This window comes from Flavobacterium hydatis (genome assembly GCF_000737695.1).
Lineage (GTDB): Bacteria > Bacteroidota > Bacteroidia > Flavobacteriales > Flavobacteriaceae > Flavobacterium > Flavobacterium hydatis.
This window is the reverse complement of the sequence record NZ_JPRM01000002.1, coordinates 1-57,671: the sequence shown is the minus strand read 5'-3', so window position 1 is coordinate 57,671 and position 57,671 is coordinate 1. Positions and strand designations below refer to the sequence as shown.

Here is a 57,671-nt window from a genome sequence, read left to right as displayed (position 1 = left end):
TTTCAGGATGTGCTGTTGCAAAAAACATAGCCGTTTTACCTCCCATTGAATGTCCTATGATATCGACTTTATCCAAATTATTGGCTTCGCAATATTCTAAAACATCTTGCACCATCGCCTCATAAGTAAATATATCCGAATGAAAACTACGCCCATGGTTACGTAAATCTAAAATATGAACCTGAAAACCATCGGCTGCAAATTGAGTTCCAAGTGTTTTCCAGTTATCAGACATCCCTAGGAATCCATGAAGAATCAATAATGGCTTGCCTTCACCTTCTATTTTTGAGTATAACATTTAATATAATTTTATTTTTAATTGACTAAATCATATTACAAAGGTAAAAAACTAATTTAACCTAACGAAAATCACTAAAATCAGGTATTGTGAGATTCTTCAATAACACTAATTTTGCTTGAGATTTTAACTCTTTTAATAAGAAAAAGTTTTAATCTAAAATCAACCAGATCAATCAAAAAGATTGATTAAATACACCCTTAACATAAACCCTTTACCATGATTAAAAAACTACTTCTAGCTTCTGTGATTATTTCGCAGTTGGCTATTTCGTGCTCAAGTAATGATGACGAACCCACTACAGAACCTACTGTAACTACTCCTAAAGATGAAACGCTACAGGAACAAATTGCTAGAATTAGCAAACTACCTTACTCATCTTTAGCTCCTGGTGACCAAAAAGTAAAACTTGAGGTTGAAGCAAATGACATGCTTGTGCAAATGGAGAAAACAAAAACTTCTGGTGCAATCGAAGCTATTCAAAATTTAGGAAACTTATTAAACTCTAGTCCAGCTGATATTTTTGGTGGAAAAAACGGAAATGAAGTAGAAGATATTTTAAAAGTAGCTGATGTTTACGGTATTTATACTTGGAACAACACTGAAAAAATTTGGGTTAAAACATCTTCAAGTTCAGATTTAAAATTTATTTTCCCTGCTAAAATAAAAGGAACAGAAAATAACGCAACATTTTCTGTTAAAAGTGTTTCTTCTGACATAAAAGTGACGTTTATAGACACTTACGGAAGTTGGTCATACGACCCAATAAAAAAAGAAATGATTAAAAGTCCAACAATAAATGACTACTTCTTTTTACCTACATCTGCAGATGCTACTTTAACAATTGGCGGTGCTCAAGCAGCAACTTTTGCAAGTAGTGCAAAATACACTAACGGAATCGTAGCTCCAGACCAAGCTAGTTACAAAATGGTATTAAACGATGGATATACTCTTGAAGTTAGTGGTAACAAAAAAGCTACTGACAACACTGGTAAAGGTTCACTTACATATAATGGAAAGACTTTAGTAGAATTTACAGCAGGAAGTACTGCAGATATTGATGGTTTACTAAAAGATGAGCAACTTGCTCAATACAGAGGTAAAGCAAATGGAGTAGCAAAAATCATGGATAACTTTATTATTGTTGCTGATACAGATAATGCTGGAGAAGCAAAAGATGATGAAGCTTTAGAGAAAAGTTTAGTTTATCCTGTATATCCAAACGACAGCTATAAACACAATAGTGACTACAAAGGATATCGTACAGCACTAAACATATACCGTCAAAAATATTCTGAAGGCATTGTAAATAATTCAAATAAAAACATAAAACTAATTTTAGTATCTAAAAAAGATGGAACTAAAATTGCTGATCTTGTTCAACGTTCTGAAAAAGGAGATAGCTACACTGTCGAATTACCTGTTTGGGTAACTAGTAAAGACAGTTATTATCCTGAAGGCGGATATTGGTCGTGGAATGGAAAAGGAGAAACAATAACGATGCAAGAATACGAAGAAATATATTTCTTAAAATTCAATGACAATACTCAAGTAGAAATGAGTGTATATTTCTCTAAAGGATTTGAAAATTTTCAAGGTAAATTTCAGGATTTCATAAAATCTTTTAATAGACAATAATTACCTTAAACTTACCCTAAAGCCGATTTGAAAATAATTTCAAATCGGCTTTATTTTTTTATAGTCGTTTTAACCTGTACTGTACTTTGTCCATAGCCAGCCCAAATACCTACTCCTCCTTTTATATTTGTTTTTAGACTTGTATTAGAGGGATAAATTGGATTTTTACTGTTTACTATTTCGTTTTGCCAACTATTCCAAAATTCAAATGCCTCTTTGTTCATTGTTCTTAATTTCACAAAAATCAAATCACCATCGGTAAAATATGGTGTGAATTTAGTTTTAGGAAAAAGTAAGATCCCTCTGTTTATTTGCATAGAAATCGAATGTGATTCAAATTTATCATCATCTAGATTTCCATAAAAAGCAGGAACAAAAATCGGCTCTTTCTTATCTATTTTTGTAGCTATTTGATAATAATTCTTTTCGTTTACAGGATCATCAAACTTTATAAAAACATATCCTGTAGTATCACTTACATTCTTCTTCTCGTATGTTGCACTTATAATTGGTACGCTTTTCGGAATACTTGTAGTAGCTTCTAATACTCTATTTAAGTATTCAACTTTTAATGTGTAGGTCTTCCCCGCTTTCCCAATTACCTCGCTACCAAAATATACAAATGGCGGAACTCTGTTATCATCATTCCTAACTCTTAACACCTCTGTTGTTTCCCCGTCTGACACTGTTATCTTAGCCGAACGTATTACATGATCCAGAACATTGGTCGAATCAATAACGTTACCTATCGGTATCGTTCTCGATAATATTACTTGCGCCCCATCACCTTCCTCAATCCAACCTTCAACAGCCAGTTTAGATTCTAATTTAATTCCGTCATTAAAAGTATCGTTGTTACAACTACATACTATAATCATCAAAAGAAATAAAATGTATTTTTTCATCATCTAAAATTTAAATCTCCAACTTACAGAAGGAAGTATTCGATACAAAACCTTTTTCTCTGGCTTAACAATTACACTGTTTTTATCTTCATTCATAATAACACTTAGGACGACATAAACAGGATTTTCGACACTAAAAGTATTATAAACAGAAAAATTAAGTGCACTTTCTTTTCTAGCCGTTTTTACAAAATAGTAATTAACCGAAAAATCTGTTCGAACATAATTTGGCATTTGTGCATTATTATACTCCGAATATTCCTTAACCGGATTATTATTTATAAAATACCAAGATGTAGGCATTGTAAAACGATTACCTGAACTAAAAATTTGAGTAACTCCAAAATTCCATTTTGAGCTTAAATCATACGTTCCTACCAAAGCCAAATTATGACGCCTGTCGTATTTAGCATAATAGGTATTTCCGTTATTAAGCTTATCAAAATTTCTATCAGACCAACTTAAGGTATAACTTATCCAGCCTTTAAACTTACCACTGCTTTTTTTGAGCATAAACTCTAATCCGTACGCTTTTCCATCTCCTTCTAACAAATCATTTTTTAGTGTCGAAATTTGATTAAACTGCGTAACTCCATAAGGATATTCTAGCAAATGCTTCATGGAGCGATAAAATGCGCCAAACGAAGAACTAAAACTTTTAGAAATAGTCTGATTAGAACCTAAAGCAAATTCGTTTGAAGATTGCGCAGGAATTCCATCGGTACTTGCAACCCAAAAATCAGTAGGAATCCCTACACTCGAAGTTGTTATTAAATTTAAATATTGATTTTGCCTGTTGTACGAAGCATAAAACGAGACATTCTTATTCATATAATAATTAAGAACAGCGCGCGGTTGAAAATGCAAATATGTTTTTGAACCCGAATTATAATAATTGATTCTTAATCCTAATTCTGCAATTAAATTATCTAATAATTTTGGTTTTGCCGTTGTAAAAACAGCCACTTCATTAGCTTTAACCAAATTACTTTGATTAATATTATTCGCAGTACTTAAATTTTCTATTTCAATTTTTTGTGGCTGCAAATTATGATGTACATATTGCAAACCCGACTCAAAAGAAGTTCCTTTTATAGAATAATCAACCGAATTGGTAAACCCAAAATCTTCTACAAAGGAAGAAATTCCCATTTGTATTGTCGATTGCTCCATATTTAACTCATTTGTATATCGTGTATAATAAATAGCATTAGACATTGTTACATCCGAAGATAACTTAGAAACTAAAGTAGGTGATATATTAAAATTACTCCATTTTAAACTCGCGTCTAAAGCCAAATCAGAGTCTTTGATTTTCAATTTATCGTCACTTGTAAAAGCTGAAACGGTTAATAAGTTACTTTTAGAAATTTCAGTAACAAAAGTTAAGTTAGCATCCGAAAATCTGTATTTCATATCCTGAACATCATCATCCTTAGATTTTGAACTTACCAACGGAGCAATTATTTCGTCGATGTATGTTTTTCTTCCTGATATCGTAATTCCTGTTTTTTCACTAATAGGAATCCCTAATGTAACTTGTGATGCCAACAAACCAACGTTTCCCTGAACTGTAAATTCTGAAGGGATTTTTTTATTCGGAATTAATAGAGTTGTAGAACTTAAACGCCCTCCATATTTTGAGTTTGAACTTGATTTATCAAATTCAACTTCTTGTATATGATCGGTATTATAAAAAGGAAAAACACCTAATAAATGTGACATTCCGTAAATGGGCGTTCCATCGTACAACATAGAGTTATGCCCCGGATCTCCTCCTCTTACATACAAATATCCATTTGCATCACCAGAATTCTGTACTCCAGGTGTAAGCTGTAAAATCTTGACAATATCGGTTGTACCTAAAACTGTTGGAACTGTAGATAATTCTTTTAAACTCAAAGATAATTTACCACCAGAAAGATTTTTAATAGCCATCTTTTTATCATTAGCTATCACAACTTCTTCTAAAAGAGAAATATCTTTTTCTAACGTTATAGAAATCACAGTGTCTCTCTTACAGTTAAAACTGATAGATTTTTCTAGATATCCTAAATGGTTAATGGTAAGTTTTACTAATCCAAGCGGAAGATTTTCGGTAAAGTGACCCAAAGTATCACTTATTGAATAGTAGTCTTTATTATTAATTTGAAAAGAAATGTTTACTCCAATTAGGTTTTCATTTTCTAATGATTTCACATTTCCTGCTATAGTAGCTCTAGGTTGTGCGAATATGTTAGAAAAACAGAGTAAACAGAATAAAACAATTAGTCTCAACACTTAATTTTAATAAGAAAAGTGCGAAAGTAAACAATTATAACCCAATTACATCAGGTTATAATTGTTTAATTGCTTTGTTATTTTAGTTTACGTAAGTACATATTAACTACATTATCTAAACCAAGATAAATAGCTTCAGAAATTAAAGCATGTCCTATAGAAACTTCTAATAAACCAGGAATATTTTGTTTAAAAAATTCGATATTATCCAAACTTAAATCATGTCCTGCATTAATTCCTAAATCTAGCTCGTTTGCCAATTTTGCAGCAGCAACATAAGAATCAATTCCGCCTTTATTACCTAAACTATATTCATGTGCAAAAGCTTCTGTATATAATTCAATCCTGTCTGTTCCTGTTTTTTTAGCACCTTCGATAATATCTAAAACTGGATCAACAAAAATCGATGTTCTAATTCCGTTACGCTGAAATTCTTGTATAACTTCTGTTAAATACTCCTGATTTTTTATAGTATCCCAACCTGCAGAAGATGTAATTGCTCCAATCGCATCTGGAACCAATGTTACCTGTGTTGGTTTACATTCTAAAACCAAGTCGATAAAATTATGCTGAGGATTTCCTTCAATATTATATTCGGTATATACAATTGCTTTTAAATCACGTGCATCCTGATAACGGATATGGCGCTCATCTGGACGTGGATGTATCGTGATTCCTTCTCCTCCAAACTTCTGAATATCGGCAGCAACTTTTAATAAATCTGGTACATTTCCTCCTCGAGCATTACGTAACGTTGCAATTTTATTGATATTTACACTTAACTTTGTCATATAAATGGATATTAATTCTAGTAACACTATATTTGTTACGACAAAAATACAAAGTAAAACTTAGGAGTTTTTGCTATTTTTTGATTATTTTGCATCAAATATTGCTGATTGATTTATGACAGACATTACAAATTATATTACCAATGACTTTAGAGCAATCAATAGTCAGGAAACCATAGCTTCGGTTCAGGATTTCTTTGCCGATTTGAGTTTCTCTCATTTTCCTGTCCTGGAAGATGGCGTATACATTGGCAGTATTGCATCCGACGATATTGAAACATTTGACATCGACAAGAAAGTAATTGATTATAAATACACTCTCGAACATTTCTTTGCTCGTAGTAATATGATCTGGCTTGATGTATTGGAAGTTTTCGCTAAAAATCACACCAATTTAATTCCTGTTTTAGACGAAAACAATACTTATCTTGGTTTTTACGAAATAGGCGATATCATTAAATTTTTTCATGAAACCCCTTTCTTAAAAGAACCAGGTGGAATTATAATTGTAAAAAAAGGACTTCTGGATTACTCAATGAGTGAAATTACTCAAATTGTAGAAAGTAACAATGGTAGACTTTTAGGTATTTTTGTTTCTGATGCCAATGCAGACAGTGTTCAAATAACTATTAAAATTAGTTTAGGAGCAATGAATGAAATCATTCAAACCTTCCGAAGATACAATTACGAAATTATATCTGAACACCAAGAAGACACCTATATCAATAATTTAAAGGAACGTTCTGATTATTTAGACAAGTACCTTAATATATAATGTTGTTTGTTGAATCGGTTAATTATTTAATCGCTTTAACGAAAAAGATTACCGATTACACAATTAACCGATTAAACATCAGATGAAAGTAGCTATCTACGGACAATACTATCTAAATAGTACAGACCCAATTATTAAAGACATATTTGTTTTTTTTACCTCTAATAATGTCGAAATGGTTATCGAAGCCAATTTCCTGAAGATACTTCATGAAAAAAAGATAATCGAAAAAGAATACAAAACTTTTTCATCTCATACAGAATTAGACAGTAGCTTCGAAATGCTTATAAGTATAGGTGGAGACGGAACTATTTTAAGAGCGGCAACTTTAATTCGCAATTCTGGAGTTCCTATTTTAGGAATTAATGCAGGTCGATTAGGATTTCTTGCCACCGTACAAAAAGAAAACATAGCTGCTTTTATGCAATTTGTAATCGACAAAAAATATACTATATCCGAAAGAACCTTATTGAGTTTAACAACCGAGCCAAGAAATGAAGCCATCGAGGAACTTAATTTTGCAATGAATGAAGTAACGGTAAGCAGAAAAGACACTACTTCGATGATAACGGTAGACACTTATTTAAACGGTGAATACTTAAATTCTTATTGGGCAGACGGATTAATCATATCAACGCCAACGGGTTCAACAGGATATTCCTTAAGCTGTGGAGGACCAATATTAACTCCTGATGTAAACAGCCTAGTAATTACACCTATTGCACCACACAATTTAACAGCCAGACCGCTTATAATACCAGATAATACCGAAATTAAACTTCGAGTATCTGGAAGAGAAGATCATTATCTTATTTCTTTAGATTCAAGAATAGCATCGGTTAAAAACGAATCTATTTTGACCATAAAGAAAACAAATTTCAAAATAAGCATGGTCGAAATACCTGGAGAAACCTTCTTAAAAACCTTACGTAACAAACTACTTTGGGGGGAAGACAAAAGAAATTAGGCTCTTTTTACACATACGACATACTATTTGTAGTGTTTTTCTCGTTTTGCAAGTATCGAATATCCAGTAATTGTTGAGATATTTCATCTTTAATTCAAAAAAAGACAGATTTAACTTAATCAGCATTGATTCGTATTGATAATTATTATATTTGCACGCAATTTTTAATTAAATGAACAAAATTTTTAATTTATTGTTAGGTTTCTTTTTCTTTACAAGCATGAACGCTCAGATACATGAGGTAGGTGTTTTTTTAGGAGGTAGTAACTATGTTGGAGATGTGGGAAGCACAACTTATATAGCGCCAGATAAGCTTGCTTTTGGTGTATTATATCGATGGAATCAAAGCCCAAGACATGCCTATCGTTTTTCGTACACCCAATCAACAATCACCGCAAATGATTTAGATTCAAAAGAAGGTGCTCGAAAACAAAGAGGATATCGTTTTGATAATACAATCCGAGAACTTTCTGCTGGTCTCGAATTCAGTTTTTTCGATTTCAATTTACATGACTCTAAAAGAAAGGTTACACCGTATGTATTTTCAGGGATTAACTATTTTAGATACGAACAATTATACATCCAATCGGGTGAAACAGAAAAAGAAAAGAATTCAGGTTCATTTGCAATTCCTATGATATTAGGTGTAAAAACAAATTTAACTACTAATTTTGTTTTAGGATTAGAGGTTGGAGCGCGATATACCTTTACAGATAATCTTGATGGTAGTAATCCAGATAATGATAATTTAAAATCATTACGTTTTGGAAACTTAAATAATAATGACTGGTATGTTTTCTCTGGAGTGACTTTAACGTATACCTTTGGAAACAAACCTTGCTATTGCCCTTATTAAAAAAAATGAATTTAGACACATTAGATAAAACAAACTTACCACGACATTTGGCCATTATTATGGATGGAAATGGACGCTGGGCAAAACAACAAGGTTTCCTGAGAGCTTTTGGTCATGAAAATGGAACAAAATCGGTAAAAGAAACCATCGAATCTTGCGCCAAGATAGGAATCGAATTTTTAACATTATATGCCTTTTCTACTGAAAACTGGAACAGACCTAAGTTAGAGATCGAAACTTTAATGAAGATACTTATTAACTCATTAAAGAAAGAACTTGGTACTTTACAGAAAAACAATATCAAACTTAATGCAATTGGGAATTTAGATAAATTACCTCAATCTGCTCAAAAAGAGCTTTTGGATGTTATTGATAAAACAAAAAACAATACAAGGCTTACGCTCACATTAGCTTTGAGTTACGGTTCTAGAGAAGAGCTTGTAAACGCTGTTAGAATCATCAGTAATAAAGTTAAAAATAATATAATTTCAATAGACACTATTGACGATTCAATTATAAATGAGCATCTTTACACGCAAAATTTACCAGATGTAGATTTATTAATACGAACAAGTGGAGAACATAGAATAAGTAACTTTTTGTTATGGCAGATTGCCTATGCAGAATTATATTTTACTAATGTCTTATGGCCAGACTTTAAAGAAAAGGATTTATATGAGGCTATCATTAGTTATCAAAAAAGAGAACGTAGATTTGGAAAAACAAGTGAACAAATTAAATGATTTTTTAGTGTTACAAAAAAGAATAAAAATAGTACTTACCCTATTGGTTTTTGGTAGTTTTTCACAAATAAAAGCGCAAGAAAGAATTCCTTTTGACCAAGGGAAAAAATACATTCTTGCCGACGTATCTGTAATTGGTAAAATAAGTTTCAATGAACAAACAGTTGTTACTTTTTCTGGCTTGCAAAAAGGACAGGAAATAACAGTTCCTGGAGAAGAAATAAGTGGAGCAATCAAAAAACTAGGAAAACTTGGTCTTTTTGATGAGATTTCATTCTATGTAAACAGGATTGAAAACGATAGTATATACCTAGACCTAGACATTGTAGAACTTCCTAAATTAAACGAAGTAAAATTTGTTGGTATTAAAAAAGGTAAAGTCGAAGCATTAATTAAAGACAACAGTTTAACAAAAAACAAAATTGTAAACGAAAATTTAATTACGACAACCAAGAATTATATTGAAAATAAATACAAAAAAGAAGGTTACTATAACACTAAAGTAACCATTACTACTACTGCCGATACAACCTCTACAAACCAAGTAAATATGCTGGTACGTGTAGATAAAGGAGATAAGGTAAAAATTAGCAAAATTGAGTTTGAAGGCAACAAAGCTTTATCTGATGCAGCGTTACGTGGTGCAATGAAAGACACCAAGCAAAAGAATCCTATTCGTATTTTTAAAGCTTCAAAATTTATCAAAGATAAATACAAAGCCGATTTAGACAAAGTTATTGCTAACTATAAAGAAAAAGGATATAGAGATGCTCGTATCTTACATGACTCTATTACTTATGACAAAAAGAAAAACGCTTTAGCTATAAAAATAGATGTTGAAGAGGGGAACAAATACTACTTTGGTGATATCAAATTCTTAGGAAATACCGTTTACTCTGACCAACAATTAAACCGTTATTTAGGTATTAAAAAAGGAGAAACTTATAATGGTGTACTTTTAGAAAAAAGGATTGCAGATAAGACAAAACCTGATGCAGAAGACATCACCAATTTATACCAAAACAATGGTTATTTATTCTCTAACATTAATGCTGTAGAGGTAAAAACTGTAAATGACACTATTGATTTTGAAATTAGAGTTACTGAAGGCCCAATCGCATATTTTAATAAAATTTCAGTTGTAGGTAACGACAAAACAAACGATAAGGTAATTTACCGTGAGCTAAGAACTAAACCAGGTGAAAAATACAGCAAAGACTTATTAGTAAGAACTATTCGTGAGATTGGACAATTAGGATTCTTTGATCCTGAAGCAATCGATCCAAAATTCAAGAATGTAGATGCTGCTGCAGGAACTGTAGATATTGAATATCATCTTGTAGAAAAAGGATCTAGCCAGATCGAACTTCAAGGAGGTTATGGTGGAGGTGGTTTTATTGGAACCTTAGGGCTTTCATTTAACAACTTCTCTGCTAGAAATTTATTCAACAAAAATGCTTACAAGCCTTTACCAATGGGTGACGGACAAAAAGTAGCTCTTCGTTTACAAGGAAGTACTTATTTCCAAACCTATAGTGTATCGTTTTCTGAACCATGGTTTGGAGGAAAAAAACCAGTACAATTTAGTACATCGATATCCTATAGTAAACAGTTTTTAAATAACTATGTTACACAAAAGGTAGATAAGAGCAAAAGTTTCAACATATTGACATTATCTGTTGGTAAAGCCAAAAGATTATCTGTACCTGATGATTTCTTCGTATTATCACAATCTGTTAGTTACCAACATTACGACTTAAATAATTACAACACGGGATTATTTACTTTTGGTAATGGTACATCAAGAAACTTAGCATACACTATCGGTCTAACAAGAAGTAATAAAGGGGTTAACCCAATATTCCCAACATACGGTTCTGAATTTAGTGTTTCGGCAAAAGTTACTCCGCCATATTCTTTATTCAACGGAATTGACTATGCTAACTTAGGAAACGAGAAAGAATACAAATTACAGAACACTGTTGACAGATCAAATGTTCCTGATGCCAATGGAAACATTGTGCAGATTGGTGATTATATTGATGCAAACGGAAACAAGGTTAGCGACTACACTCTTGCCGCTACAGACCAAGGAAAAGTGGATCAAAAGAAATTTAATTGGCTAGAATACTACAAAATTAAGTTCAAAGCTGATTGGTACACGAAAATTTATGGTAAATTAGTACTGCGAACGCTAACTGAATTTGGTTTCTTAGGAGCTTATGACCAAGCTAGAGGTGTCGTTCCTTTTGAAAGATTTTATTTAGGAGGTGATGGTATGGCTAATTACTCTATGGATGGTAGAGAAACAATAGCATTAAGAGGATATGAAAATAACTCATTAACGCCAGTAAATAATAGAGGTGAACAAATTGGAGCAACGATTTACAACAAATTCTCATTAGAATTACGTTACCCAATTACATTAAAACAATCGGCTTCGATTTACGTGCTTACATTTGCTGAAGCAGGTTCGTCTTATCCAACATTTAAAGATTATAATCCTTTTGACTTAAGTCGTTCTGCTGGTGCTGGTTTACGTGTATTTATGCCTGCATTTGGATTGTTAGGAATTGACTTTGGTTACGGATTTGATGCATTGCCAGGACAAACAAAACCAAGCGGTTTACGCACACACTTTATTATTGGACAACAATTTTAATCGTATTGGTTAAAAATTTCAAATAAATTAATGTTATGAGAAAACAATTTTTATTTATATTTTTGGCCCTGATTGTAGGAATTACAAGTCAGGCACAAACCAAATCGACGAAAATAGGATACATCGACATGGAGTATATTTTACAAAATGTCCCTGACTATAAAGAGGCTCAAACGCAACTCGAACAAAAAGCTGAAAAGTGGAAACAAGAAATTGAGACTAAGAAATTAGACATCAATAAACTTAAAGATGCTTTAAAAGCTGAAAAGGCTTTATTAACGAATGAGTTAATTGACGAAAGAGAAACCGAAATTAAGTTCCTTGAAACCGAAATGCTAAATTATCAACAACAACGTTTTGGCGTTAATGGTGATTTAATTAGACAAAAATCGGCATTGGCAAAACCGATACAAGATCAGGTTTTTACTGCTGTTCAAGATATAGCAGAAGCTAAAAAGTATGATTTCATCTTTGACAGATCATCAGATTTAACGATGCTCTTTGCAGCAAAGCGATATGATGTTAGCGATCAGGTTTTACGAGTTATTACCAGAACGGACAAAAGAGAACAGCTTACGAAAAAACAACTCGCTATAGAAGAAGCGAAAGAGAATAAAGAAGCTGCAATTGATGAAAATCCAGCTTTACAAGAAAGACAAAAAACTCTAGACGAAAGAAAGGCTGCAAGAGATAAAATACTAGAAGACAGGAAAGCAGCTCAAGAAGAAAAGATAAGAGTATACGAAGAAAATAAAAAAGCGCTTAGAGAAGCGAGAGAAGCTAAAAAAAATGGCACGGTTTCTGAAACAGTAAAAAAAGAAGGTGCTTCAGTAACATCAACTCCTACTAAGGAAACAGCAAAACCAGCTGCTACTGATGAAGCGAAAGACAAAGAAAGGTTAGCCGAAGACAAGCAAAAAATGGCTGATGACAGACAGAAACTGTATGATGAGCGCAAAAAAGCTTTAGAAGAAAGAAGAGCTAAAATTTTAGAGGAAAGAGAAGCTGCCAAAAAAGCAAGAGAGCAAAAGGCAAAAGAGGACAAGGAAAAACAAGGAAATACGACCAATAATTAATTAATATTTTAAAATGATGAAACAAATCAAAACTTTACTAATTGCTGCAATACTAGTTTTAGGAGCAAACCAAATGAATGCTCAAGCAAAAGTAGCTCACGTTGATGTAAGCGAAATTATGTCTAAAATGCCAGCAATGATAGACGCACAAAAACAACTTGAGAAATTAAGCGGTACATATGATGCAGATTACAAAAAAATGGTAGAAGAATACCAAGCAAAATTAAAAAAATACGAAGCTGAATCAGCTACAGTAACTGACGCTGTTAATGGAGAACGTTCTAAAGAAGTTCAAGACATGCAAAAAAGAATTGTAGACTTTAGAGATAACGCTCAAAAAGAATTACAACAAAAAGAATCTGATATCGTTAAACCATTAATGGAAAAAGTGAGAGCTTCTATCCAAAAAGTTGGAAAAGCAAAAGGATACCAATATGTTTTAGATGGTTCTACTCTTTTGTTAGCTGACGGTCCAAACGTTACTGCTGATGTAAAAAAAGACTTAGGTTTCTAAAAAACTGTCTTATAAAAAATAAAAAACTGCTCACCAATAAAATGGTTCGAGCAGTTTTTTTATACATAAAATTAATTTTACTCTATTCAAAAATCCTCGTTAAAGGCTTTTATTTGATTCCAAAAAATACTTAACTTTGTTTTTATGACAAACAATAATCCCATAGGCGTTTTCGATTCTGGCATTGGTGGCACTTCTATTTGGACTGCAATTCATCAATTACTTCCTAACGAAAAAACAATCTATTTAGCAGATACTAAAAATGCACCTTATGGTCAAAAGACCAAACAGGAAATAGTAGACTTAAGTAAAAAAAATGTAGATTTTTTACTTGATATGGGATGCAAACTAATTGTTATTGCATGCAATACAGCAACTACAAATGCTATAAAAGAATTAAGAGAACAATATACTGTTCCGTTTATAGGAATTGAGCCTGCAATAAAACCAGCTGCGACAAACTCTAAAACGCAAACTATTGGAATCCTCGCTACACAAGGCACATTAAACAGTGAGCTTTTTAATAAAGCAACCGAAATGTACCAAGACACTAAAATTATTGAACAAGTAGGTCATGGTTTAGTTCCGCTAATTGAAAATGGAGATTTAAACTCTCCTGAAATGGCACAACTTCTTGAATCTTACCTCAGACCAATGATTGAGGCTAATATTGATTATTTAGTATTAGGATGCAGTCATTATCCATATTTAATACCTCAGATAAAAAAAATATTACCCGAACACATTCAGATTATTGATTCAGGAGAAGCTGTCGCAAAACAGACGCAAAATGTACTCCGCGAAAAAATAGGATTTAATAATGGCCCTATAGATGATCCTATATTTTATACTAATGGCAACCCGAAAGTTTTATCGGATATACTAGAAAATAAATATAAAATTGAAGAGAAAATTTTTTAACTATTAATCAATTTTTCTCTTTATAAACCATAATCCATCTAATGATAAATTGAGTGATAATTTATGATAATTCTCTTTTATAAGTCCATCACCAATTTTCCCTTTTTGTCCGTAAGAATACGAAATATTTAGAGTTGAGAAAGAATTACTTTCTAACGGAAGTGTTAGTCCAAGCGAAAAAGAAACATTTTTAACTCTTTGATTATCGACTTCAAGATAACCGGTATCATAACTTATTCCCGTTCCATACCCGATACGATCTATATATTTACGAGCATTCTTTTTGCTCTTATAGGAAACCCCAAATGCCAATCGGTCTTGGTTTACAAAATCTCCATATAACTCTGATTGTTTAGTATCTTTCCAAAGGCTCTTTTCATAATCAAAGGACATGGTCAAATTATTTTTGAAAACCTTGCTCACCCCTATTCCAATTTCTGTGGGCAAATAAAAATCGTCTACATCAGAAGCCGTATCAGAATCTGTAGTTATCGTACCCGAATCTCCTACGCTTGTAACGGTTTGCACTTTAGAAGCTTTAATTCTTGATGGTGATTTAAAAGTAGAACCAATCGTTAGTGTTGAATCTATTTGATATTGAAATCCAAGCGTTGGTCGTAGCCCAACATAATTAGTTTTTTTATTAATATTAGTAATAGAGTTCATTACTGTATAATATCTATCATCTGTAGTGTTACCAAAAAGTACAGCTGCAGAAAGTCCCAAAGACAATTTTTTATTGACTCTATATGCATACGAGAAATCAAAATTATTTAAACCTCCTGTGCCAGTAACGTCTAGATTATATTTATCCTGGCTATTTTCTATTGGAATTTTAAGATCTGAAATTTTAAATGCTCCACTCGAATAAGGCTGTAACGCAACACTAAAAGCAGATTTTTGGGTAAGTGGAAAAGCAAATGCGATATGAGAAAACTGGGCATTATTACGATTCTCTGATTTTGAATTATTTCGATATGTGGTTTCGATAAATTTACCTCCTACATCAAACAAAAAATGATTCTGATACATAAATCCTAATGAAGCTGGATTAAGATTATTTATAAACTCACTAGATGGTAAAGCAATCCCCGAAGAACTAATAGAGGGAAGTGAACCAAAATCGGAATCATACAAACTACCCAATCCGTAAAGTGAATATGGGGAACTAGAAATACTTTGAGAAAACGAAGTCAATGACATTAAAACTAGTAAACCTGCTAACGCTATTTTATTTTTCATTTAATAAGTGATATAATAAATTTTCAATTCCATTTTATTGTTTTGCAATTTCTGGTTTCCTAAAACAAGTCGATTAACTGCTTTATTTATATTAGGAAGCGTGAAGATTAATGAAGATTTCAGATCAGATTGTTTCAGCATTTCTTTTTGCAAAAAACCTCCTATCGCAATTTTATATTCAACATTTTCGTTAAACTCATCACTAGCTTTATTTAATATCGCATACATGGCTGCTCCAGACGAATTATTTAGCGTACCACTAATTCGGTTTAAATTATCTCCAACATATACACGTAATGAATCTGCCAATGGGTATATCTTTGAATAGGAATTAGCAACTGGTTTTATTATTAACTGAGCGTCTACTATTGCTCCTTTTTCGGCTATATATTTTAATCTCTTTATACCCGGAAAATCAACTCTACAGGCAATTCCTGTTCCTGACTGAATAAAAGCTTTATTCTCGGTTTGGGAACTTGGTAACTTGCTCGATGAGATTGGTAAGTTCTCGATAAGAGTACCTGTTCTATCTAATGAAATATTATTAAACTGCTTAGAAGCATCCAGAATAGAAAAATCTTTTACCAAAGATTTCTCAGATTGTCCTTGATATATTGAGTAATAAAGCCTTACTACACTTGTTGCTTGGTTAAACCCAATAACACTCGATGAATTTGTTGTAGATGATGTAAGAACCATTCCCTTTAAATATTCTGTAAATTCATCAAAATTGGTAACTTCTTTTTTCTTTAATTTCTGAAAAAGCTCTGAACCAAAAGCATCACTCATTCTTATATTAATAGAATCTTTTTGAGTTGGTCGCGGTTTATATGAAATCAACCCTAAACTTTCGGGAGAATAAGTTAAAGTCGAATTATTGTAGAAATTTTTATCCTCCTTATTTGGCTTTACTTTTTGAGTTAATCGATGAATATCGAATGTTTGAGTTTGGGTAGTATCTCCAAAGAAATAGTTATCATATTTCAGAACCATTGCAATAGAATCAAAAACATAATTAGGCAAATTAGTGTCTGAACCTCCTGTATTTAAACTATAATTATTTGCAATTAGCTGAAGGTAACTATCCGACTTTACCTTCCCAAAAATAGGATCTACATAGTTCCCTACCAAAATCCTTTTTTGGCTAGATGTAACCAATGAATCAAAATTAATGGTAGACATATCAACAGTCAAAGTATCGATTAAAATTACTTTATTCCCTATCGATAAATAATCCGAACCAACAACAAATTCTCCGGCATCTCTATCCGAATTACAGGAAACCATAAAAACTCCCAGAAACAGCGGTAACAATAACTTGTGCATAAATATTTTTTCAACAAATATAAAATGCACTTTTCTAGAGAACATCACAACATATACGACCTAACCAATTGTATCTATAAATAGAACGAAACAATCTACAAACACCAAGCAATAACAAATAATACCATTCGGCACTAAAATTTGCCATTTAGTCTATTGGAAAGCCCGATATATATATCTTCTTTTTTTAAAAATAATATCATAACTACTTTTGAACCAATAAATAAATAATGAAAATAAAAACTTTACTATCCTTACTTATTATGGTTCCGATGTTTACAATTTATGCTCAAAATGGTTATAGCGTAGATTTAAATATAAAAACTGAACCAGCAGACAAAATCACATTAAACGAAACAAGCATCGGAATTTTGGTTTATAAAAACATCGATGCTAAAAACAAGATTACAAATACATTGCAATACAAAAATATCGGAGTTAAGTATGACATAGAGAATTATGCTTATAAGCACAGTTACAATCCATACAATAGTATCAAGAACACATTACTAGTTGCTCACTTATTAACATCAAAAACAACGTTGAATCTAGAATTAGAACCAACATTAAATTTTCAGGAAAACCTCAATCTTTCTGATTTATCAATTTTAGGAGGATTAGAAATTAATCAGGTTATTAATAAAAACAACATCGTCAGCTTTGGGATAAAAAGAACTAATGCCTTAGGATTACCTCAAATAATTCCAACATTTTCTTTTTATCATAAAATAAATGATGTTGCTAAAATGACTATTGGTTTTCCTAATACAGCAATATCATATTCTAACAATGAACGCAATGTATTTAGCTTGACAAATAGTTTTAATGGCGATTTTTTTAATCTAGATAACACTAAATATTTAGACGATAATACAGCCACAAAAGCGAGTTTATCTCAAATTACTACTGCATTAGAATATGAGAGAAACATGGATGGAAATTGGTTTGTAAATTTTAAAGCTGGGTATGATTTTAATAAAAAATATCAACTATCAAATCATGATACCGATAACGTTTATGATTTTAATATCGGCAACAGCTACATTCTTAACATTGGTATAAAATACAAACACTAACAAATATAAATACATTATGAATAGTTTAAAAAAAGGAATATTATTCGCAACATTCATTACGAGTCTCTCTTTTGTAGGCTGTAGTAATGACAATAACGATGATGAATTGATGGGAAACTGGGTCAAAAAATCTGCTTTTGATGGCCCTGCAAGATCTAGTGCAGCAAGTTTTGTAATTGGGAATTATGCTTATGTTGCAACAGGATATACTGGAGATGAATATCTAAAAGACCTTTGGGTATATAATTCTACAGGAGATTATTGGGAACAAAAAGCAGATTTTACAGGAGTTGCCAGAAGTTCGGCATCTGCTTTTGAGTTAAACGGAAAAGGCTACATTGGTCTTGGTTACGATGGAACTAATAAATTAAAAGATTTTCATGAATACAACCCAGCGACAAATGTTTGGGAGCAAAAAGCTGAATTTGCAGGTTCTGCACGTTATTCTGCAGTAGGATTTCAAGTAGGCGGAAAAGCTTATTTTGGTACAGGTTATGACGGGAATTATTTAAAAGATTTTTATCAGTATAATCAAACCTCTAATACCTGGAATCAAGTAAATGGTTTTAGTGGTAACAAAAGAAGGAATGCGACTGTTTTTGTAATTAATGATAAAGCATATTTAGGCACTGGTGTAAATAGTGGTTCTAATCAAAATGATTTCTGGCAATTTGACCCAAGCACAGATCTTTGGACAAAAAAAAGAAATCTGGACGATAGCGAAAGTGACCATGATACCTACTCGATTGTGCGCTCTAACGCTACTAGTTTTACCATGAATGGCTTAGGGTATATTGCTTGTGGAGAAGGCTCAAAAACAATTTGGGAATACAATCCATCTACGGATTTATGGAAAGAAAGAACCTCTCTAGAAGGCTCTTCAAGAACAGATGCTGTAGGTTTTGCAATCAATGATAGAGGATTTGTTTTATTAGGAAGATCTGGTTCATCCTATTTTGATGATGCTTGGGAATTTAAACCTCTGGAAGAACAAAATGATTATGACAATTAACACAAAAAAACGATTCTTCTGGGCAAAAATCCAGAAAAATTACGCTTCTTCAGGCTCAGTAATTATTATAATAATTGCTATTTTATTACTTGTGGCTTGTAATAAAAAAGAGAACTTTCATGTAGAGTCTATAAAGACGGCTACTGGTTGGGGTTACACAATTGCTACTGATGAAAAAATCATAATCAAGCAAACCATAATTCCTGTTATTAATAATTACAAGAGCTTTACTACCGAAAAAGACGCCTTAAAAACTGGAAATTTGGTTGTAAAAAAGCTTGAAGCTAATTTATCCCCAACCTTAACAAAAAAAGATTTAATTTTATTAGATATAACTATCTAAATGAACGTCGAAATAATCAAGAATACTAGTTCTAACAAAATACTATTTCATAGTGTTATATGGACTTTCTTTATCATAACCTCATTGATTCAATTTTACGAAAGCCCGTTCCAGATAACGCCCGATTTTTATGTACAATGGATTACTGGAATTATATTGTTTTATCTAAACTATTTTTATTTAGTACCTGCATTGCTTTTACAAAAAAAATACTGGCTGTATTCGGCATTTATTGTAGCTCTGATTGTGACTTTTATAATTATTCGAGATAGCTATTTTATGCCTGATATTCAGATAGCGAAAAGAATGCCTCCTATGAGAACTGTTCCTGTAGAAGGACAGCATATGCCTCTGAAGAATATTAAATTTAGAACGACAATGCTTACTCAGCCATTATTTTTTAAGATAGCTCCTTCTTTTTTTTATATCTTAATAGTTACGATAAGCGCTATTATTAAAACATTATCGGAGTTTTATAATAACCAACAAAATAAATTAATCGCCGAAACACACCGAACAACTACTGAGTTAATATATTTACGAAAACAAACAAATCCTCATTTTTTGTTCAATTCCTTAAATAGTATTTATTCTCTGGCACATAAAAAATCAGATTTGGTTCCGGATGCAATTGTTACATTGTCTGAACTAATGCGCTATATGTTGTATGAAACGGACAATAAAACTGTTGCTCTCGAGAAAGAAATAAATTACATCCAGAATTACATTGAATTACAAAAATTAAGATTAAACAACATCGAGAACATTACTATTAATGTACATGGTGAACCCAAAAACAAATTTATAGAACCGTTACTATTAATCTCATTTGTAGAGAATGCTTTTAAGTATGGAACAGATTATAAAGGTGCTGCTTTTGTAAAAATTAGAATAGTTATAGAACAAAACAGTTTGAATTTTTGGGTAGAAAACAAAGTCGAAAACTATAAAAAAGATCCTGAAAATTCTGGAATTGGATTAACTAATATTCAGAGTCGCCTGGACCTTCTCTATCCAAATGCTCACGAACTTAAAATAACCGAAACCAAGAAATTTTATAACGTACATCTCAACTTAAAACTAGACGAAATACAAACGGCTATCACTTAAGACCAAGTTAATAATGCTGCAGATTGTAGCAAACTATAACAGGAAATTAACTATTGAAAATTTAATTTTAACTTGTCTTTAGTGGTCAAGTTATATTTTCGCATCATAAATTTTATCTAAAAAAGACGACAAATGAAATGTGTAATTATAGATGATGAACCTCTAGCAGTTGAGTTACTTAAGGATTTTGTGAGCAAAGTCGATTCTTTAGAATTAGTAAATACATTCAATAACGCAATTGATGCTATTTCTATTATAAATCAGACGAGTATCGATTTAATTTTTCTAGATATAGAAATGCCTCATTTTTCAGGAATAGATTTTTTAAATGCTATCGAAAAGAAACCTTTGGTCATTTTTACAACAGCTTATTCTGATTATGCTGTAGAAGGTTTTAACCTTGGTGCTGTAGATTATTTAGTAAAGCCAATTCCGTTTCATCGCTTTTTAAAATCGGTTGTAAGAGCACAACAACTATTTAATCCGTTGCATATTCCTGCAAGTGTAAATCCAATTTCGGCTCCCGAAATCAACCAGGATTTCATGTTTGTAAGAGCCGAATATGAGAATGTAAAACTGAACTTTTCGGATATTTTATTTATCGAAGGATTAAAAGATTATGTAAAAATTTACACTACAGATAATAAATATACCTTAACATTAATAAGTCTTATAAAGCTTGAAAACTTACTATCTAATAAAGGTTTTTCTAGAATTCATCGATCGTATATTATTAATATCAAACACGTAAAATCAATTCAAAAAAACAAAGCTTTGATTGGAGATAAAAGAATTCCCATCAGCGAAAGCTATAAAAATGCTTTCTTCGAAAAAATAAATTTGTAACTACTTCTACTCTTCTTTAAACCAGCTCGAATACATTACATAATTATTAGAAATTCGTTCTATTTCGCCAGCAAAATCAGATTGGTCTATATCTTTTACCTTCTTTGCAGGAACTCCAGCATAAATACTACCTGATGTTACAACTGTATTTTGCGTTATTACAGCTCCAGCAGCAACGATAGCATTGCTCTCTACAACACAATTATCCATTACGATTGCTCCCATTCCTATTAATACATTATCGTGAATCGTACAACCGTGTACAATTGCGTTATGTCCTATAGAAACATTATTTCCTATAATTGTTGGATGCTTTTGATACGTACAATGAATAATAGCACCGTCTTGGATATTTACTTTATTCCCGATTTTAATAAAATTTACATCTCCCCTAATTACAGCATTAAACCAAACGCTACATGAATCTCCAAAAGTAACATCTCCTACAATCGTTGCATTTTCGGCTACATAACAATCCTCTGGAATATTAGGTGTTTTTCCGTTTACAGATTTTATCAACATGAAATTTATTTTTAAAATGAATTATAATTAATTTATTGCAGGACAATCGCAATCATATCGTTCGCGCTTACAGAATAAGTTAAGTCCCAAAGTAATTTGATGATACGCTCCGTTATCAAACTTTACATTACCCGTAACTTGCGAATAGGTATAAGCGAACATAAAGTTTTTATAATTAACGCCTAAGATAGGTGTTATATATTGCAATTTTTGAGTTGATATTCCGGAACCATCATAATATTGAGCTCCATCAAAACTTCTTCTATATGATAATCCAGCCCAAAGGCTACCAAAATCCATATTCTTGTATGCTTTTAGGTTAATATCAACTAACTTCTCTTTGGTTTTATCAAATAATTGAAAAAGAACTGAAGGTTCCCATAATAATTTCTTTTTATTTCCGAATACATATCCTGCACTCAAAAGATATTTTCTAAGATTATCGCTTTCAAATTCTGTATATATCTCACGTCTGGACTCAACAGCTCCTTGAACTGTAGCATGGGCATAAAAATTAAGATAATTATATGATGCACCAAAATCTACATTAAAATAAGTATCCTTTTGAATATCTCCAACAACAATTGGATCAAATGCATCAAAAGCTGTTTCGTCTAGCTGGTTCTGAATTACTCCTACATTCATACCAAATGAAAGCTGGTTTAAATCGATCTCATCTCTAGAAAAAAGGATATGATATGCGTAAGTAAGTTTAACTCCTTTTTGAGAATGGTAACCATTTTTATCATTAAAAACTATAATTCCAGCTCCTGATCTACTATCTCCTATTCGACCATTAAAACTCAACGTTTGCAGTGTTGGCGCATCATCCTGACCAAACCATTGTTTACGTGCTGTTAATCTTAGTTTAGCGCAATTTGCTGCACCAGCCATCGAAGGATGTATTAAATAATAGTTATCTGACAAATAATCTGAATAAACAGGAATACCTTCTTGAGAGTATGCATAAGAAAATATAAATAATAGAAAAACTGAATATTTAATTTTAGTATACATTGGGGGAAAGTTTATTAAAGTAGGTGTTAAAATATTATTTTAATACTATGATATGGTAAATATTCCTAAGATAGAGGAAATAATACGCTATTTTAATATTAAATATCAAATATAACTATTAGTAGAAAATAACTTTAGTAAATTTGTAAAAAATTACTAAATCATGACAAAACTCACTATAAAAGAAACACAAAACCCTACTATATTAAAATTTGAATTTCCTGACTTTATCACTAAGAATGAGAGCTTTGAATTTAAAAATATTGATGAAGCTAAAAACTCTCCACTAGCTCAAAAGCTTTTTTATCTACCATTTGTAAAAACAGTATATATCTCGGGGAATTTTATCGCTATCGAAAGATATAGCATTGTAGAATGGGATGATGTAAAAGACGCTGTAGCGGAACAAATTGAAACATTTGTAAACGATGGTGGAGTAATTATATCTATCGACGAAAACAAACCTAAAAAACAGCCAATAACTGTTTATGGTGAATCGACTCCTAACCCTGCTGCTCTAAAATTTGTGGTAAGCAGAATGCTGACTAAAAACGCGATAGAATACAAAAATATTGATCAAACTGCATCTTCTCCATTAGCTCAGGAATTATTTAAATTTCCTTACGTAAAAGAGATTTTTATCGATGAAAACTATATTTCTGTAACTAAATATGAGATTAATGATTGGCAAGAAATCACTCTTGAACTAAGAACTTTCATTAAACAATATATCGAAAACGGAGGAACTGTTCTAGACGAAAGTTTAATCGAAGTAGCAACTAAAAATGATGTTACTAAAGATGAAGCTTTTGATAAACTTGATACAACATCACAACAAATCATCAATATATTAGAAGAATACGTAAAACCTGCAGTAGCTGCTGATGGTGGAAATATTGCTTTTGATTCTTATAATGACGCAGACAAAACTGTAAAAGTAATTTTACAGGGAGCTTGTAGCGGTTGTCCATCATCTACATTTACACTTAAAAGCGGTATCGAAAATATGCTAAAAAGTATGCTAAATGACGATAACATAAAAGTAGAAGCTGTAAACGCATAACTCTTCTTTAAAAGAATTTAAAAAGCGCTTCAATTGAAGCGCTTTTTTATTGCCTTAAAAATACCAACACAAACTCCAAACCACTTATTATCAATAAATTATTACTACACAAATAATATACTTCTTAAAAAAAAGATTAATATTGTAATCTATATTAATCAATAAGAACTATTATGGGATTATCATCATTTTTTAAGAATTTGTTCGGCACTGCCAAGGAGTCTGCAACAGAATTAGCGGACCAAGCCGAAAGTACATTTGAACAAGCGAAAGAAGCTGCTGCTCCTTATCTTGAAAAAGCCGAAACATTTGCCGAAGAAACCATAGGCAAAGTTAAAGAAGCATCGGCTCCATATCTTGAAAAAGCTGAAACTCTTGCTGAAGAAACTATAGACAAAGTTAAAGAAGTATCGACTCCGTATCTTGAAAAAGCTGAAACTCTTGCCGGAGAAACTATAGACAAAGTCAAAGAAGTTTCTGCCCCAATACTAGATAGTGCCGAAGGTTATGCAAACCAAGCAAAAGAAGTCGTTAGCGAATATGCTGGAAAAGCTTCGGATGCTATTGAAAAAGCTGTAGATTCTGTTAAAGAAACAACTACAACAACTGCCGAAACTGTTACAGAAGAAACAAAATCGCTTGCAAGTGATGTAACTGACGCTGCCGATGAAGCATCGGATAAAGCGTTAAATAAATAGTTAAAGATGACAGCAATTCCTTATTAATAAAATAATTAATTTTTATCTTTGCCAAACTAATTCTAACCTTCTCCACATGAGAAGGTTTTTTTATATTAAAAAAATGAATCTAAATCCAGAACAAATTAGTGAGTACGTTAATCAATTTATCAAAATATTAGTTGATTACTCTCCTAAGCTAATTTCAGCTTTTCTTATTTTATTTGTAGGTCTCTACATTATTCGCGTTGTTAATAGAGTTATGCGTCGAATAATGGAAAAACGTAACCTCGACCCTACCTTAACAAAATTCCTAGCAGATATTTTATTATGGGCATTACGAATATTATTGTTTGTATCATTCATATCCAAACTAGGAATTGAAACATCTTCGTTTGTCGCTATCCTTGGTGCTATGGGTCTTGCAGTTGGTTTGTCTCTACAAGGTTCGCTTTCTAACTTTGCCGGAGGAATGCTTATTATTGTATTTAAACCTTTTAAAGTTGGTGATACAATTGAAGCACAAGGTATTATTGCAACTGTTTCTGAAATACAAATTTTTGTAACTAAGTTGCTTACTGCAAACAATCAAACAGTATTTGTACCTAATGGAGCTTTATCTAATGGCACAATTATTAATTACTCTATGCAAGGACAACGTAGAGCCGACCTAACATTTGCAATTGCTTATGATGCCGATATTAAAAAGGCGAAAGATATTCTTGAAAAAATATTAACAGACAATCCGAATGTACTTAAGAATCCTGCACCAGAAGTTTTTGTAAAAAACTTAACAGCTAGTTCTGTAGAATTTGCGGTACGTCCTTGGGCTAAAAATGAAAATTTCGGAACTGTTAGTTCTCAGACTTTAGAACATTGCAAAATTGCTCTAGACGAAGCTGGAATTTCTGTTCAGCCTTTTACGCTTCAAAAATAAAAAAGATTTTTATTGCTTTTTGGGAGCTGTAACCATAAAGTCTTTCAAATAGTAAGGTTCAAAATAAGCGACATCTACAATGTCGTTTATTTTGAATTTATTAAAACTTATAATACTCATTTCTTTTGCAGATGGGTATTTAACTTCTTCCAGAAAAATAAAATTTTCTTTCGTTAAAATTGGTTTGCATTTTTCAGCACAATCTCCAACAAAGTAAATAGTTTCTGTATATTCTTCAAACGAATTTTCGGTAATAATTTCAGCCAAAATTTCTCTTTGCTTTTCTAATTTAGAGTTAAATACTGCACTATATACCTCCATGCGTCTTGCATCAAGCATCGGAACTATTAAACCGTTGGTTACATTTGCCTGAGAAGCTAATGTTTGTAATGTATCTACAGCTATTAACGGAATATTTAAGGCATAACACAAACCTTTTGCAGCCGAAACTCCTATACGCAATCCTGTGTAAGATCCAGGTCCTTGGCTAACTGCAATTGCAGATAAATCCTTATAAGAAACTCCAGCTTCCAGAATACATTCTTCGATAAATACATGTAATCTTTCGGCATGAGAATAGCCTTCTTCTGAGATTTCTTTGTGCAGAATTATTTTCCCCTCTTTTGCTAAAGCAACAGAACAGTTCTTTGTAGCAGTTTCAATATTAAGAATGTAAGCCAAAACTAATTTTATATTTTATGGAAACAAAAAACAATCTAATTCTACTATAGAACTAGATTGTCTCGTTATTATTATTATTTTTCTTTATCGGATTTAAGGCTAACCTTATCTCCTGAATTCAAATCTTTCGAAACTGTTGTGTATGGCCCTGTAATTACCATATCTCCAGCTTTCAGTCCAGACATTACTTCGATATTTGTATCATCTTGAATTCCTGTTTTGATGATTCTGATTTTAGCTTTGTCTCCTACTTTTACAAAAACACATTCGAATTTTTTGTCTTTTTTAGGAGCCGCTTTTTTATCATTCGGATCTTCAACTTTAATCTCTTTTACTGCTGTGGTATCAGATTTTACAACTACGGCACTTATTGGCACCGCTAACACATTCTTTTTTGTATTTGTTATAATATCAACCGTAGCAGTCATTCCTGGTCTAAAAGGCGAATATGCCTCTGGCTTTCCTTCCATTAAATCTTGATAAGATTCTTTTAGAATTCTTACTTTAACTTTAAAGTTTGTTACCTGATCAGATGTTAATGTACTACTTGCTGAATTAGAGATACTTGTTACAACTCCTTTAAATTGTTTTTTTAAGTAAGCATCTACTTCAACATTTGCTTCATCTCCAACTTTTATTTTTACAATGTCATTTTCGTTTACATCAACTTCAACTTCCATATTGTTTAAGTTGGCAACTCTCAAAATTTCAGTTCCAGCCATTTGTTGCGTTCCCAAAACACGCTCTCCAAGCTCTACGTTTAGTACCGAAATTGTACCATCTGCAGGAGCATAAATTGTAGTACGTCTTAAGTTGTCTTTTGCCTCATTTACAGATGCCGAAGCACTTTGTACTGTAAAATAAGCATTCTGCTTGGTTGCTTTTGCTACTTCAAAAGAAGCAATTGCTTTATCCCAATCTGACTTGGAGATGATTCCTTTTTCAAATAACTTTTTATTTCTTTCATAACTAGCCTTTGCTTCTTTAAAAGAAGCATCTGATTGACTCAAACCAGCTTTGGCTCCAGACAAATTAGAAACGGTACGATCATAACTTGACGTATATAAATCAGGGTTTATTTTTACTAATAAATCTCCTTTTTTAACAACTTGTCCTTCTTTTACATTTAGTGCAATAATTTCTCCCGAAACTTCTGATGAAATTTTCACTTCAATTTCTGGCTGAATTTTCCCAGTTGCCGAAACGGTTTCTACAATAGTTGATGCTATAACTTTTGCAACTTCTACTTCTGTACCAGCCTCTTTATTTCCTATTACACCTTCTTTCTTAAACCAAACTAATGCTGCAATGACAACTATTACGCCGCCTAATAAGAAATAAATTGTTTTTTTTGACATAATGAACTAGTTTTTAACAATAGGAATTCCAAAATAGAATTCTAGTATTTTAATTTTAAATATATAGTCGTACTTCGTTCTAATAACTTCCGACTGTGCATTAGTAAGTAATGTTTGTGATTGATTAAAATCAAAAGCATTCATTAATCCTACTGCAAATTTTTCTTTAGCATAATCATAAGCTCCTTGTCTAGACTCTAATGCCACAACCGATGCTTCATGTGCATTTAACGCCCCTTTTGCATCTGTAAATGCAGTATAAACATTACGCTGTAAATCTAAGTTTTTTTGTTCTAATTCGATCTTAGATTTCTCTAAACTTACCTTTGAACGCTCTACATTGTTTCTTGTTGAGAATCCATTAAAAACTGGAACTGATAATTGAAAGCCAAATGACTGTCCTTTATTATCTTTAAACTGATCTAAAATTGGTTGTGCATTCCCTAATACTGGTGTAAAATTATTTTGTAATACACTTTGATTTGTTCCTTGTACAAAACCTATTTGCTTTGTAGGGTTATTTGCATCAGGAACCATTCCTGTTACAATATCCGAATAACTTGCTCTGGTATTAAAGTTATAAAATGCGCTCAAAGTAGGCTGATAAGCTCCTTTAGAAATAGAAACATTTTTCTCTGCAATTTCCAGATTCGCTTTTGCAATTTTTAAATCTGTTCTTACTTCTTTTGCCTTTTCGTAAATTGTACTTGGCGATTGTGATAAAATAGAATTTCCATCATTCATATTTGTATCATCGATAACATCAAAATCTTCAAATTGTTTTAATTGTAACAACTGTGCCAAACTTAATTTAGAAATTAGCAACGTATTCTCTGCAATGATAACATTTTGTTTACCTGTTGCAACTGTAGCTTTAATATCTAATAAATCTCCTCTTGGGATTGTTCCAGCTTTTACCAATTCATCTGAACGTGCATGTTGCTTTTCGCTAATAGCTAGTTGTTCTTGTTGTACTTTTAAATTTTCTTTATTAAAAAGAACTTGCAAAAATGCATTTGCTACATTAAGAGAAATATCTTCTTGCATTTTTTGCAATTGATATTTTGCAGCAACAATAGATAAATTAGCCTTACGTAATGTATTTTGGTTTCTTAAACCTTTATATATATCTACACCTACACTTGCTCCTACAGCAGAGTATTGAGTAGTTTGATTTTCTAGTAATCCCGTTGTTATATTCTGGTTTAAACCAACGTTCCAAGAGTGAGAAGCATTTGCATTTACTGTAGGCAAATAATTCCCGATTGCAGATTTTTTGTCAATATTAGCACTCTGAGTATCTAATTCCGATTGTTTAATTGAGATATTGTTATCTAATGCATATTTTACACATTCTTCTAGCGTCCATTTTTTAGATTGCGCCTGAACTGACGCTCCAAATAGTAAGACAAAAACAAAATAAATATATTTCTTATTTTTCATAAACTTTGAATCAAAGCATAGCAAAGATACTATACAAATTTAACATTCTTTAAAAACCAAAAATTCTTTTTTTCTAACTGTTACTTATTTTTTTTCTTCTTCTTTTATCAAGCCCTGATTCCAAATCTTTATTTTATCTGTAGCTGTAATACCACTTTTTACCTGAACATAAATTCCATCACTAACTCCTAAAACAAGGTCTTTTCTTTGAAATTTTTGAGGAGCAATTTCTACTTCTACATATGGCTTTTGAGTTTTTTTATCAAACTGTACCAATGATTCTTTTATAGCCAAAACTTTTTCAGCTTTGTCTAATATGATAGATGCATTTGCACTTAAACCTGCTCTAATAAATGTATTATCTCTATTTTCTAGTGATGCTTTTATCTGAAACTGGATTGCTCCATTCTCAACTACTCCTTTTGGTGCAATATAGCGTAAAATTGCATCAAATTTTTTATTTTCTATAGCTCCAATAGTAATTTCGATTGGCATTTTTTCTCTGATTTTTCCAACTTCAGATTCATCGATTTTACCAACAAAAATCATTCTTCCCACATCTGCAACACTTGCAATTGTAGTTCCTTCATTAAAATTATTACTTTCGATAACCTGATTACCTACTTTTACAGGCACGTCTAGTACCATTCCGTTTACTGTAGAACGAATTAAAGTATTAGCATAATTCCCTAATCCTGATGTAGTTCCTGTTTTTACAATATCAAAACTTTGTTTAGAAGACAAATAAGTTTGTTTTGCCTGTTTGTAAGCCACTTGTGCAGCATCAAAATCATTTGCAGAAATCACCCCTTTATCAAACAATGTTTTTTGTCTTTGATATAATTTTTCTTGGTTATCCAAGGCTATTTTAGCAGTCTGAACTTGATTCTGAGTGTTACTAACGTTCGAAACATTTGCTACAACTTTAATCTTAGCAATCATATCTCCTGCCTTAATAGTCTCTCCTGCTTTAATATAAACAGCTTCGATAATTCCTGAAATATTAGGTTTGATAAGTACCTCTTCATCAGGCTGGATATTACCTGTCGCAATTGTATTTTTAACTATCGTTTTTATCTCAGCTTTTTCTGTTTGATAAACAATTGGTGATTCTTGATTTTTTGCATACAAATAATACAAAGCACCAAAGAAAACTACTGCAATAAAAATTAAAATGGTTATGGTTACTCCTTTTTTCATTTTGTTTTTTGTTTAATCGATTATTTTATTGATTGATAATTTTTTATTCTGCTCGCAAAGCATCTACAGGCTTTACGTTTATTGCTGTTTGCGCCGGAATAAATCCTGCAAGCAAACCAGACCCCACTAATATTAATAATGCTACAAAGACAACCCCTAAATCTACCGTTGGGTTTGCAAACATGGTATTACTGTCTGCCGGCATCGAAGATAATATCTTATTAAGTATTGCAATAATCCCTGTTGCAACTGCAATACCCAGCATTCCTGATATAATTGTTAAAAATATAGATTCAGATAATATTTGTCTTCTAATCGCTCCGGGTGTTGCTCCCAATGCTCTTCGTATCCCTATTTCTTTTGTTCTCTCTTTTACCACAATTAGCATAATATTAGAAATTCCGATAACTCCAGAAATCAAAACTAGTGACCCAACGAAGTAAGCAATAAATTTTAAGATCGAGAACAAACTTTGTACTTTGTTAAACTCTTCTGATAAATCAAAATTACCAACAGCATTATTATCCTCTGGATTAATAGAATGTCTGGTTTTCATTAAGTCTAAAATTTTAGGTTTTAGCTCTGTAATCGAAATTTTATCATTTGCCGTAAGCGCCATCCATCCTACTTTATCTCCATAATTAAAGGCTTGCTGAAAAGTGGTAAATGGTACAAAAATATTTTTTTGCTCACTTTCTGCATTTCCATTATTCTGAGATTTAGAATAATATACTCCTACAACCATAAAGTTCACTCCATTAATTTTAACATAAGTTCCTATAGGATCATCTTCTTTTTCATATAAACCAGAAATAACACCTTTACCAATAACGGCAACTTTTCTTTTCTGAAGGATGTCTTGCTGATTTACAAAACGTCCTTTAATAATATCCATAGGTTGCTGTTTAATAAGTTCCGGATAATCTCCGTAAATAGTAAACGCAGCAGTTTTAGTACCTCTTACAACATTATTAACACCATCATTAGAATCTCCTAATTGATTACGTGGAGACACATATAATAAATCTGGCAAAGATTCTTTTAAAGCAGCAACATCACCATTTCTAAAATCGTAACGTCTTGTTTTTGGCAATCCTTTATATGGTTTAGAAGTAGTTCTTGTCCACATAAACATAGTGTTTGTAGCAATACCATCAAATCCCTTCTTAACTCCATTCTCTAAACCATTACCTGCAGCAAGTAATATTACCAGAATAAATATTCCCCAGAAAACCCCAAATGCAGTAAGCACCGTCCTAAACACGTTTGACGTTAAGGCTTCTAAAATCTCGTTCCAATTATCTCTATCAAACATAATTATTCGTCTCTAAGTGCTACAATAGGTTTAATACTTGCTGCTCTATATGCTGGAAAAAAACCAGCCATTGCTCCCGCAAATACGAGCAAAACTAAAGTGGTCAACGCCACACTAAAATCTACCTGTGGATTAACAAAATACTCACTCTGCACCATTGGCCCTACCAACTCTAGTAATAATAAACTAGCCAATAAGCCTACGAAACCTGCAATTGTGGTAATAAAAATAGACTCATGTAATATCATCCAGATAATTGAAACAGGAGAAGCTCCAAGTGCTTTTCTAATACCAATTTCTTTAGTTCTTTCTTTAACGATGATTAACATAATATTACTAACTCCTACAACTCCTGCGATAATTGTACAAATTCCTACCCACCAAAAAAACAATCGGATATAAAGGTTTAAATCATAGAATTTTTTCGCATTTTCTACAGAGTTGTAAACACCTACACCACCATCATCATTAGGTGCTACGACATTTTTACTTTTAAGAAGATCTTTTAAATCTTGTGTAAATTTTACCGATTGAGCTAATGCCTCATCATAATTAGCTGTTTTCTTTAGAGTAAAAAACAAATTACTAATTTTATCTCCTGCTCCAAAAGCTCTTTGGGTAGTTGTTATAGGTAAATATGCTCTAGACTCTTCTCTTTCTCCTCCAGGATCTGTAAAAACTCCAACAACTTTAAAATTGATATTGTTTATAGATATTTGTTTCCCCAAAGCTTCCTTATCTTTAAACAACTCCAACTTTAATTTCATCCCGATAACTGCTGCCTTTTCATAATTAGCTAAATCTCTAGCATTTATATACCTTCCTTCAACAACAGTTAAATTTTCAACAGCCCCATAATCCGGATGAACACCTCTATATTGGTAATTTCCAGATTCTTTTCCATAAGAAATAAGTCCATTCCAGTAATTATAAGTCGCGGCTTTTTTATCTAATTGATCTTCAAATTTCTGAACCGACTGGTCATAATCACTATCTCTAAATTGTATTTGTCTACCTGGATTAAGTCCTTTATATTCTTTTGTAGTTGTACCAGACCAAACTTCTATAATTCCATCTGCATCACGTTCGAATTGTTTTTCGATACCATTCTGAAGTCCTTTACCCGCTCCTAGAAGAATAACCAATATAAAAATCCCTGAAGCTACAGAAATCCCTGTAAGAAAGGTTCTTAATTTATTTTTGGAAATTGCTTCAAATATTTCCTGCCAGCGCTCAATATTAAACATAAGCTGATGCTCTTACTTGTTCTACGTATTTATCATCTATGATTAGTCCATCTTTCAAGACTACATTTCTCTTACACATTGCCGCAATATCTGGCTCGTGTGTTACAATCAAAATTGTTTTTCCTTCGTCATTAATTCCCTGAATCAATTCCATAACTTCGTATGATGTTTTTGTATCCAAAGCTCCTGTTGGCTCATCTGCCAATAATACTTTTGGATTTGAAGCCAATGCTCTGGCAATTGCCACACGTTGCTTTTGTCCACCCGAAAGTTCACTTGGTAAATGGTGTGAATGTGAATCTAAACCTACTTTTTTTAAATAAGCCAAGGCAATTTCATAACGCTCTTTTCTTTTTATACCCTGATAATATAATGGCATCGCTACATTATCGAGAGCCGTTTTATAATTAATTAAATTGAAGGATTGAAAAACAAAACCCAAAAATTTATTTCTATATCTAGACGCAATCGTTTCATTAAGATTTTTAATTGGCACATTATCCAAAATATATTCTCCTGAATCGGCCTCATCTAATATTCCTAAAATATTTAACAATGTTGATTTTCCAGAACCAGATGACCCCATTATAGCAACCAACTCTCCTTCTTTAATATTGAAATTAATTCCTTTCAACACATGTAATTCAGATTTTCCCATTTTATAGGATTTATGTAAGTCTTTAATTTCAATCATGGTTTGTTAATTTTAAAACAATAATACTTATTTTGCTAAGCAATTCAATATAACGAAATGTTAATAGTTTTAACCTATTACATTAATAAGACTAAATCCATATCAAAATGTTACACTTTAATCTTAAAATATATTTGTTTTCTTAATTTTACATCTTAAAAAAAACCTAATGAAGAATTTAATATCGTTTCTAGCTCTCTCAATAGTTGCCATTCTTATAACTAGCTGTTCTTCTTCTCAAAAAATAGCGACATTAAAACCTGAGCCCGATGATGCGAGTCCATTAATATATGACAATACTCCATCATTCATAAATTTGCCTATTACTGTAAAGCTAAAAGATATTGAAAACCAAACCAATAACCTACTTAACGGTTTAATTTACGAAGATAACAATATTGAGGATGATGATATCGAAATCAAAATATGGAAATTAGCTCCTATAAGAATTGAGAATGATCCTGCTAATCCTGACAAGAAAATCAAGACTATTTTACCTCTAAAAGCGCTTGTAAAATATCGAATCGGAACTAAACAGTTAGGAGTAGAACTATATGATACTAGAGAATTTAATCTAAATGGAGTAATTACATTAGTTAGCTCAGTGGGGCTAACCAATTGGAAATTGAACACTAAAACCGAATTAAAATCATTAGATTGGAATGAGAGCCCAACTATGAGTGTTTTTGGAAAGAATATGCCTGTAACTTATCTTATTAATCCAGCCATTTCTATTTTCAAGTCAAAATTAGAAAAAAGTATTGATGCTGCAATAGAAAAGTCAATGGACTTTAAACCAAATGTTTTGGCTGCTTTAGAAAAAATCTGTACTCCATTCCAAATGAATCAAGAATATGACAGTTGGTTAAGAATTGTACCTATTGAGATATACTCTTCTGATGCTAAGCTAAAAAATGATTCTTTCTTACTAGAAATGGGAATGAAATGTAATATGGAGACTATAATTGGTAAACAACCTGAAAGTAAATTTAGTGCTTCAAAAATAGTTTTAAAACCTGTATCTAAAATTCCAAAACAAATCACTGCTAATATTGCTGCCGTATCTAGCTATAAAGATGCTTCTAAAATCATGACAAGAAATTTTGCCGGACAAGAATTTGGTTCTGGCAGCAAAAAAATCACTGTCAAAAATGTAGAAATCTGGCATAAAGACGGAAAAATGATTATTGCTTTAGATGTTTTAGGAGCTGTAAATGGAACTTTATACCTAAACGGTTTCCCTAAATACAACCAGCAAACTAAGGAACTTTATTTTGATCAACTAGACTATGTTCTTGATACAAAAAGCAGACTAACCCGCACTGCCAACTGGCTTTTACAAGGATTCATTTTAAACAAAATGAAAGAAAGCTGTCGTTACTCTATTCAGCCAAATTTAGAAGAAGGAAAACAAAGCATGCTTAATTATCTTAAAAACTATTCACCTATGCCTGGAGTTTTTGTAAATGGAAAAATGGATGATATAGAATTTCAAAAAGTAGAACTAACAAACCAAGCTATTATAGCTTTTATAAAAGTTAATGGAACTGTGAATGTTTCGGTAAACGGATTGAAATAAAATTAATTACAAAAAACACGTTCAAGATTTTTATGAAATTGACATTTCAACTTTTATTTATATTTTTATCCAACATTACATTTAGTCAAGACTACAGAGAAGCTACAATCATTTTTAATGACAGCAGTCGCGTTAAAGGTTTTGGAGAAATTATAGGTAACACTATTTACTTTAAACTTAAACAAGAAGCCAAACCAGAAAAGTGGAGTTATGACATTGCTAAAGGCTTACTTTATTCTGGATATGGCTATTCTGAAAAATATGAATATGTTAAGTTTGAGAATAACAAAAAACCAAAATTAATGGAAGTCATTGAAGAAGGAAAACTAACCTTGTATAAGGATTCAAAAGCAATCTATAGAGATGATTCGAAATTCTTTGAGGACGGAAAGTTTCTATCAAGACGTTACTCTACCACCTACTCAAAACAAATATATTATGTAAAACGAAAAAATGCAGAATTTGCAACTGATATTACATTCAGTTTCAAATTCCGCTCAAAAATATTTTTTTCAGATTGTAAACAGATAATCGAAAAGATTAATAATGGAAAATTTCACAAAAAGAACATTCCTGAAATGATATATTATTACAACGACTATTGTGACGAATCTGAAAATGAAGATATAAACTAAACGTTTTTCTTTTTAGACTGATACATTCTGTAAATCAAATAACCAATTACAGCAACAAGCAAATAAGGAACTACCATAAGATAAACAATTCCATCATTTACTGCTTCGGCTTGTTTAGTATTTTCATCACCACCTAGAGCAGCACGACACATTGCGCATTGTGCATTGGCAGATAAATTAAAGAAAAAAATAACCAACAAGAAACTAATCTTTGCTAGTCTAGAAACACCTTGTTTCTTGTTGTTTGTATTTATATTAAACATAATAAGGGGAAATCATTAAATAAACAATTACTCCGGTAATAGCAACATATAACCAAAGCGGGTATGTGATTCTTGCAATTTTTCTGTGTTTGTCAAATGTATTCGCAATTGCACGTACATACGTTATCAAAACCAATGGAACAATGGCGATAGACAACAAAATATGAGAAATCAGAATAAAGAAATACACATAACGAATTACACCTTCTCCTCCAAATTTAGTAGAATCTGATGTCATATGATATGCGATATACATTACCAAGAATGCTAACGAAAGCGCAATTGCAGTAGTCATTAAACGTTCATGTAGCTTACGATTTCCTTTTTTGATTGCCATTACAGCAATAATCAAAACCAAAGCTGTAATCCCATTTATTGTAGCATAAATAGGCGGCAAGAAAGAAAGTGGCTCAACATTATATCCAAAATCTTTAAGTTTAACTCCAAATAAAATAGCAACTACAACTGGAATTACGATTGAAACAAGTATGATGTACTTATTGTATTTTTTTTCTAATGAATTATCCTCCATCTTACTCTTCTAATAATATATTTATATCTTGTTGTATATCTCTAACTCCTTTTTTATCTAATCCGTCGTAGTAAAGAATTGGATTTCCAAACTCATCTTTACGGCAACGAATATCTCCGTTTTTATCTACCAGAGCAAATAAACCAGAATGTTCAAAACCTCCGCTTACTTTATTATTTTCTCCAGCGTATAGATTAAATCCTTTATTAGATAAATCCATAATAGCATTTTTATCTCCTGTCAAAAAATTCCAATTAGATGATTTAACACCTAACAATTTAGCATGATCTTTTAGTACTTGTGGTGTATCATGAGCAGGATCAATTGTTATAGATATGATTCCGAAGTTAGGATTCCCAAAAAACTTTTTCTCAATTTCTAACATACTCAAATTCATCTTAGGACAAATGGATGGGCAAGTTGTAAAGAAAAATTCCAGAACATAAACCTTTCCTTTATAAGTTTCATTTGAGATTTTAACGTTATCCTGATTTGTTAATTCAAATTTAGGTGCTGGTCCAATTTTTACTAATTTTCCATCATCCTTTGTTTCTTTTGCATTAACACTATCCAAACGACTTCCTTTTACAACAGTATCATTTTTTACTCTATCGATAATTTTAGGAATAGCATAAATACCAAAAATCAATACTATAAATGAAATTCCGATATATGATTTATTTTTAAACATGATAATATAATTTTAAAGTTGTTTGGTTGCATTATGATTTTTCTTAAGAGCCGCACGATACTCGTAAAGGATTATCTTAAAATCATCGAGCATTTCGTTACTTAATTCAGATGGATGAAAAGTATTATATCCTTCCTTATAATCTTTCTTTTCTTTTCTTCCTCTTAAATTACGTCCCTTATCAACAATAAAGACATTAGGCGTACCTAGATGCTGATCTAGTTTACCAACTAAATGTAATTGGTTATAGTAAGTACTGATTTCATCCGGAGATGCAAAAACGAAGTGCCATTGAGAAACATCTGTAAACGCCGCTAAAGCATCTACCACTTTACGAGTATCTCCTTCTGTTCCCAAAGGACAAATTACAACAAATTGTAAGTCTTGAAAAGTGTGATAGCGTTGGTAAATTTTTTCGTTTAAATTAAAATAATTTCCACGATTTTTTAAAATCTCAGTTCCAGAAAAACCGAGTATTGTTATTTTGTTATCCAGACTTACTTTCTCACCTCTCAAAGATTTCCAGTTTCCTAAATCGGCAACTTTTGGTGTTATAACAGGCAAAGTAGTAAAACCATTCACGCCAGAAGCAAAAAAGAGATAAGCAACTATAGGCAAAACGAAGAGAACAAAAAGGACTATATTTTTTTTCATTATAGAAGGGAAAAATTTAAAGTACAAAAATAAAAAAAGGTACGCAATGCGTACCCTCTTTTTGAATTAATATCATGTTAAAAATTCCATTTAATAGTAGAATCTTTAAAAACCCCATAAATATAATGTCCTTCAGTTAAAAGAATAAACAATAAATATAAAACTAGGAAAATAACTGGTGCAACAACAGACCATCTAAGGCTGCTTTTTTCACCTTCCATGTGCATGAATGCCCATACTATATAATAAGCTTTATATATTGTTAAGATATAAAATATCCAATTCAATAAATTTAAACCTATAAAATGATTAAACTCTAATACTCCTGGCTTGTAGATTCCTAAAAGAACCTCTATTGTTGTTACAAATGATAATAGTCCAAAAACGAACCAGATTCTTTTTGTATGTGATACATATTCGTGTGACATAATAATATAGATCTAAAATTAAACTAAGTAGAAAACTGTGAATACAAATACCCAAACTAAATCGACAAAGTGCCAGTATAAACCAACTTTCTCTACCATTTCGTAGCTTTTTCTCTTTTCGTAAGTACCTAACAATACATTAAAAAAGATAATGATATTGATGATAATCCCTGAGATTACGTGAAATCCGTGGAAACCTGTAATAAAGAAAAAGAAATCAGCAAATAATTTATTTCCGTATTCGTTTCTAACCAAATTAGCTCCTTCTACAACGTAATGTGCTTGGCTTAATCTTAATTCTGACTCTTCTCTAGTAAGAATAGTTTTTTTCTTTTCTTTAGTAAGGACTTCTGTTCTTACTAATAATTCAGGATGTGCTTTAAAACCAGCTTGAACTTCGGCAACAGAATATGTTGGCAATGTTTCTGCATCGCTCATAAACCATTTTCCTTTATCTCTAGTTAATGCTTCTCTACCTTCTGGTAATTTTACAGCAAAATCTGCAAGAGCAACACGTTTTCCGTCTTTATCAACAAACTGAAGTAAACTTCCTCCTTTTGTTTCAATAGCTCCGTATTCTCCTTTAATAAAGTTTTTCCATTCCCAAGCTTGTGACCCAACGAAAATCAAACCTCCAATAATAGTTAAAAACATATATACTGCAACTTTGCTTTTTTTCATTTGATGTCCTGCATCAACAGCTAAAACCATTGTTACAGATGAGAAAATCAAAATAAATGTCATTAATGCGACATAATACATTGGTGCAGGTACACCATGCATAAAAGGGAAGTGAGTAAACACTTCATCAGCCAATGGCCAAGTTTCAATAAATTTAAATCTAGAAAAACCATAAGCCGCTAGAAATCCAGAGAACGTTAAGGCATCCGATACGATAAAAAACCACATCATCATTTTACCATAACTTGCTCCTAATGGCTCATTGCCGCCTCCCCAAGTTTTTTCTTCGTTATTTGCAGTAGTAACTGTCGCTTCCATAAAAGATATTCGTTAAAAAGTTCCCAAATTTACGTTTTTTTCTTATTTAAAGAAATATAAAAATAAAAATAAATAGACCCACAAGAAATCAAGAAAGTGCCAGTACATTGCACCTAGTTCTATTCCAAGAGTTTGAGTCGAATTGTATTTCTGTTTAAAATGATTATAAATAATAACTAAAAGAGAAATAATCCCTCCAGCTAGGTGAAACAAGTGTGTAACCGTTACAACATAAAGAAAAGTAGTAGTTATAGAACTCTCTGCTCCTGTAAAATAATAGCCATCTGCAACGATTTGTTCGAATCCTGCAAATTGTAAAGCCACAAATAAAATTCCTAATGCTAAAGTAGTCAAAAGTAAATTAGTAGTTGCTTTTCTGTTGTCTTTTTGAATTGCTCTTTTAGCCAAATAAAAAGTAACACTACAACCAATAATCACTAACGTGCTATAATAAAACGCCGAAGGCAATTGAAAGCCCTTCAACCAGTCTGTTCTTGATTTACTAACTACAAAAGCACTGGTAAGTCCAGCAAACATCATGGTCATACTAACCATTGCGAACAATAAAATCAATTTAGATGACTTAGCGCTTCTTGCTCTATCTTCATCTTTTGTCATTGTCATTTCCATAACTATCTTAAAAATTTATCAAATATAAAAATCAACTGCAACAAGGTAATATAAGAAACACTTACCAGCATCAATGTTCTAGCCGCTTTAGCCGTTCTTATTTTATACAAACGAACTGCATAAAACAACATCCAAAGCCCTAACAAGAACACTAAAATAGCTGCTATTGGCGATATAAACAATTTACCAGTATACCCTAGAGCTGGCAAAAGCGATGCTATAATAAGCCAAATCGTGTATAGTATAACCTGTAATGCAGTTCCTTTGTCTTTTTTTCCTGTTGGAAGCATAAAAAATCCCGCTTTTTCATAATCCTCATACAAGAACCAACCAATTGCCCAAAAATGAGGAAATTGCCAAAAAAACTGAATTAAAAATAATGTTCCTGCTTCAATACCAAAATCTCCTGTTGCAGCAACCCACCCTAACATGAACGGTATTGCGCCTGGAAAAGCACCTACAAAAACAGACAAAGATGTAACCGTCTTTAATGGCGTATAAACACTGGTATATAAAAAAATCGAAATCGCCCCAAACATTGCTGTTTTAGGATTGATTGTATAAAGTAAAGTTAACCCTATAATTGTAAGTAAAGACGCTACAAGCAAAGCAACTTTAGGAGACATTCTTCCTGAAGGAACAGGACGATTCTTTGTTCTGTCCATTAAAGCATCAAGATCTTTCTCGATAACCTGGTTATAAGCATTTGAAGCTCCTACCATGCAATATCCTCCAATTGCCAAAACTAGAAGTACAGACCATTGAAATGGATGTTGATCATCAAAACCAAGCAAGTAACCTGCAATTGAGGAGAACAAAACACTTACAGCGAGTCCTGCTTTTGTGATTTCTTTGAAATCATTAAAAATAGATTTGAGTGAAAGTGAATTTTGTGTTGCGTCCAATGCGTTATTATTTTTGTTTTTTCAAAACTGGTGCAAATGTACAAATTAGATTGCAGAATTTAAGGCGATAAAATTACATTTTTTCAAACGAAAGCTTCAAATACGCCTGAATTTCACGATAAAACCGAATCATTTGCAAAAAATCTTACTAAATATTTTAATAATCAAAATACCAATTAAACACATCTGCTCTCAATCCTAAAGTAAACCATGTTGTACTTTGTTTAAAATTTGCTGCAGTATCTTTTGTTGGATCAAAATTTCTGTAAATCAGACTTCCGAAGAATTTTAAGTTTGTAGCTGGATTAACCAAATAACCCGCTTGAATATCTGTAATAAAAACTGATGTTTTATTCCCCTGTCCTACTTTCACCCCTGTATTATAAGGTCTTTTTACATCATAACTTTTATAAATATCTGACCCATAATTAAATGAATCTTCTGCTGTATCAAAATCTAAACCTCTGGTTCCAACTGTAATTTTTGCATCGGCAAAATATCTTCCTTTGTGATAACGGGCAATAGCAATAAATTCGCTAAAATTACCTCCCCATTGGTGACCAATACTTTGATTGTTATGACCATAATTTGTAATAACAGCACTATGCGAATACACATACGGGCGTACATGATTATACTCTAATTGCATCAATAAATTTGGTATATGAAATGCATTATAATATTTAGCTCCTAACTGATACCCAAATTTATTCTTCCAGCTTTTTTCTCCACTTCCCATATCGCCAACAGAAAATTCATCTAAAAGAAATTGACCATACAAATTAATTTGATTATTCCATTTATACTTTGCTGTTAAACCAAGTAAAGCATTACCACTTCTTGAAGAAGAAGCAAACTCTACTGATCTATAAAAAATAATAGGATTAGCAAAAGCCATATCAAAACCTCGATCGTTGCTGTTAGTCCAGATTACTGACTCGAAGAAACCTAAATTCAACCTGTTTGTAACGTTCAAACTTAAATAATGATTTGCCATATATTTACTAGCATAAGTTTTATCAACTGTAGCATCGGGTCTGACATCCTTAAGAAACATATAGGTATTGGTATATTTTATTTTCCAAAAGGTAGTATTCATTTTAAAATATGGATACGGACTTGCTCCATCACTCTCTAATAAAGAACGATATCCATCTCCTATAAAATTCCTTCCATAACCCAATTGAAAATCAAAAATTTTCCCTGGCTTATAGGTCAAATTCGCTTCCGCAGAAGGGAAATCGAACCCATCAGTTTTAAAAGCTTTAGCAATTCCAATTCCAGGAATTACTGCAGGATTCCCTCCAGAAGGTTTTATCGATTCAGCATAACTATTATAATAATCTGCAAACCTTCCCTGACTTTCAAAAACCGTCGTAGTAAAGTTAAGATGCTTACCCAGTCCTCCTCTAAAATTAAGCGCTCTAGTATTTACGTAAGTATAAGAATTATCACTTTTTGTATCCTTACCCATTTGTAAATCGACAATAGCGTTTAGTGTGAACCAATATCCTTCTCCCTCAATTTCGACTAAGCTTTCATTCCAAAGTTTACGTCCCCACCAACCAGAAACATTCTTTTTAAGCGATTCGTTTACCGCTTTAAGATTATAATATTTTGAAACTTCTGCATACGTATATGGTTTTGAAGCAGTGTGATTATTACTTCCTACTTTATTTAAAGCACCATCAAATTGGGCGTAATAACTATGAGAAAAAGGAATATTTAAATTACTTTCAAACTCAGGATTTGTATACTTTTTATAAACAATACTATCCAATTCTGTCATAGGCTTAGTATCGGGTTTAATAATTTTTGATGCAGCTATTGCTTCCTCAGAAATTTGCCCTGCCGTTTTTAATGGTATATTAATTATAATTGTATACTTAGAATACGTCGGTTTTCCATCATAGGTAGATGGTTTTATCTTTGGAAATGTAGCAAAAACACGTTTTGTTTCCTGAACTAATTCATCATTATTTGCATTAACATATATAACCTTAAATTCTCCATTTTTATCAACTTCAAAAAGAACTTTTACATCTTCTTTATAATTGTTTTGCTTTAGATTTGAAGGAATTTGAAAATTTTTAAATACGAAATCCTGAACCTCGCTATAGAAACAATTTTCTAATGCTTTTGATTTTAAATTTTCGCAAGTTGGAAAAATCGGAAATTCTTCGGAAGTAAAACTAGATTTAACAGTTAAATTATTTGCTTCTTGAGAAGCAGCCATTAAAGAGTAAAATGCTATAATAAAAGTCAAAAAACCTTTGCTCATACGGTGGTTTTGGTTGTAGATTTAATATTGGTTTTGTGAAGTTTCTCCGTTTGCAATTGCTTTGGCATTTGAAGTCCCTATACGCTTCACTCCAAGATTAATCATTTCGACAGCCTCATCATATGATCTTACCCCACCTGCAGCTTTTATAGGAAGCGGCGAAGCATTTTCAAGCATCATTATAATTGTTGGTACTGTTGCCCCATTTGGCAAGTTATTTTCTGTTTTATAAAAACCAGTTGATGATTTTACAAAAACTGAAGAATAATCATTCTCGTCAAAATTCTGAATTATGATATTTTTTATCAATACCGAAAGTTGTATAATTTCAGTATCATTAAGTGCGGCAACTTCTATAATCCATTTTACTACTTTTTTATTAGACAATCCCAACCGTGTACATTGCAAAATTTCATTTTTCACTAAATCAATTTCACCATTTTTAAAAGCTTCATAATTACAAACAAAATCTAGGTCGTCTGCCCCATTTTGTATAGCAACATTTGCTTCCGCAAGTTTTTCTTCTAAACTTGATTTTCCCTCCGGAAAATCAATCACAGTACCGATCAAAAGATTTGATTGGGCCTTCGAAATCATTTCTTTTGCCAAACTAACTTTATCCGGGCGAATCATTATCAATTTAAAACGCTCAATTATGGCTTCTTCAATTGTATTCTTAACTATTTGTGTGTTTTCTGCTTCACTCAAGTTAGCTTGATCAGAAGTTTTTAAATATGTTGAATCTAAGTATTGTCTAATATTCATGGCTATAATAAATTAATTGTATTAAATCCTGGTTGGCAAAAATACATTTTATATTGAGATAAGTTTGGAATTAACTGCTACTTTTAATCAAGCATAAACAAAGCTCAATTATTAACCTAAATATATATTACCAAAATTCCCAAAAACAAAAAATCCCACCGAAGTGGGATTTATTAATTTACTATTTTAGAGATTAGCTTACTGAATAGTAGCACCGCAATTATTGCGAATGTTGCTCCTATTGAATTTGCTAAAAAATCCATCATGTCGGCACTCCTTGTTAAAGTATATTTACTTTGTAAAATCTCAATTGTAAGCCCGAAAAAAATCGAAAAAACAAAAGAAACAAGCAGTGGTTTATAATTATCTATGCTATTAAATTGTTTTTTAAAAAACAAAAACCACAGTAATGTAAAACCAAAATGAAAACAAAAATGAACTAATTTATCTATGTTAGGAATCGTTACTGTTGGAATATTACTTGACTCTGTTAAACAAAGAAAGCCGATAATCCCTGTCCACAATAAAGCCGAACATAAAAAAAATATTTGTTTAAGCACCTATTAATTCTTTATAAGCTTCATCAGATAATAGAGAATCTAATTCTGATGTATTTGAAATTTTAATTTTAATCATCCATCCATCTCCGTAAGGATCTGAGTTTACTGTTTCTGGAGCACTTTCTAGACTATCATTAAAAGCAATGATTTCTCCAGATAATGGTAAAAATAAATCCGAAACTGTTTTTACTGCTTCAACTGTTCCAAAAACTTCATCTTTCTCAAGTGTTTGATCTAAAGTTTCTACTTCAACATAAACAATGTCTCCTAATTCTTTTTGTGCGAAATGAGTAATTCCTACTGTTGCAACATCTCCCTCAATGCTAACCCATTCGTGATCCTTTGTGTACTTTAAATTTGTTGGTATATTCATAATAAATACTTATTGATAATTGATAATTGAATTTTAATAGGGCAAATGTAATAATCTTCTAATCAAATTCTCTTTAGAATCTGAAATTTAATTTCCAAAATTATATCGAATTGTAAATCCTGATCGAATATTCGTTAAAGGATATGTAGTCGAAATAACTGCTTTAGAAAATGAGTGGTCATAATAAAAAATTGCTGTTAGATTTTTACTAAATGAATAATCTGCTGTGATTTTTACAGACCAAATATTTTGTCCTGCAGCAAGTTGGTTATTATCATAATCAAGATAACGTACCATTGTTTTGTTATTTCTATATGATAAATCTCCTTTTATATTAATATCACTTTTTATAACTCCTGTAGGGCTATCTGCCAATATTGATGAAAAAATTACATCTTTAATACGGTATCCTAAACCAATTACATATTCCATCCCTTTAACTTCGGTCAATAGATTATTATCAAAACTCATAGATAACGCTCTATCTTTTTTAATTTCCGTAAGTACTTTTAATGAACTTTTCAACTCAAAATCCATTCTAATAAGCGGGCTAAATTGCTCTACTAAATTGACATTAGACATGATTGTCGCATTATAGAAATTACCACTATCAGGATCCAATCCTCCTGGATTCTGGTCATATTTAAAGTTAGAACGATATTGATTAATTGTATAAGATGCTCTATAATTATGCTGCAATGAAAAGCGTTTAAATTTGTCTTTGAAATACTTATAACGCATCAATCCATTATACTTTATACTCCAGTTTGGAAGCGGAAAGTTTCTAAAAATACTAGTAGAAGCACTTGAAGCATCTCCTCCTGAATAAGCTGCTAAAAACGAAGGAAGCAAAACTGCCTGATTACTTTTTGTATATCCTATAGGATAACCTTCATTTGCAACATACAGAGCATATTTTGCATCTGTTGGTCCTGGTATCGGATTATTTACATCTCCATATCTTGGAATCACAGCTCCTGCACCATAATACCCCTCGGCTAAACGATTTGCAATTTCTAAACGGTTGCTTCTAAAATCATCAAATGCCGATGAAGAATTCTCATCACTTGTTGCAAATGATGTTTTTATTAAAATCGTTGAGATAGAGAAAATACCATAATTGTATGGAGATCTTGAATGATACAATCCTGTATCGTCAACATCATATTGCTCAGAAAAATTTTGTGAATATGCACGATCCGCACTTAAATCAATTTTTAAATCTGGCAATAAATCAATATTTGCAGTTGCTTTGAACATCTTATTTGTTACCTGTGAGAAGTTCTGATTAAAATCCTGATAGTTTGTTAACCATCCATTTTTTGCAGCTTCATAACGTACATCATCCTGACTTCCAAAAATAAATCCTAAAGATGGTCGAGACGAACCTAAGAACCCAACACTTGGTGTGTATCCTGGCAAAACAGTACCGCTATTAACCGTATAATTAACCTGAATATTTTTTATACTCGTTAACATTCCCATTAAACCATCATGAAAAGCACTATTTACAACCAATGGTTGGTTTTTATTGACTACTTTCTCCCCTGGTTTTGGTACAGTTGGTTTAGCTTTAGGAGTTTTCGCTCCTCCTTTATTAAGTCCCAAATACTTATAAAGCGTATTCATATTCATTGTCGCTGTAAACGTATTCGAATTTGCATTCTGAACTGTATTTCCTAAGTCATAGAAATTTCCATTCGCATCCTCATAGCTTGACAAAGCCTCTGAAGTACGCTGCCAGCTATAATCACCAGTATAAGAATAATTTGCTTTTAAGAATCCTAGAACTGGAATTTTATATAACGGAATTTCATAATTTAAAACCAATTGTTGCATGTGTTGATTTGGCGTACCTATATCCCAATAGCTATCCCAAATACTAAAACTATCAATTGGCTCATTATCTGCATTCAAATAACTTTTAACAATATTACTAGACGATGCTGTATAATTTATTTTTAATGATTTTGTAAGGTTGAAATTAAATCCATACTGATAATTGAAAGCAAAGTTTCTTCTATACAATGGATCCAAACCAATTCCTTCAACATTTTCTACTTGTCTAAATTCCTGACGATTATACTGTCTTATAATATTAGTATTAAACGAGATATTAGATGGTAAATAATTAAAATTAAAATCACTTAACAATTTCCAATAATCACTTTTCTTAAAATATTTATTTTTCTTAAACGGCTCCACAGTTTTTGGTTGGAAGCTATATGCATAATTTACAGTTGTACTTGATTGTTGATCTCGATAACTCGCGATTTCATAATCATGACGTTGCACTTCATTATATGATTGAGAGAATGTAAAGTTCTCCGGATCATAAACGTGTGGTTTTTGCTCTGGTGCTCTATCTTTTCTAACGCCTATAAAGTTGATACTTCTACGCTTTGTATAATCAATTGCACGATTTTTTATATTATCTCTTTCGGCAGGATCTGTCGTCACATCCAACAACTGCTTCAATTTAATATCTTCATTAAATGGATCATATTCTGGCGTAATAACCTCTTCTCCAACAGCGTAATTAAAAGGTAAATTAATCCCCCATTTAGGTGGCAATAACTTCCCTAAATTTAAATTAGTTACGATATTATATTGCTGTATATCCTCTCTACTTCTTTCATTCGGTCCTTGTTCTAGGGATCCAAATCCTATAGTACTTTTTCTACCTGTTGCAGAGACAGTAGCAAAATCAGCAAAGTTAGTATCAAGATTTAGTATTGCTGCCATACCGCCTTTATTATCCATCTCGGCAAGACGCAACTCGTTAAACCAAACTTCTCCTTTAATATCCTGATGTGTTTCTGCATTTTTCACACCAACCATTAAATTCCTAACCAATCCAAAATTCGGATTTCCTTTTATACCTAATCTCAAAGTACTATCTCCATCACCATCAGGCTTGGTTATATCATCATCTGGATAATAAATCCCATCTAGTGGTAGTGTGTTTGGGTCAATTTTCATTGCCTCAATTTTCATTTGTGTCAATAATGACAATGCTAAATCAATGTTATTTTCTTCTGGCCAAACAACTTCTGGACTTAAAGGAGAACAATTTGTACCTGATGTAGAGACTGGAATTGTTACTTTTAAAGGGATTTCTATCTGATAGAAATTTTGAGTAAAGTCATTTCCAAAACGGATAAAACCTACCATTTGCCCATTTTGTAACACTTGTTCATTTGGCAATGATTCAGCATGCAAAAACATTTTTAATCTGTTGTATTGACGCATATCAACACTTACATTTTTAAATACAGCTCTGGCATCTTTTGGTTGCAAACCGTTTCCAGAAACACGTAATGCCAATGCTTGCTCGTTTTGATTAATAATAGTATTATTATTGTATAATTGCTCACGAGCTACCCCTGGAGGAGAAACATAATTTACTGGACATCTAGTACTATTCTCTTCAATATTTACAGCCGAAACATCAAAAGTTGTATTATCATCATCAACATTAACATCTGCAGGATCTAATGTATTTGTATATCTTCTCCACTCACCTCTTACTAAATCTAATGCTCCAAAACGAACTGTAACATCACTTTCAAACCCTGTCATAAACATTCTCATGAAACGAATTGATCTAAAATCAGATATATTACCAATCGTATTTTGAGGTTGTGCAACTGGTATTTTAAATTGAATCCATCTAGCAGCTGTAACCACACCGTTTACCATTGTTACTTGGGTATTTTTTATATCTGTAATATAATTTTGCCCAATCTCCATGTTTGGCTTAATATCGATACTATACTCATAATACGCATTAATCGTATTCATGGTATTATCTCTATTGATATCCTCAACATCAGGAAGTGTAGTCGAAGCTCTATTTGCATCGTTTATATTTACATTCGAGTTTCCTTCAACCCCATTATAATTCTTATAACGATCTAGAACACCACCTGTAGTATTTAAATAATAGGTATAATTATCTGCCGCAGGGTCATCTGATGCAGCAAAATTATTATAAACCGCTCCCTCTCTGGCATCTGGTAAACCATCTAATCCAACATCCTGATTAGCTCTATTACCACTATCATTGTCAAATGCATAAATCAAAGATTGTGATGCAGGAACATCTCCCCACATAGGCTGAGGATTAACCACAATTTGACCTGGTCCTAAACCATTTTCATATTGTTTTCTACCATCTTTTAAAATATCCTCTGAAATCTCTCCTAAGTTAAAATAAACCTTACCTGTATTGGTTTGATCAGTCTCTCCTGCTCCAACAAATGGATCTAATACCCAAAACTGAATGTATTCGACATTTCCTTGTTCAAAATCTGTTGAGCTCAAAGCACGCATTATCCCTCCAAAGTTATCTTTTGGACTTGCTGCATAATTTAAGTTATTATTATAAGGTCCTCTTTCTGATGGATAGTAAGTTAAATCCAATGTATTTACTACTTGTGATTGTCCTTGTGCAATATCAGTTAATGGATATAACTCATCGCTGTAAATTCTACGAGTCGAGTTTAATGATAAATCATCGTTACTTATCCCCGATGGTTTTGAAGAATAAAAGACAGGATCAATTGTATACCATGCTAATTTTGCTCTTTTAAAACCATAACTTATATCATTGGCTTTGGCATTAAAATTATATGTGCTTACAGCATTATCCTCTGGCGTTGATGCAAGACTCCATGCATAAGCAGAACGCATATCTATCGTAGATTGCGACCCCTCAAAATCATCTACATAAATAGTCGATTCTCCTTCAAAATTATCTGCTTTTGGTGTTCCTGGTTTTAAGAACGCAATTTCTCCTCGCAACGAAAGATTAGATGGAACATCTGTATCTATAAACGGTAATTTATTTACTAATCGGGTAAAGAAAGGAATCTCAGTAGAGAAGTTTGTATTAAAACCATAAATAATATTATTTACAGATTCCTGTCCGTAACTTGATTTTTGTGTAAATGGCTTCTCTGTCATTTGTAAAAAAGTACCTCCAACAGTAAAATTCTCTGAAATTTTATGCTGCACATCTACTCCCATAAATCTTCGGGTTTGTTGCCCAAAAATAGAATTATTCTCTAATGAAATCTCTATTGGTGTATTTGATGCCTGAAGCGAAGGATCCAAAATTTGAACTCTTCCTAATTGATAGTTCACACTATAATCAATTCCTTCTACCAAAACACGTCCTCCGGCAGTTACAACTACAGAACCCTGAGGAACGTTAAAAGCTCCGATAGGAATTCCATCGCCTCCTGTAGATTTATATTTACCTCTTAATAAGAATTTATTTTTATCGCTATCCTGTAATGCTCCCGATTGTGTATTGGCATACATATTACGGAATACATACTTACTTTGATTCGCATTATATGTACTTGTATTACGATAATCTTCTCCCGCACTATTTGATAATTTAGAGAATAATAATTCTCCAAAAGGCTCTTTGGTTGTAAATATGATTCTACCATTTTGAGCATCCACTGTTAATCCTGGTAAGAAATCAAAAAAACCATCACCTCCTGTTTGAGGGTCATTATTGTAATTTAATTTATCTAAATTAAATACTTTAAGTAAAGGTGTATCTGCTACTTTATTATCTGGAGTAGGATTTGGAGGAAATGGGTTTGCATCATTAACTGGTGTAATATAATTTATAGGAGATGGATCTGTATATAATATATTAAACCTAAAGTCTTCTTGTTTTATTTGATATGCTCCAGGAATTTGATAAATATTTTTCATCATCAAATTCCAAACTGGATTCTTAACATTAGTCAAATTGCTTTTAAGCATTTTTAAAATCAAACTTTGTGTTATGATTGCTTGATTAGAAGTGTTATTACCTGTTACTACTGTACCATCTACACCATCATTACCAAATTCCCCTACTTGGTACACTTGGTCTCCCATTGTATATTCATAAGCTACTGCCAGAATTTCGTCATTTGCTAATCGTTGTTGCAACGATATATATCCTAATTGCGGGTTAAAAGTATATTCATTAGAATTTAACTTCCTTGCATTTTCTAATTTAGAATAATCCTGTCCTTCACTTACTGTAATACCATTAAATCCTGAACTTGAAGTAACTATTTCACGAATTTTAGTATTCAAAAAACCTGTTCCGCCTGCAATTAATTTTGGATCGTATTTATTATTACTATTATTTGCTGGTGAGTTTATTGGATTAAGAAACATTCCTGCGGAAGGATTAAGAACCACGACTTCACTATCTGGAACTCCTGATAATTGCGCTTCACCTAAATCCTGAAGTGCAATAACATTTCTTAAATTATTATTTGTTGTACTAACTCTATTTTGTTTGTTAGTAATCCAAACTTCTACTCTTGTTATTTGAACTCTACTATCTATAAAAGGGTATTTTCTTAATGATGAATCATACTTATCTCTAAAGTATTGAGATAAAAAGAAGTGTCTGTCGTTATCATAATTTAAGGCATACAAATCAAAATTCTGAACTGTACCTCCACCTTCGGCTACTACACTTTTACTTTGAGATTTTTGTTCTGAGAAAACTCCTGTAATGGTTGTTTTTCCAAATTGTAATTGGGCTTTTACCCCAAATAAACTTTGTGCTCCTCTTATTAATGTACTATTAAGAGGCATACTTACGTTACCAACTTCAATTTTCTGAATGATGTCGTCCTCTGATGGTGTGTATTCTAATTTTATTAAATTTTGGAATGCAAATGTAGATTGGGTATCGTAATTCGCATTTACATTTAATCTCGTACCTACTTTTCCTTGTAAACTCATACTGATACGCTGATCAAAATCAAAAGAAAGATTTGATCTGTTTCTAGGAGAAAAGGATGGATTGTCTTGTTTAGTATAGCGAACTCCTAAATCTATTTCGACAGAACCAGTTGGTTTTACATCAATGGTATTACTTCCAAAAATAGATTCAAAAAGCCCTGATCTAATATAATATCTAGGTAATAAATCTTTTTTAGCTAATTCGCTTCCATCTTTTTTACCATCGATAGCATCTGCTTTTTTCTTAAAATAATCTCTTCTGGACTCTTTTAATATTAAAGCTTCGTATTCTTCTGGCGTTAAAATAATGGGATAATTAATGGAAAAACCATCTACGCTATTTGTATAGATATAGCGATCTGTAATAGGGTCGTAAGTATATGCGGAAAGAATACTTTGTGGATCTTTTATTTGTATTTTACCAACAGAATACCCTGCTTTCGTTGTATCTTGAGCTTCCTGTTTTACCTGAGCTTCGGATACAAACCCACAAAATAAAACCAGCAAAAAAATACAAATTTTATGCATATAGTCCGTGTGTTTTAAAGTACGTTTTTTTTATAAACTTTTTAAAGCCTTCTTTATTATTGACTCAACAGTCGCTTCAGGATCTTCTTTTATGATTTTTTCAACCACTTTTTCAGATGTTTTTCTTACGAATCCTAAAACTTCTAAAGCAGATAACGCTTCATCTCTGTTTGTATTGTTTTGAAGCATTGAAACTTCATCTAAATCGTACAATTTAACAATTTTTTCTTTCAAATCAAGGATAACTCTTTGGGCAGTTTTGTTCCCAATTCCTTTTATTGATTGAATTACACCAACATCTCCCGATGCTATTGCATTAATAATTTGTTTCGGATCTAATGAAGATAACATTGTTCTGGCAATATTAGCTCCAATTCCAGATACCGATAACAACATCCTAAAGATTTCTCTTTCGGATTTTTCTATAAAACCAAATAATGTATGCGCATCTTCTTTTATTTGAAGATGCGTATACAATTTTATAAAATCACTATTTGGTATTAACGAATAAGTGTGTAAAGATATATTTACATGATATCCTACTCCACCACAATCGATAACAACTTCGGTAGGCGTCTTTTCAACTAATTTTCCTTGCAAATGTGCAATCATAATATAATGTTAACAGCGCCAAATATAGTAAAATTTGAAGTAAAAATACCACAATTTTAAAACAATACTTTTTTTACCTAAATTATTTAATCAAATTATTCTTTTTAATTTCTTTTTCTTGAGCATCAATAACTGCAATAGCAGCCATATTAACCATTTCTTCTACACTTGCCCCTAATTGGAAAATATGTACTGGTTTACCCATACCTAACATTATTGGTCCTATTGAATCAACTTTATTCAATTCTTTCAACAATTTATAAGTAATATTTGCCGATTCTAAGTTAGGAAAAATAAGTGTATTTACTTTCTTTCCTGCTAATTTAGAAAAAGGAAATTTTTCTTGTAACATTTCTGGGTTCAAAGCAAAATCAGCTTGAATTTCTCCGTCGATAACTAATTCAGGATGATTTTTATGTAAGTAAGCTACTGCTTCTCTCACTTTGGCTGCTCCTGGATTTGTTGAAGAACCAAAATTAGAATATGAAATCATTGCAATTACAGGCTCTACTCCAAACATTTTAGCTGTTTTAGCTGTCATAACAGCAATTTTAGCCAAATCATCTGCTGATGGATTGATATTAATCGCAGTATCTGATAGGAACATTGGCCCACGATTTGTCATCATCATATTTGCTGTAGCTACAAGTGAAGCTCCTGGTGCTTTTTCTATAAGTTGCAACATAGGTTTTACAACCGATGGGTAACTTCTAGAATGACCTGTTACTAATGCATCTGCTTCTCCTTCGTTAACCATCATTGCAGCAAAATAGTTTCTTTCGCGCATTAATTTCTGAGCATCTAATAAAGATATTCCGCGTCTCTCTCTTGTTGCCCAATAAGAAGATGCAAATTGATTTCTTCTTTCTTCTTGATCTTTAGTTTTAGGATCAATAATCTCAACATCTGCATCAAAACCTAATTCAGCTTTTAGCTCAAGAATGATTTCTTTATTTCCTAATAAAATTGGAAAACCAATACCTTCTTCATGTACAATTTGAGCTGCTTTTAATACATTTAAATGATCTGCTTCGGCAAAAACGATTCTTTTCGGATCCATTTTTGCTCTGTTTGTAATCAAACGAACCATTTTATTGTCATTCCCTAAACGAGCCAAAAGTTCTTCTTCGTACTTTTCCCAATCAGTTATTGGATTTAAAGCAACTCCAGACTCCATTGCTGCTTTGGCAACTGCTGGTGCAACTACGGTAATTAATCTTGGATCAAATGGTTTTGGGATTATATATTCTCTTCCGAATCCTAATTTAGTAGCTCCGTAAGCAACATTTACTTGTTCTGGAACTGACTCTTTTGCTAATGAAGCTAACGCTCTAACAGCAGCCATTTTCATTGCTTCATTAATTTTGGTAGCTCTTACATCTAGAGCTCCTCTAAAAATATAAGGAAATCCTAATACATTGTTTACTTGGTTAGGATAATCAGAACGACCTGTAGCCATAATAACATCCTTACGAGTTGCAATTGCCAGGTTGTAATTGATTTCCGGGTCAGGATTTGCCATTGCAAAAACGATTGGATTTTCAGCCATTCCTAATAACATATCAGCAGTCATGATATCTCCTGAAGATAATCCTAAAAATATATCTGCTCCTTTTAAAGCTTCTTCTAAACCAATTGGCTCGATGTCTTTGGCATACTTTAATTGTAAGGCAGATAATGAAGGGGTGTTTTTAGTTAAAAGTCCTTTACTGTTATACATTAAGATATTCTCAATTTTCACTCCTAATAAAACATACAAATCGGCACAAGCCAAAGCAGCAGATCCTGCTCCTGAAACTACCATTTTTACATCTTCTGCTTTTTTATCTGCTAATTCTAATGCATTTATTAAAGCTGCTGAAGATATAATTGCTGTTCCGTGCTGATCATCGTGCATTACAGGAATATTAAGCTCTTCTACCAATCTTCTTTCTATTTCGAAAGATTCTGGTGCCTTAATATCCTCTAGGTTAATTCCTCCAAAAGTTGGAGCAATATTCTTTACAGTTTGAATGAATTCTTCAATATCTTTTGTTCCAATTTCAATGTCAAAAACATCAATATCCGAAAATATTTTAAATAACAATCCTTTCCCTTCCATTACTGGTTTTGATGCTTCAGGACCAATATCTCCTAAACCTAAAACCGCGGTTCCGTTAGTGATTACAGCAACAAGATTCCCTTTTGCAGTGTATTTATATACTTCGTTTACATCTCTTGCAATTTCTAAACACGGTTCGGCAACACCTGGTGAATACGCCAAAGATAAATCTCTTTGGGTTGCATATTTTTTGGTTGGAACTACTTGAATCTTACCTGGAGTAGGCTTTGAATGGTACAATAACGCCTCGCTTCTTTTACTATCTTTATTCATTGTTTTTAGATTTTATTCTAGCTTACAAAGATATAAGACTTGGTTTAAAAAGGAAGCTTTTATATTATTCTTTTATTATTTTATATTATTCTTTTTCTAAAAAAGCATCTTTAATTTTAATCCAAAAAAAATAACCTAAATTTAATTAGGCTATTTTTTATTATTCTTTCACACTATCTTTTATTGTGATATATAGGAATTTAAGTGATTAATGGTATCTTTTTGAATTTCTATTATTGATTTTACAACGTCACTTATAGAAATAATTCCTACCACAATATCATTATCTACAACAGGCAAATGTCTAATTCTTTTACTACTCATTAACTCCATACAAGAGTCTAAATTATCAGACAAACTTATTGTAATCACATTGCTTTCCATGATTTCATGTACAAATGTTTCTTTTGAAGATTTGTCTTTCAAAACAATTTTTCGTGCATAATCTCTTTCAGACAATATACCTTTTAACTCAGTTCCATCTATTACTAAGATGGCACCAATGTTTTTTTCTCCCATTACTTTTAAAGCTTCGTAAACGGTAGTCGATGAAAGTACTGAATAAACTTCTTTTCCTTTCGTGCTTAGTATTTGATTAACAGTCATATCTGATATTTTTAAGAACTATAAATTTAAAAAAAAACATGTTACGAATAACATTAATTTGCATTTTTAACTTAAAAAAATCACTCAATTAACATAAAAACCAGCAAAACAAAGCGTTTTATTCACTTTTATAACACATTTATTAAATATCTATCTACAGAAAATTATATCAATACAAAATAAACAATGCCCTTACTGAAGTTTCATTAAGGGCATTGTTTTTAAAGGTGGTATTTATTATTGAATGTACTAAATTATTCCATTGAGATGATTATAAACTCACTTCTTCTGTTTAATTGATGTTCAATTTCAGAGCAAGGTACTCCGTCTGAACAGTGGTTTACTAACTTACTCTCGCCATAACCTTTGGCAGTTAATCTATTGGCTTTGATTCCGTTTTTTATCAACCATTGTTGGGTTGATTTGGCTCTTCTGTCTGATAAAGCCAAGTTGTATTTGGCTGTTTGACGACTATCGGTATGGGAACGGATATCGATTTTCATCTTTGGGTATTGTTGCATTACAGCTAGAATTTTCTCTAGTTCGAAGGCGGCATCTTTGCGGATGATGGATTTATCTAAATCAAAATAGATGATCGGGATGTTTAGCGTTTTGGCTAAATCGGTTCCTACTGTAATTGGTTTGATGCGTTTTTCTAATGCGATTGGTTGTTTGGTTTCTCCTGGTTGTTCTTTTATGATTACAGGAACTTCTATCGTTTCATAGTCTTGTTTGGCTACTCGTATATGGTAGGTTTTGTTGCAATCTACCTTGAAGCTGTATGCTCCGTCGGCTGTGGTTATTACTTCGTTTATTGTTTTAAACTGGTCGTCTAGCAGGGTTACTTTTACGTTGTCTAATGCTGCGTTGGTTTCCTTGTCGGTTATGTTTCCTTTTAGAGTTTGCTCGCAAAGGAGTTTTCTTATTTGGGTTAGTTTGTATATATCGTCGTTGCCATTGCCTCCTTCTCTGTTGGAGCTGAAATATCCTTTTTGGGTTTGGTTGTCGATGATAAATGCAAAGTCGTCTTGTTTGCTGTTTATTGGTGCACCTACGTTTTGTACTTCTGTAAAGGTGTTATCGTTGTTGATTTTGGTAACGTATACATCGAGTCCGCCTAGTCCTGGTTGTCCGTCGCTAGCAAAATATAGTTCGTTGTCTGCTGATATAAACGGGAAGGTTTCTCTTCCTTCGGTGTTGATTGTTTTTCCCAGGTTTTCTGGTTTTCCAAAGCTTTTGTCGCTGTTTATCGTTACGCTATATAAATCAGATTGTCCCAGGGTGCCTGGCATATCGGAGGCGAAGTATAGTTTTTTTTCATCGATACTTAACGCTGGATGTGCGGTGCTGTATTGGTCGCTATTAAAGGGTAGTTCGCTTACGTTGGTCCATTTGCCATTGATTTGTTCTGCTCGCGGTGCTGTATTGGTCGCTATTAAAGGGTAGCTCGCTTACGTTGGTCCATTTGCCATTGATTTGTTCTGCTTTATAGAGTTTTAACAGGGTTATTTTCTGGTTGTCTTTTCCTCTTTTGCCTTCTAGGTAGTTGTTTCTTGTAAAGTACATTGTTTTTCCATCTTTTGTAAACACGGGTGTGGATTCATTGAATTTGGAATTGATGTTTTTTTGGAATCGTTCTGGTGTTCCTAGTGTTCCGTCGGCTTTTACCTCGGCGGTGTATAGGTTGGTGAAGGATTTGTTGGTCCATTTGAAGGTTTTTCTAACTACGCCTCCGGTATCTCTGGCGGATGCAAATACGAGTTTGTTGTCGTAATACGCGCTTCCGTAATCGGTTTGGGTGGAGTTGATTCCGGCATCGGCTATTTCGTATCGTCCTGAGTTGGCTTTTATTTGCTCGAGGTAGTTTTTATTGTTTTCGAAGAGTTGTCCTCTTTTATCGGCTGCGTTTTTTTTGTTGAAGGTCTCGAGGGTTTTATCTGCTTTGGCATA

At 32.2% G+C, this 57,671-nt stretch carries 51 protein-coding genes and 1 pseudogene (1 of these 52 running past the window's edge); 19 read left to right on the top strand and 33 right to left on the bottom strand.

The genetic code is table 11. The annotated features are described in order from the left end of the window. Window positions 1-298, bottom strand: partial view of an alpha/beta fold hydrolase gene (locus IW20_RS01605; RefSeq protein ID WP_035617899.1) — the start only. It extends 467 nt beyond the left edge of the window; 298 of the gene's 765 nt are visible here — the first part of the coding sequence; it begins with the start codon at window positions 296-298; its stop codon lies off the left edge, out of view. A 219-nt stretch (window positions 299-517) separates the two neighbouring features. On the opposite strand from IW20_RS01605, the gene IW20_RS01600 reads away from it, so the two are divergent. Beyond that, a complete protein-coding gene (locus IW20_RS01600) occupies window positions 518-1,936 on the top strand; it encodes a hypothetical protein (protein ID WP_035617897.1) in 1,419 nt (472 codons plus the stop codon). A gap of 50 nt (window positions 1,937-1,986) precedes the next feature. On the opposite strand, the gene IW20_RS01595 is transcribed toward IW20_RS01600, so the two are convergent. The 3 genes from IW20_RS01595 to IW20_RS01585 form a co-directional block, all read right to left on the bottom strand. Beyond that, window positions 1,987-2,841, bottom strand: coding sequence for a DUF4249 domain-containing protein (locus tag IW20_RS01595; protein WP_035618122.1), 855 nt, complete (start codon window positions 2,839-2,841; stop codon window positions 1,987-1,989). Between the two features lie 3 nt (window positions 2,842-2,844). Then, window positions 2,845-5,040 carry a TonB-dependent receptor gene (locus IW20_RS01590; RefSeq protein ID WP_240478445.1) on the bottom strand — a complete coding sequence of 732 codons (2,196 nt, stop codon included), beginning with the start codon at window positions 5,038-5,040 and terminating at the stop codon, window positions 2,845-2,847. Window positions 5,041-5,198: 158 nt separating this feature from the next. Beyond that, window positions 5,199-5,912 carry a pyridoxine 5'-phosphate synthase gene (locus IW20_RS01585; protein ID WP_035617892.1) on the bottom strand — a complete coding sequence of 238 codons (714 nt, stop codon included), beginning with the start codon at window positions 5,910-5,912 and terminating at the stop codon, window positions 5,199-5,201. A gap of 115 nt (window positions 5,913-6,027) precedes the next feature. On the opposite strand from IW20_RS01585, the gene IW20_RS01580 reads away from it, so the two are divergent. The 8 genes from IW20_RS01580 to murI all read left to right on the top strand — a co-directional run bounded on the left by IW20_RS01580 (window position 6,028) and on the right by murI (window position 14,426). Then, window positions 6,028-6,687, top strand: a complete 660-nt coding sequence (locus tag IW20_RS01580; RefSeq protein ID WP_035617890.1) for a CBS domain-containing protein — start codon at window positions 6,028-6,030, stop codon at window positions 6,685-6,687. Between the two features lie 82 nt (window positions 6,688-6,769). Further along, window positions 6,770-7,654: an NAD kinase gene (locus IW20_RS01575; protein ID WP_035617888.1), complete on the top strand. Its 885-nt coding sequence runs from the start codon at window positions 6,770-6,772 to the stop codon at window positions 7,652-7,654. Window positions 7,655-7,826: 172 nt separating this feature from the next. After that, complete coding sequence (gene porG / locus IW20_RS01570; RefSeq protein WP_035617886.1) at window positions 7,827-8,510, top strand: type IX secretion system protein PorG; 684 nt, start codon at window positions 7,827-7,829, stop codon at window positions 8,508-8,510. Between the two features lie 5 nt (window positions 8,511-8,515). Beyond that, a complete protein-coding gene (locus tag IW20_RS01565; RefSeq protein ID WP_035617884.1) occupies window positions 8,516-9,253 on the top strand; it encodes an isoprenyl transferase in 738 nt (245 codons plus the stop codon). Then, on the top strand, window positions 9,186-11,915 hold the full coding sequence (gene bamA / locus IW20_RS01560; RefSeq protein ID WP_035617882.1) for an outer membrane protein assembly factor BamA: 2,730 nt from the start codon (window positions 9,186-9,188) through the stop codon (window positions 11,913-11,915). Before IW20_RS01565 ends, bamA begins: the two co-directional genes overlap by 68 nt. A 35-nt stretch (window positions 11,916-11,950) precedes the next feature. Further along, window positions 11,951-12,991: an OmpH family outer membrane protein gene (locus tag IW20_RS01555; RefSeq protein WP_035617880.1), complete on the top strand. Its 1,041-nt coding sequence runs from the start codon at window positions 11,951-11,953 to the stop codon at window positions 12,989-12,991. A 16-nt stretch (window positions 12,992-13,007) separates the two neighbouring features. Next, window positions 13,008-13,505: an OmpH family outer membrane protein gene (locus IW20_RS01550; protein ID WP_035617878.1), complete on the top strand. Its 498-nt coding sequence runs from the start codon at window positions 13,008-13,010 to the stop codon at window positions 13,503-13,505. Window positions 13,506-13,649: 144 nt separating this feature from the next. Then, a complete protein-coding gene (gene murI / locus IW20_RS01545) occupies window positions 13,650-14,426 on the top strand; it encodes a glutamate racemase (protein ID WP_035617877.1) in 777 nt (258 codons plus the stop codon). Window positions 14,427-14,429: 3 nt separating this feature from the next. Here murI and IW20_RS01540 read toward each other — a convergent pair whose 3' ends face one another. Further along, window positions 14,430-15,668: an OmpP1/FadL family transporter gene (locus tag IW20_RS01540; protein WP_035617875.1), complete on the bottom strand. Its 1,239-nt coding sequence runs from the start codon at window positions 15,666-15,668 to the stop codon at window positions 14,430-14,432. Further along, the gene (locus IW20_RS01535; protein WP_035618120.1) at window positions 15,669-16,994 is read right to left on the bottom strand and encodes a DUF4270 family protein; all 1,326 of its coding nucleotides are present in this window, start codon (window positions 16,992-16,994) and stop codon (window positions 15,669-15,671) included. A gap of 230 nt (window positions 16,995-17,224) precedes the next feature. Here IW20_RS01535 and IW20_RS01530 point away from each other — a divergent pair, with 230 nt between their 5' ends. The 5 genes from IW20_RS01530 (at window position 17,225) to IW20_RS01510 (ending at window position 21,381) form a co-directional block, all read left to right on the top strand. Then, the gene (locus IW20_RS01530) at window positions 17,225-18,070 is read left to right on the top strand and encodes a DUF6268 family outer membrane beta-barrel protein (protein ID WP_035617872.1); all 846 of its coding nucleotides are present in this window, start codon (window positions 17,225-17,227) and stop codon (window positions 18,068-18,070) included. A 16-nt stretch (window positions 18,071-18,086) separates the two neighbouring features. Further along, window positions 18,087-19,082, top strand: coding sequence for a Kelch repeat-containing protein (locus IW20_RS01525; protein ID WP_035617871.1), 996 nt, complete (start codon window positions 18,087-18,089; stop codon window positions 19,080-19,082). After that, window positions 19,072-19,425, top strand: coding sequence for a DUF4907 domain-containing protein (locus IW20_RS01520; RefSeq protein WP_035618118.1), 354 nt, complete (start codon window positions 19,072-19,074; stop codon window positions 19,423-19,425). Before IW20_RS01525 ends, IW20_RS01520 begins: the two co-directional genes overlap by 11 nt. After that, entirely contained in the window at window positions 19,426-20,535 is a 1,110-nt protein-coding gene (locus IW20_RS01515) for a sensor histidine kinase (protein ID WP_035617869.1), read from the top strand. A gap of 132 nt (window positions 20,536-20,667) precedes the next feature. Next, window positions 20,668-21,381: a LytR/AlgR family response regulator transcription factor gene (locus tag IW20_RS01510; protein ID WP_035617867.1), complete on the top strand. Its 714-nt coding sequence runs from the start codon at window positions 20,668-20,670 to the stop codon at window positions 21,379-21,381. A 6-nt stretch (window positions 21,382-21,387) separates the two neighbouring features. Here the strand turns inward: IW20_RS01510 and IW20_RS01505 are convergent, their stop codons facing one another. Together IW20_RS01505 and IW20_RS01500 are read right to left on the bottom strand one after the other, a co-directional pair. After that, window positions 21,388-21,903: a gamma carbonic anhydrase family protein gene (locus IW20_RS01505; protein ID WP_035617865.1), complete on the bottom strand. Its 516-nt coding sequence runs from the start codon at window positions 21,901-21,903 to the stop codon at window positions 21,388-21,390. A 27-nt stretch (window positions 21,904-21,930) separates the two neighbouring features. Continuing rightward, window positions 21,931-22,920, bottom strand: a complete 990-nt coding sequence (locus tag IW20_RS01500; RefSeq protein ID WP_035617863.1) for a PorP/SprF family type IX secretion system membrane protein — start codon at window positions 22,918-22,920, stop codon at window positions 21,931-21,933. Window positions 22,921-23,083: 163 nt separating this feature from the next. Between IW20_RS01500 and IW20_RS01495 the strand changes: the two genes are divergently transcribed. The 3 genes from IW20_RS01495 to IW20_RS01485 all read left to right on the top strand — a co-directional run bounded on the left by IW20_RS01495 (window position 23,084) and on the right by IW20_RS01485 (window position 25,597). After that, on the top strand, window positions 23,084-23,983 hold the full coding sequence (locus IW20_RS01495; RefSeq protein WP_035617861.1) for a NifU family protein: 900 nt from the start codon (window positions 23,084-23,086) through the stop codon (window positions 23,981-23,983). A gap of 173 nt (window positions 23,984-24,156) precedes the next feature. After that, a complete protein-coding gene (locus IW20_RS01490; protein ID WP_035617859.1) occupies window positions 24,157-24,681 on the top strand; it encodes a hypothetical protein in 525 nt (174 codons plus the stop codon). A gap of 103 nt (window positions 24,682-24,784) precedes the next feature. Next, a complete protein-coding gene (locus tag IW20_RS01485; protein WP_035618116.1) occupies window positions 24,785-25,597 on the top strand; it encodes a mechanosensitive ion channel family protein in 813 nt (270 codons plus the stop codon). Between the two features lie 9 nt (window positions 25,598-25,606). On the opposite strand, the gene tsaB is transcribed toward IW20_RS01485, so the two are convergent. The 7 genes from tsaB to IW20_RS01450 form a co-directional block, all read right to left on the bottom strand. Continuing rightward, window positions 25,607-26,278: a tRNA (adenosine(37)-N6)-threonylcarbamoyltransferase complex dimerization subunit type 1 TsaB gene (gene tsaB / locus IW20_RS01480; RefSeq protein ID WP_035617856.1), complete on the bottom strand. Its 672-nt coding sequence runs from the start codon at window positions 26,276-26,278 to the stop codon at window positions 25,607-25,609. A gap of 74 nt (window positions 26,279-26,352) precedes the next feature. Further along, on the bottom strand, window positions 26,353-27,636 hold the full coding sequence (locus tag IW20_RS01475; RefSeq protein ID WP_035617853.1) for an efflux RND transporter periplasmic adaptor subunit: 1,284 nt from the start codon (window positions 27,634-27,636) through the stop codon (window positions 26,353-26,355). A 6-nt stretch (window positions 27,637-27,642) separates the two neighbouring features. Beyond that, window positions 27,643-29,079: a TolC family protein gene (locus IW20_RS01470; RefSeq protein WP_035617852.1), complete on the bottom strand. Its 1,437-nt coding sequence runs from the start codon at window positions 29,077-29,079 to the stop codon at window positions 27,643-27,645. Window positions 29,080-29,163: 84 nt separating this feature from the next. After that, window positions 29,164-30,279 carry an efflux RND transporter periplasmic adaptor subunit gene (locus tag IW20_RS01465; RefSeq protein ID WP_035617849.1) on the bottom strand — a complete coding sequence of 372 codons (1,116 nt, stop codon included), beginning with the start codon at window positions 30,277-30,279 and terminating at the stop codon, window positions 29,164-29,166. A gap of 43 nt (window positions 30,280-30,322) precedes the next feature. Next, window positions 30,323-31,594 (bottom strand): ABC transporter permease, encoded by a 1,272-nt coding sequence (locus IW20_RS01460; RefSeq protein ID WP_035617847.1) that lies wholly within the window; start codon window positions 31,592-31,594, stop codon window positions 30,323-30,325. A gap of 2 nt (window positions 31,595-31,596) precedes the next feature. After that, the gene (locus IW20_RS01455; RefSeq protein ID WP_035617845.1) at window positions 31,597-32,841 is read right to left on the bottom strand and encodes an ABC transporter permease; all 1,245 of its coding nucleotides are present in this window, start codon (window positions 32,839-32,841) and stop codon (window positions 31,597-31,599) included. Further along, window positions 32,834-33,535 carry an ABC transporter ATP-binding protein gene (locus IW20_RS01450; RefSeq protein WP_035617842.1) on the bottom strand — a complete coding sequence of 234 codons (702 nt, stop codon included), beginning with the start codon at window positions 33,533-33,535 and terminating at the stop codon, window positions 32,834-32,836. The genes IW20_RS01455 and IW20_RS01450 overlap by 8 nt, the downstream gene beginning before the upstream one ends. A 169-nt stretch (window positions 33,536-33,704) precedes the next feature. On the opposite strand from IW20_RS01450, the gene IW20_RS01445 reads away from it, so the two are divergent. Then, window positions 33,705-35,114, top strand: coding sequence for a DUF4403 family protein (locus IW20_RS01445; RefSeq protein ID WP_035617840.1), 1,410 nt, complete (start codon window positions 33,705-33,707; stop codon window positions 35,112-35,114). A gap of 32 nt (window positions 35,115-35,146) precedes the next feature. Further along, entirely contained in the window at window positions 35,147-35,749 is a 603-nt protein-coding gene (locus IW20_RS01440; RefSeq protein ID WP_035617838.1) for a hypothetical protein, read from the top strand. Here IW20_RS01440 and IW20_RS01435 read toward each other — a convergent pair. From IW20_RS01435 to IW20_RS26895, 18 genes and pseudogenes are all read right to left on the bottom strand, one after another. Further along, window positions 35,746-36,012 (bottom strand): hypothetical protein, encoded by a 267-nt coding sequence (locus IW20_RS01435; RefSeq protein WP_035617836.1) that lies wholly within the window; start codon window positions 36,010-36,012, stop codon window positions 35,746-35,748. The two genes, IW20_RS01440 and IW20_RS01435, sit on opposite strands and share 4 nt — an antisense overlap. Next, window positions 36,005-36,544: a DUF420 domain-containing protein gene (locus tag IW20_RS01430; protein WP_035617834.1), complete on the bottom strand. Its 540-nt coding sequence runs from the start codon at window positions 36,542-36,544 to the stop codon at window positions 36,005-36,007. The genes IW20_RS01435 and IW20_RS01430 overlap by 8 nt, the downstream gene beginning before the upstream one ends. A gap of 1 nt (window position 36,545) precedes the next feature. Further along, window positions 36,546-37,235 (bottom strand): SCO family protein, encoded by a 690-nt coding sequence (locus IW20_RS01425; protein WP_035617832.1) that lies wholly within the window; start codon window positions 37,233-37,235, stop codon window positions 36,546-36,548. A 12-nt stretch (window positions 37,236-37,247) separates the two neighbouring features. After that, entirely contained in the window at window positions 37,248-37,889 is a 642-nt protein-coding gene (locus IW20_RS01420) for a hypothetical protein (RefSeq protein WP_035617830.1), read from the bottom strand. A 77-nt stretch (window positions 37,890-37,966) separates the two neighbouring features. Beyond that, complete coding sequence (locus IW20_RS01415; protein ID WP_035617829.1) at window positions 37,967-38,317, bottom strand: cytochrome C oxidase subunit IV family protein; 351 nt, start codon at window positions 38,315-38,317, stop codon at window positions 37,967-37,969. A gap of 18 nt (window positions 38,318-38,335) precedes the next feature. Continuing rightward, window positions 38,336-39,316: a cytochrome c oxidase subunit 3 gene (locus IW20_RS01410; RefSeq protein ID WP_035617828.1), complete on the bottom strand. Its 981-nt coding sequence runs from the start codon at window positions 39,314-39,316 to the stop codon at window positions 38,336-38,338. A gap of 42 nt (window positions 39,317-39,358) precedes the next feature. Then, window positions 39,359-39,946, bottom strand: a complete 588-nt coding sequence (locus IW20_RS01405; protein WP_035617827.1) for a cytochrome c oxidase subunit 3 — start codon at window positions 39,944-39,946, stop codon at window positions 39,359-39,361. Window positions 39,947-39,948: 2 nt separating this feature from the next. After that, window positions 39,949-40,851, bottom strand: coding sequence for a heme o synthase (gene cyoE / locus IW20_RS01400; RefSeq protein WP_035617826.1), 903 nt, complete (start codon window positions 40,849-40,851; stop codon window positions 39,949-39,951). 157 nt (window positions 40,852-41,008) lie between these two features. Next, window positions 41,009-43,132 carry a gliding motility protein RemB gene (locus tag IW20_RS01395; protein ID WP_035617825.1) on the bottom strand — a complete coding sequence of 708 codons (2,124 nt, stop codon included), beginning with the start codon at window positions 43,130-43,132 and terminating at the stop codon, window positions 41,009-41,011. Between the two features lie 21 nt (window positions 43,133-43,153). Next, the gene (gene deoC / locus IW20_RS01390) at window positions 43,154-43,897 is read right to left on the bottom strand and encodes a deoxyribose-phosphate aldolase (RefSeq protein ID WP_035617823.1); all 744 of its coding nucleotides are present in this window, start codon (window positions 43,895-43,897) and stop codon (window positions 43,154-43,156) included. Between the two features lie 173 nt (window positions 43,898-44,070). Further along, a complete protein-coding gene (locus IW20_RS01385) occupies window positions 44,071-44,457 on the bottom strand; it encodes a VanZ family protein (RefSeq protein WP_081912420.1) in 387 nt (128 codons plus the stop codon). After that, the gene (gcvH, locus tag IW20_RS01380) at window positions 44,450-44,830 is read right to left on the bottom strand and encodes a glycine cleavage system protein GcvH (RefSeq protein WP_035617822.1); all 381 of its coding nucleotides are present in this window, start codon (window positions 44,828-44,830) and stop codon (window positions 44,450-44,452) included. The genes IW20_RS01385 and gcvH overlap by 8 nt, the downstream gene beginning before the upstream one ends. A gap of 87 nt (window positions 44,831-44,917) precedes the next feature. Then, the gene (gene sov / locus IW20_RS01375) at window positions 44,918-52,129 is read right to left on the bottom strand and encodes a T9SS outer membrane translocon Sov/SprA (RefSeq protein ID WP_035617821.1); all 7,212 of its coding nucleotides are present in this window, start codon (window positions 52,127-52,129) and stop codon (window positions 44,918-44,920) included. A 30-nt stretch (window positions 52,130-52,159) separates the two neighbouring features. After that, window positions 52,160-52,741: a Holliday junction branch migration protein RuvA gene (gene ruvA / locus IW20_RS01370; RefSeq protein ID WP_035617819.1), complete on the bottom strand. Its 582-nt coding sequence runs from the start codon at window positions 52,739-52,741 to the stop codon at window positions 52,160-52,162. Window positions 52,742-52,823: 82 nt separating this feature from the next. Further along, on the bottom strand, window positions 52,824-55,115 hold the full coding sequence (locus IW20_RS01365; protein ID WP_035617817.1) for an NADP-dependent malic enzyme: 2,292 nt from the start codon (window positions 55,113-55,115) through the stop codon (window positions 52,824-52,826). A 180-nt stretch (window positions 55,116-55,295) separates the two neighbouring features. Beyond that, window positions 55,296-55,721, bottom strand: a complete 426-nt coding sequence (locus IW20_RS01360) for a CBS domain-containing protein (RefSeq protein WP_035617815.1) — start codon at window positions 55,719-55,721, stop codon at window positions 55,296-55,298. A 254-nt stretch (window positions 55,722-55,975) separates the two neighbouring features. Continuing rightward, the gene (locus tag IW20_RS26900; protein ID WP_051885489.1) at window positions 55,976-57,013 is read right to left on the bottom strand and encodes an OmpA family protein; all 1,038 of its coding nucleotides are present in this window, start codon (window positions 57,011-57,013) and stop codon (window positions 55,976-55,978) included. A gap of 70 nt (window positions 57,014-57,083) precedes the next feature. Then, a pseudogene (locus IW20_RS26895) lies at window positions 57,084-57,671 on the bottom strand (OmpA family protein); the annotation flags it as partial.

Coding starts and splice junctions, on each gene's coding strand:
- IW20_RS01600 (WP_035617897.1), top strand. CDS start 518: ATGATTAAAAAACTACTTCTAGCTTCTGTGATTATTTCGCAGTTGGCT.
- IW20_RS01595 (WP_035618122.1), bottom strand. CDS start 2,841: ATGAAAAAATACATTTTATTTCTTTTGATGATTATAGTATGTAGTTGT.
- IW20_RS01585 (WP_035617892.1), bottom strand. CDS start 5,912: ATGACAAAGTTAAGTGTAAATATCAATAAAATTGCAACGTTACGTAAT.
- IW20_RS01580 (WP_035617890.1), top strand. CDS start 6,028: ATGACAGACATTACAAATTATATTACCAATGACTTTAGAGCAATCAAT.
- IW20_RS01575 (WP_035617888.1), top strand. CDS start 6,770: ATGAAAGTAGCTATCTACGGACAATACTATCTAAATAGTACAGACCCA.
- porG (WP_035617886.1), top strand. CDS start 7,827: ATGAACAAAATTTTTAATTTATTGTTAGGTTTCTTTTTCTTTACAAGC.
- IW20_RS01565 (WP_035617884.1), top strand. CDS start 8,516: ATGAATTTAGACACATTAGATAAAACAAACTTACCACGACATTTGGCC.
- bamA (WP_035617882.1), top strand. CDS start 9,186: ATGAGGCTATCATTAGTTATCAAAAAAGAGAACGTAGATTTGGAAAAA.
- IW20_RS01555 (WP_035617880.1), top strand. CDS start 11,951: ATGAGAAAACAATTTTTATTTATATTTTTGGCCCTGATTGTAGGAATT.
- IW20_RS01550 (WP_035617878.1), top strand. CDS start 13,008: ATGAAACAAATCAAAACTTTACTAATTGCTGCAATACTAGTTTTAGGA.
- murI (WP_035617877.1), top strand. CDS start 13,650: ATGACAAACAATAATCCCATAGGCGTTTTCGATTCTGGCATTGGTGGC.
- IW20_RS01540 (WP_035617875.1), bottom strand. CDS start 15,668: ATGAAAAATAAAATAGCGTTAGCAGGTTTACTAGTTTTAATGTCATTG.
- IW20_RS01535 (WP_035618120.1), bottom strand. CDS start 16,994: ATGCACAAGTTATTGTTACCGCTGTTTCTGGGAGTTTTTATGGTTTCC.
- IW20_RS01530 (WP_035617872.1), top strand. CDS start 17,225: ATGAAAATAAAAACTTTACTATCCTTACTTATTATGGTTCCGATGTTT.
- IW20_RS01525 (WP_035617871.1), top strand. CDS start 18,087: ATGAATAGTTTAAAAAAAGGAATATTATTCGCAACATTCATTACGAGT.
- IW20_RS01520 (WP_035618118.1), top strand. CDS start 19,072: ATGACAATTAACACAAAAAAACGATTCTTCTGGGCAAAAATCCAGAAA.
- IW20_RS01515 (WP_035617869.1), top strand. CDS start 19,426: ATGAACGTCGAAATAATCAAGAATACTAGTTCTAACAAAATACTATTT.
- IW20_RS01510 (WP_035617867.1), top strand. CDS start 20,668: ATGAAATGTGTAATTATAGATGATGAACCTCTAGCAGTTGAGTTACTT.
- IW20_RS01505 (WP_035617865.1), bottom strand. CDS start 21,903: ATGTTGATAAAATCTGTAAACGGAAAAACACCTAATATTCCAGAGGAT.
- IW20_RS01500 (WP_035617863.1), bottom strand. CDS start 22,920: ATGTATACTAAAATTAAATATTCAGTTTTTCTATTATTTATATTTTCT.
- IW20_RS01495 (WP_035617861.1), top strand. CDS start 23,084: ATGACAAAACTCACTATAAAAGAAACACAAAACCCTACTATATTAAAA.
- IW20_RS01490 (WP_035617859.1), top strand. CDS start 24,157: ATGGGATTATCATCATTTTTTAAGAATTTGTTCGGCACTGCCAAGGAG.
- IW20_RS01485 (WP_035618116.1), top strand. CDS start 24,785: ATGAATCTAAATCCAGAACAAATTAGTGAGTACGTTAATCAATTTATC.
- IW20_RS01475 (WP_035617853.1), bottom strand. CDS start 27,636: ATGTCAAAAAAAACAATTTATTTCTTATTAGGCGGCGTAATAGTTGTC.
- IW20_RS01470 (WP_035617852.1), bottom strand. CDS start 29,079: ATGAAAAATAAGAAATATATTTATTTTGTTTTTGTCTTACTATTTGGA.
- IW20_RS01465 (WP_035617849.1), bottom strand. CDS start 30,279: ATGAAAAAAGGAGTAACCATAACCATTTTAATTTTTATTGCAGTAGTT.
- IW20_RS01460 (WP_035617847.1), bottom strand. CDS start 31,594: ATGTTTGATAGAGATAATTGGAACGAGATTTTAGAAGCCTTAACGTCA.
- IW20_RS01455 (WP_035617845.1), bottom strand. CDS start 32,841: ATGTTTAATATTGAGCGCTGGCAGGAAATATTTGAAGCAATTTCCAAA.
- IW20_RS01450 (WP_035617842.1), bottom strand. CDS start 33,535: ATGATTGAAATTAAAGACTTACATAAATCCTATAAAATGGGAAAATCT.
- IW20_RS01445 (WP_035617840.1), top strand. CDS start 33,705: ATGAAGAATTTAATATCGTTTCTAGCTCTCTCAATAGTTGCCATTCTT.
- IW20_RS01440 (WP_035617838.1), top strand. CDS start 35,147: ATGAAATTGACATTTCAACTTTTATTTATATTTTTATCCAACATTACA.
- IW20_RS01435 (WP_035617836.1), bottom strand. CDS start 36,012: ATGTTTAATATAAATACAAACAACAAGAAACAAGGTGTTTCTAGACTA.
- IW20_RS01430 (WP_035617834.1), bottom strand. CDS start 36,544: ATGGAGGATAATTCATTAGAAAAAAAATACAATAAGTACATCATACTT.
- IW20_RS01425 (WP_035617832.1), bottom strand. CDS start 37,235: ATGTTTAAAAATAAATCATATATCGGAATTTCATTTATAGTATTGATT.
- IW20_RS01420 (WP_035617830.1), bottom strand. CDS start 37,889: ATGAAAAAAAATATAGTCCTTTTTGTTCTCTTCGTTTTGCCTATAGTT.
- IW20_RS01415 (WP_035617829.1), bottom strand. CDS start 38,317: ATGTCACACGAATATGTATCACATACAAAAAGAATCTGGTTCGTTTTT.
- IW20_RS01410 (WP_035617828.1), bottom strand. CDS start 39,316: ATGGAAGCGACAGTTACTACTGCAAATAACGAAGAAAAAACTTGGGGA.
- IW20_RS01405 (WP_035617827.1), bottom strand. CDS start 39,946: ATGGAAATGACAATGACAAAAGATGAAGATAGAGCAAGAAGCGCTAAG.
- IW20_RS01395 (WP_035617825.1), bottom strand. CDS start 43,132: ATGAGCAAAGGTTTTTTGACTTTTATTATAGCATTTTACTCTTTAATG.
- deoC (WP_035617823.1), bottom strand. CDS start 43,897: ATGAATATTAGACAATACTTAGATTCAACATATTTAAAAACTTCTGAT.
- gcvH (WP_035617822.1), bottom strand. CDS start 44,830: ATGAATATACCAACAAATTTAAAGTACACAAAGGATCACGAATGGGTT.
- sov (WP_035617821.1), bottom strand. CDS start 52,129: ATGCATAAAATTTGTATTTTTTTGCTGGTTTTATTTTGTGGGTTTGTA.
- ruvA (WP_035617819.1), bottom strand. CDS start 52,741: ATGATTGCACATTTGCAAGGAAAATTAGTTGAAAAGACGCCTACCGAA.
- IW20_RS01365 (WP_035617817.1), bottom strand. CDS start 55,115: ATGAATAAAGATAGTAAAAGAAGCGAGGCGTTATTGTACCATTCAAAG.
- IW20_RS01360 (WP_035617815.1), bottom strand. CDS start 55,721: ATGACTGTTAATCAAATACTAAGCACGAAAGGAAAAGAAGTTTATTCA.
- IW20_RS26900 (WP_051885489.1), bottom strand. CDS start 57,013: ATGCCAGGCACCCTGGGACAATCTGATTTATATAGCGTAACGATAAAC.